General features: G+C 62.2%; 67 protein-coding genes (3 of these 67 running past the window's edge). 41 read left to right on the forward strand and 26 right to left on the reverse strand.

Annotated features, from left to right (window positions below; genetic code table 11):
- Nucleotides 1–31, forward strand: partial view of an NAD(P)/FAD-dependent oxidoreductase gene (locus tag CLU90_RS04755; RefSeq protein WP_100427331.1) — the 3' portion only. Its footprint begins 1025 nt before the window's first position; the window shows 31 of its 1056 coding nt (coding positions 1026–1056); the start codon falls outside the window, past its left edge; it ends in the stop codon at nt 29–31.
- On the opposite strand, the gene CLU90_RS04760 is transcribed toward CLU90_RS04755, so the two are convergent.
- The 3 genes in view from CLU90_RS04760 to CLU90_RS04770 are tightly spaced (at most 57 nt apart) and all read right to left on the reverse strand, a layout consistent with a single transcriptional unit that may run on beyond the window.
- On the reverse strand, nt 1–457 hold the 5' portion of the coding sequence (locus CLU90_RS04760) for a hypothetical protein (protein ID WP_198511145.1). It extends 14 nt beyond the left edge of the window; the window shows 457 of its 471 coding nt (coding positions 1–457); its start codon is at nt 455–457; its stop codon lies off the left edge, out of view. The two genes, CLU90_RS04755 and CLU90_RS04760, sit on opposite strands and share 45 nt — an antisense overlap.
- A 45-nt stretch (nt 458–502) precedes the next feature.
- Nucleotides 503–748 carry a DUF6434 domain-containing protein gene (locus CLU90_RS04765; protein WP_100427332.1) on the reverse strand — a complete coding sequence of 82 codons (246 nt, stop codon included), beginning with the start codon at nt 746–748 and terminating at the stop codon, nt 503–505.
- A gap of 57 nt (nt 749–805) precedes the next feature.
- On the reverse strand, nt 806–1687 hold the full coding sequence (locus tag CLU90_RS04770; protein ID WP_175539170.1) for a LysR family transcriptional regulator: 882 nt from the start codon (nt 1685–1687) through the stop codon (nt 806–808).
- Between the two features lie 97 nt (nt 1688–1784).
- Between CLU90_RS04770 and CLU90_RS04775 the strand changes: the two genes are divergently transcribed.
- A complete protein-coding gene (locus CLU90_RS04775) occupies nt 1785–2363 on the forward strand; it encodes a GNAT family N-acetyltransferase (RefSeq protein ID WP_157808733.1) in 579 nt (192 codons plus the stop codon).
- Nucleotides 2364–2491: 128 nt separating this feature from the next.
- Nucleotides 2492–3976, forward strand: coding sequence for an MFS transporter (locus CLU90_RS04780; RefSeq protein WP_269800054.1), 1485 nt, complete (start codon nt 2492–2494; stop codon nt 3974–3976).
- Nucleotides 3977–3980: 4 nt separating this feature from the next.
- Here the strand turns inward: CLU90_RS04780 and CLU90_RS04785 are convergent, their stop codons facing one another.
- Together CLU90_RS04785 and CLU90_RS04790 are read right to left on the reverse strand one after the other, a co-directional pair.
- A complete protein-coding gene (locus tag CLU90_RS04785) occupies nt 3981–5039 on the reverse strand; it encodes an alpha/beta fold hydrolase (RefSeq protein ID WP_100427336.1) in 1059 nt (352 codons plus the stop codon).
- A gap of 85 nt (nt 5040–5124) precedes the next feature.
- Entirely contained in the window at nt 5125–7449 is a 2325-nt protein-coding gene (locus CLU90_RS04790) for a heavy metal translocating P-type ATPase (protein WP_100427337.1), read from the reverse strand.
- Nucleotides 7450–7546: 97 nt separating this feature from the next.
- On the opposite strand from CLU90_RS04790, the gene cadR reads away from it, so the two are divergent.
- A complete protein-coding gene (gene cadR / locus CLU90_RS04795; RefSeq protein ID WP_092708135.1) occupies nt 7547–7978 on the forward strand; it encodes a Cd(II)/Pb(II)-responsive transcriptional regulator in 432 nt (143 codons plus the stop codon).
- A gap of 40 nt (nt 7979–8018) precedes the next feature.
- Here cadR and CLU90_RS04800 read toward each other — a convergent pair whose 3' ends face one another.
- The 7 genes from CLU90_RS04800 to CLU90_RS04830 all read right to left on the reverse strand — a co-directional run bounded on the left by CLU90_RS04800 (nt 8019) and on the right by CLU90_RS04830 (nt 12983).
- Nucleotides 8019–9569 carry a methyl-accepting chemotaxis protein gene (locus tag CLU90_RS04800; RefSeq protein WP_232731074.1) on the reverse strand — a complete coding sequence of 517 codons (1551 nt, stop codon included), beginning with the start codon at nt 9567–9569 and terminating at the stop codon, nt 8019–8021.
- Between the two features lie 60 nt (nt 9570–9629).
- Nucleotides 9630–10097 (reverse strand): cache domain-containing protein, encoded by a 468-nt coding sequence (locus tag CLU90_RS04805; protein ID WP_092708141.1) that lies wholly within the window; start codon nt 10095–10097, stop codon nt 9630–9632.
- 238 nt (nt 10098–10335) lie between these two features.
- On the reverse strand, nt 10336–10761 hold the full coding sequence (locus tag CLU90_RS04810) for a hypothetical protein (protein WP_100429375.1): 426 nt from the start codon (nt 10759–10761) through the stop codon (nt 10336–10338).
- Nucleotides 10762–10775: 14 nt separating this feature from the next.
- Nucleotides 10776–11162, reverse strand: a complete 387-nt coding sequence (locus tag CLU90_RS04815; protein WP_092708147.1) for a hypothetical protein — start codon at nt 11160–11162, stop codon at nt 10776–10778.
- 111 nt (nt 11163–11273) lie between these two features.
- Nucleotides 11274–11825 (reverse strand): DUF4142 domain-containing protein, encoded by a 552-nt coding sequence (locus CLU90_RS04820; protein ID WP_092708150.1) that lies wholly within the window; start codon nt 11823–11825, stop codon nt 11274–11276.
- Between the two features lie 100 nt (nt 11826–11925).
- Nucleotides 11926–12579 (reverse strand): SMI1/KNR4 family protein, encoded by a 654-nt coding sequence (locus CLU90_RS04825; RefSeq protein WP_100427338.1) that lies wholly within the window; start codon nt 12577–12579, stop codon nt 11926–11928.
- Nucleotides 12576–12983 (reverse strand): MerR family transcriptional regulator, encoded by a 408-nt coding sequence (locus CLU90_RS04830; protein ID WP_100427339.1) that lies wholly within the window; start codon nt 12981–12983, stop codon nt 12576–12578. Before CLU90_RS04830 ends, CLU90_RS04825 begins: the two co-directional genes overlap by 4 nt.
- A gap of 189 nt (nt 12984–13172) precedes the next feature.
- On the opposite strand from CLU90_RS04830, the gene CLU90_RS04835 reads away from it, so the two are divergent.
- Nucleotides 13173–13967: an SDR family NAD(P)-dependent oxidoreductase gene (locus CLU90_RS04835; RefSeq protein ID WP_100427340.1), complete on the forward strand. Its 795-nt coding sequence runs from the start codon at nt 13173–13175 to the stop codon at nt 13965–13967.
- Nucleotides 13968–13970: 3 nt separating this feature from the next.
- Here CLU90_RS04835 and CLU90_RS04840 read toward each other — a convergent pair whose 3' ends face one another.
- On the reverse strand, nt 13971–15272 hold the full coding sequence (locus CLU90_RS04840) for an NRAMP family divalent metal transporter (RefSeq protein ID WP_092708162.1): 1302 nt from the start codon (nt 15270–15272) through the stop codon (nt 13971–13973).
- A 64-nt stretch (nt 15273–15336) separates the two neighbouring features.
- On the reverse strand, nt 15337–16233 hold the full coding sequence (locus CLU90_RS04845) for a LysR family transcriptional regulator (RefSeq protein WP_100427341.1): 897 nt from the start codon (nt 16231–16233) through the stop codon (nt 15337–15339).
- A gap of 133 nt (nt 16234–16366) precedes the next feature.
- Between CLU90_RS04845 and CLU90_RS04850 the strand changes: the two genes are divergently transcribed.
- A complete protein-coding gene (locus tag CLU90_RS04850; RefSeq protein ID WP_442906664.1) occupies nt 16367–17767 on the forward strand; it encodes an amidase in 1401 nt (466 codons plus the stop codon).
- 113 nt (nt 17768–17880) lie between these two features.
- On the opposite strand, the gene CLU90_RS04855 is transcribed toward CLU90_RS04850, so the two are convergent.
- Nucleotides 17881–18267, reverse strand: a complete 387-nt coding sequence (locus CLU90_RS04855) for a DUF2061 domain-containing protein (RefSeq protein WP_232731075.1) — start codon at nt 18265–18267, stop codon at nt 17881–17883.
- On the opposite strand from CLU90_RS04855, the gene CLU90_RS29110 reads away from it, so the two are divergent.
- A complete protein-coding gene (locus CLU90_RS29110; RefSeq protein WP_198511360.1) occupies nt 18266–18520 on the forward strand; it encodes a hypothetical protein in 255 nt (84 codons plus the stop codon). The genes CLU90_RS04855 and CLU90_RS29110 overlap by 2 nt on opposite strands.
- A 36-nt stretch (nt 18521–18556) precedes the next feature.
- Here CLU90_RS29110 and CLU90_RS04860 read toward each other — a convergent pair whose 3' ends face one another.
- A complete protein-coding gene (locus tag CLU90_RS04860; RefSeq protein ID WP_232731076.1) occupies nt 18557–19900 on the reverse strand; it encodes a chitinase in 1344 nt (447 codons plus the stop codon).
- A 377-nt stretch (nt 19901–20277) separates the two neighbouring features.
- Here CLU90_RS04860 and CLU90_RS04865 point away from each other — a divergent pair, with 377 nt between their 5' ends.
- Both CLU90_RS04865 and CLU90_RS04870 read left to right on the forward strand, forming a co-directional pair.
- A complete protein-coding gene (locus CLU90_RS04865; RefSeq protein ID WP_157808735.1) occupies nt 20278–21144 on the forward strand; it encodes a hypothetical protein in 867 nt (288 codons plus the stop codon).
- Nucleotides 21090–22115, forward strand: coding sequence for an OmpA family protein (locus CLU90_RS04870; protein ID WP_100427345.1), 1026 nt, complete (start codon nt 21090–21092; stop codon nt 22113–22115). The genes CLU90_RS04865 and CLU90_RS04870 overlap by 55 nt, the downstream gene beginning before the upstream one ends.
- A gap of 291 nt (nt 22116–22406) precedes the next feature.
- Here the strand turns inward: CLU90_RS04870 and CLU90_RS04875 are convergent, their stop codons facing one another.
- Nucleotides 22407–22736 carry a DUF3693 domain-containing protein gene (locus tag CLU90_RS04875; protein ID WP_100427346.1) on the reverse strand — a complete coding sequence of 110 codons (330 nt, stop codon included), beginning with the start codon at nt 22734–22736 and terminating at the stop codon, nt 22407–22409.
- Between the two features lie 232 nt (nt 22737–22968).
- Here CLU90_RS04875 and CLU90_RS04880 point away from each other — a divergent pair, with 232 nt between their 5' ends.
- From CLU90_RS04880 to CLU90_RS29130, 20 genes are all read left to right on the forward strand, one after another.
- On the forward strand, nt 22969–23397 hold the full coding sequence (locus CLU90_RS04880; protein ID WP_100427347.1) for a hypothetical protein: 429 nt from the start codon (nt 22969–22971) through the stop codon (nt 23395–23397).
- Nucleotides 23398–23518: 121 nt separating this feature from the next.
- On the forward strand, nt 23519–23944 hold the full coding sequence (locus CLU90_RS04885) for a hypothetical protein (RefSeq protein WP_157808736.1): 426 nt from the start codon (nt 23519–23521) through the stop codon (nt 23942–23944).
- Nucleotides 23944–25716, forward strand: coding sequence for a replication endonuclease (locus CLU90_RS04890; RefSeq protein WP_100427349.1), 1773 nt, complete (start codon nt 23944–23946; stop codon nt 25714–25716). Before CLU90_RS04885 ends, CLU90_RS04890 begins: the two co-directional genes overlap by 1 nt.
- Nucleotides 25709–25855 carry a hypothetical protein gene (locus CLU90_RS29115; RefSeq protein WP_157808737.1) on the forward strand — a complete coding sequence of 49 codons (147 nt, stop codon included), beginning with the start codon at nt 25709–25711 and terminating at the stop codon, nt 25853–25855. The genes CLU90_RS04890 and CLU90_RS29115 overlap by 8 nt, the downstream gene beginning before the upstream one ends.
- 2 nt (nt 25856–25857) lie before the next feature.
- The gene (locus tag CLU90_RS04895; RefSeq protein WP_100427350.1) at nt 25858–26037 is read left to right on the forward strand and encodes a hypothetical protein; all 180 of its coding nucleotides are present in this window, start codon (nt 25858–25860) and stop codon (nt 26035–26037) included.
- Nucleotides 26038–26041: 4 nt separating this feature from the next.
- Complete coding sequence (locus CLU90_RS29120) at nt 26042–26350, forward strand: hypothetical protein (protein WP_157808738.1); 309 nt, start codon at nt 26042–26044, stop codon at nt 26348–26350.
- Nucleotides 26347–26829 (forward strand): hypothetical protein, encoded by a 483-nt coding sequence (locus tag CLU90_RS04900; RefSeq protein WP_100427351.1) that lies wholly within the window; start codon nt 26347–26349, stop codon nt 26827–26829. The genes CLU90_RS29120 and CLU90_RS04900 overlap by 4 nt, the downstream gene beginning before the upstream one ends.
- Entirely contained in the window at nt 26826–27446 is a 621-nt protein-coding gene (locus tag CLU90_RS04905; RefSeq protein WP_100427352.1) for a hypothetical protein, read from the forward strand. Before CLU90_RS04900 ends, CLU90_RS04905 begins: the two co-directional genes overlap by 4 nt.
- Before the next feature lie 108 nt (nt 27447–27554).
- Nucleotides 27555–27713 carry a hypothetical protein gene (locus CLU90_RS29125; protein WP_157808739.1) on the forward strand — a complete coding sequence of 53 codons (159 nt, stop codon included), beginning with the start codon at nt 27555–27557 and terminating at the stop codon, nt 27711–27713.
- A 10-nt stretch (nt 27714–27723) separates the two neighbouring features.
- Entirely contained in the window at nt 27724–28548 is an 825-nt protein-coding gene (locus CLU90_RS04910; RefSeq protein WP_100427353.1) for a major capsid protein P2, read from the forward strand.
- 9 nt (nt 28549–28557) lie between these two features.
- Nucleotides 28558–28809 carry a hypothetical protein gene (locus CLU90_RS04915; RefSeq protein WP_100427354.1) on the forward strand — a complete coding sequence of 84 codons (252 nt, stop codon included), beginning with the start codon at nt 28558–28560 and terminating at the stop codon, nt 28807–28809.
- Entirely contained in the window at nt 28809–29102 is a 294-nt protein-coding gene (locus CLU90_RS04920; protein WP_157808740.1) for a hypothetical protein, read from the forward strand. Before CLU90_RS04915 ends, CLU90_RS04920 begins: the two co-directional genes overlap by 1 nt.
- The gene (locus CLU90_RS04925) at nt 29099–29500 is read left to right on the forward strand and encodes a hypothetical protein (RefSeq protein ID WP_157808741.1); all 402 of its coding nucleotides are present in this window, start codon (nt 29099–29101) and stop codon (nt 29498–29500) included. Before CLU90_RS04920 ends, CLU90_RS04925 begins: the two co-directional genes overlap by 4 nt.
- 1 nt (nt 29501) lies before the next feature.
- Nucleotides 29502–30167, forward strand: coding sequence for a hypothetical protein (locus tag CLU90_RS04930; RefSeq protein ID WP_157808742.1), 666 nt, complete (start codon nt 29502–29504; stop codon nt 30165–30167).
- Nucleotides 30168–30169: 2 nt separating this feature from the next.
- Nucleotides 30170–30883 (forward strand): hypothetical protein, encoded by a 714-nt coding sequence (locus CLU90_RS04935; RefSeq protein ID WP_100427358.1) that lies wholly within the window; start codon nt 30170–30172, stop codon nt 30881–30883.
- Nucleotides 30867–31514, forward strand: a complete 648-nt coding sequence (locus CLU90_RS04940) for a glycoside hydrolase family 24 protein (RefSeq protein WP_232731077.1) — start codon at nt 30867–30869, stop codon at nt 31512–31514. Before CLU90_RS04935 ends, CLU90_RS04940 begins: the two co-directional genes overlap by 17 nt.
- Complete coding sequence (locus CLU90_RS04945; RefSeq protein WP_100427359.1) at nt 31511–31900, forward strand: hypothetical protein; 390 nt, start codon at nt 31511–31513, stop codon at nt 31898–31900. The genes CLU90_RS04940 and CLU90_RS04945 overlap by 4 nt, the downstream gene beginning before the upstream one ends.
- A complete protein-coding gene (locus CLU90_RS04950) occupies nt 31897–32241 on the forward strand; it encodes a hypothetical protein (RefSeq protein WP_100427360.1) in 345 nt (114 codons plus the stop codon). The genes CLU90_RS04945 and CLU90_RS04950 overlap by 4 nt, the downstream gene beginning before the upstream one ends.
- The gene (locus CLU90_RS29635) at nt 32241–32414 is read left to right on the forward strand and encodes a hypothetical protein (RefSeq protein WP_198511361.1); all 174 of its coding nucleotides are present in this window, start codon (nt 32241–32243) and stop codon (nt 32412–32414) included. The genes CLU90_RS04950 and CLU90_RS29635 overlap by 1 nt, the downstream gene beginning before the upstream one ends.
- A gap of 10 nt (nt 32415–32424) precedes the next feature.
- A complete protein-coding gene (locus CLU90_RS29130; RefSeq protein WP_157808743.1) occupies nt 32425–32589 on the forward strand; it encodes a hypothetical protein in 165 nt (54 codons plus the stop codon).
- Nucleotides 32590–32767: 178 nt separating this feature from the next.
- Here CLU90_RS29130 and CLU90_RS04955 read toward each other — a convergent pair whose 3' ends face one another.
- The gene (locus tag CLU90_RS04955; RefSeq protein ID WP_157808744.1) at nt 32768–33112 is read right to left on the reverse strand and encodes a hypothetical protein; all 345 of its coding nucleotides are present in this window, start codon (nt 33110–33112) and stop codon (nt 32768–32770) included.
- 253 nt (nt 33113–33365) lie between these two features.
- On the opposite strand from CLU90_RS04955, the gene CLU90_RS04960 reads away from it, so the two are divergent.
- The gene (locus tag CLU90_RS04960; RefSeq protein ID WP_092708180.1) at nt 33366–33665 is read left to right on the forward strand and encodes a hypothetical protein; all 300 of its coding nucleotides are present in this window, start codon (nt 33366–33368) and stop codon (nt 33663–33665) included.
- 28 nt (nt 33666–33693) lie between these two features.
- Here CLU90_RS04960 and CLU90_RS04965 read toward each other — a convergent pair whose 3' ends face one another.
- Nucleotides 33694–34083, reverse strand: a complete 390-nt coding sequence (locus CLU90_RS04965) for a DUF6232 family protein (protein WP_092708182.1) — start codon at nt 34081–34083, stop codon at nt 33694–33696.
- Nucleotides 34084–34134: 51 nt separating this feature from the next.
- Entirely contained in the window at nt 34135–34557 is a 423-nt protein-coding gene (locus tag CLU90_RS04970; protein WP_092708184.1) for an AbiH family protein, read from the reverse strand.
- A gap of 88 nt (nt 34558–34645) precedes the next feature.
- On the opposite strand from CLU90_RS04970, the gene CLU90_RS04975 reads away from it, so the two are divergent.
- Nucleotides 34646–36805 carry a TonB-dependent receptor gene (locus tag CLU90_RS04975; protein ID WP_232731078.1) on the forward strand — a complete coding sequence of 720 codons (2160 nt, stop codon included), beginning with the start codon at nt 34646–34648 and terminating at the stop codon, nt 36803–36805.
- A 43-nt stretch (nt 36806–36848) separates the two neighbouring features.
- Here the strand turns inward: CLU90_RS04975 and CLU90_RS04980 are convergent, their stop codons facing one another.
- Nucleotides 36849–37265, reverse strand: a complete 417-nt coding sequence (locus CLU90_RS04980) for a MerR family transcriptional regulator (protein ID WP_232731079.1) — start codon at nt 37263–37265, stop codon at nt 36849–36851.
- A gap of 191 nt (nt 37266–37456) precedes the next feature.
- Here CLU90_RS04980 and CLU90_RS04985 point away from each other — a divergent pair, with 191 nt between their 5' ends.
- Entirely contained in the window at nt 37457–38686 is a 1230-nt protein-coding gene (locus CLU90_RS04985; RefSeq protein WP_100427363.1) for an NADH:flavin oxidoreductase/NADH oxidase family protein, read from the forward strand.
- Nucleotides 38687–38723: 37 nt separating this feature from the next.
- On the forward strand, nt 38724–39722 hold the full coding sequence (locus CLU90_RS04990) for an acetoacetate decarboxylase (ADC) (RefSeq protein ID WP_198511146.1): 999 nt from the start codon (nt 38724–38726) through the stop codon (nt 39720–39722).
- Between the two features lie 38 nt (nt 39723–39760).
- Here the strand turns inward: CLU90_RS04990 and CLU90_RS04995 are convergent, their stop codons facing one another.
- The 3 genes from CLU90_RS04995 to arsH form a co-directional block, all read right to left on the reverse strand.
- A complete protein-coding gene (locus CLU90_RS04995) occupies nt 39761–40252 on the reverse strand; it encodes an arsinothricin resistance N-acetyltransferase ArsN1 family B (protein WP_100427364.1) in 492 nt (163 codons plus the stop codon).
- Nucleotides 40253–40355: 103 nt separating this feature from the next.
- Complete coding sequence (locus CLU90_RS05000) at nt 40356–41009, reverse strand: NADPH-dependent FMN reductase (RefSeq protein WP_100427365.1); 654 nt, start codon at nt 41007–41009, stop codon at nt 40356–40358.
- Nucleotides 41010–41087: 78 nt separating this feature from the next.
- Nucleotides 41088–41819, reverse strand: coding sequence for an arsenical resistance protein ArsH (arsH, locus tag CLU90_RS05005; protein ID WP_100427366.1), 732 nt, complete (start codon nt 41817–41819; stop codon nt 41088–41090).
- 217 nt (nt 41820–42036) lie between these two features.
- Between arsH and CLU90_RS05010 the strand changes: the two genes are divergently transcribed.
- Complete coding sequence (locus CLU90_RS05010; RefSeq protein ID WP_232731080.1) at nt 42037–43074, forward strand: zinc-dependent alcohol dehydrogenase; 1038 nt, start codon at nt 42037–42039, stop codon at nt 43072–43074.
- Between the two features lie 176 nt (nt 43075–43250).
- Here CLU90_RS05010 and CLU90_RS05015 read toward each other — a convergent pair whose 3' ends face one another.
- Nucleotides 43251–43538: a YciI family protein gene (locus tag CLU90_RS05015; protein WP_100427367.1), complete on the reverse strand. Its 288-nt coding sequence runs from the start codon at nt 43536–43538 to the stop codon at nt 43251–43253.
- Between the two features lie 148 nt (nt 43539–43686).
- Here CLU90_RS05015 and CLU90_RS05020 point away from each other — a divergent pair, with 148 nt between their 5' ends.
- Nucleotides 43687–45630: a cytochrome c/FTR1 family iron permease gene (locus tag CLU90_RS05020; RefSeq protein WP_100427368.1), complete on the forward strand. Its 1944-nt coding sequence runs from the start codon at nt 43687–43689 to the stop codon at nt 45628–45630.
- Nucleotides 45631–45666: 36 nt separating this feature from the next.
- Here CLU90_RS05020 and CLU90_RS05025 read toward each other — a convergent pair whose 3' ends face one another.
- Nucleotides 45667–47046, reverse strand: a complete 1380-nt coding sequence (locus CLU90_RS05025; protein ID WP_100427369.1) for an amidohydrolase family protein — start codon at nt 47044–47046, stop codon at nt 45667–45669.
- Between the two features lie 148 nt (nt 47047–47194).
- On the opposite strand from CLU90_RS05025, the gene CLU90_RS05030 reads away from it, so the two are divergent.
- The 6 genes from CLU90_RS05030 to CLU90_RS05055 form a co-directional block, all read left to right on the forward strand.
- Nucleotides 47195–48079 carry a LysR family transcriptional regulator gene (locus tag CLU90_RS05030; protein ID WP_100427370.1) on the forward strand — a complete coding sequence of 295 codons (885 nt, stop codon included), beginning with the start codon at nt 47195–47197 and terminating at the stop codon, nt 48077–48079.
- A 43-nt stretch (nt 48080–48122) separates the two neighbouring features.
- On the forward strand, nt 48123–48728 hold the full coding sequence (locus tag CLU90_RS05035; RefSeq protein ID WP_442906666.1) for a TetR/AcrR family transcriptional regulator: 606 nt from the start codon (nt 48123–48125) through the stop codon (nt 48726–48728).
- A 104-nt stretch (nt 48729–48832) separates the two neighbouring features.
- Nucleotides 48833–49642 carry an oxidoreductase gene (locus CLU90_RS05040; RefSeq protein ID WP_100427371.1) on the forward strand — a complete coding sequence of 270 codons (810 nt, stop codon included), beginning with the start codon at nt 48833–48835 and terminating at the stop codon, nt 49640–49642.
- Nucleotides 49643–49678: 36 nt separating this feature from the next.
- Nucleotides 49679–50686: an NADP-dependent oxidoreductase gene (locus tag CLU90_RS05045; protein ID WP_100427372.1), complete on the forward strand. Its 1008-nt coding sequence runs from the start codon at nt 49679–49681 to the stop codon at nt 50684–50686.
- A 120-nt stretch (nt 50687–50806) separates the two neighbouring features.
- Nucleotides 50807–51964: an ABC transporter substrate-binding protein gene (locus CLU90_RS05050; protein ID WP_092708222.1), complete on the forward strand. Its 1158-nt coding sequence runs from the start codon at nt 50807–50809 to the stop codon at nt 51962–51964.
- 37 nt (nt 51965–52001) lie between these two features.
- Nucleotides 52002–52833, forward strand: partial view of a response regulator gene (locus tag CLU90_RS05055; RefSeq protein WP_100427373.1) — the start only. Its footprint extends 2819 nt past the window's final position; the window shows 832 of its 3651 coding nt (coding positions 1–832); its start codon is at nt 52002–52004; its stop codon lies beyond the right edge, outside the window.

Below are 52833 nucleotides of genomic sequence, written 5' to 3' on the forward strand. Positions count from 1 at the left end.
TTGCCGGCCCGCGCGCTTCCTGCTGTGCTGATTTCTGGGGCACGGGCACGACAAATACAGGCAGGATAAACGGCGCGACCGCCTGTTCATCGCCATCCTCCGGCGGGGCCTGCATATAATGTTCGTTGCGCCAGTCCCCGTTCACCACGCGCTCGGCGATCAGCGCCAGATCCTGCGTTTCGCGCAGTTCGCAGCAAAACGGCAGCCGGCCATGCGAGCGTGAAACCAGGCTGAACCGCAACTGGCGGCATTGCGCATCGTGCCAGCAGTAGAACAGCATCTCCTCGCCAACGAGCGCGCTGCTGCGCGCCGCGATCAACTCTTCGATGAATTCAACGATCTCGGCCGCATGGATCTGCGGCGTTTCCTCGTCCGTGGGCGAAAAGCTCCACATATTGCTGATGGCTTCGTGATTGATGTTGTCGGGATCGATCTCCACGAGATCGTCTTTTGCCATGGCGAGCCAGCTGCTTACAACCGTTGAGTGAATCATGTAAGGCTTTCAGTACTTATCGGTATTTTCTATTGAAGCATCGCCAGCTTGAGGATGCCGACGCATCCATTCATCCGCGACATCGCCCATGGTTTTGGCGGCGCCATCGCTTATCCAGACCATGAAATCACGGTCCAGCTTGAATCCCGGGCCGCACTGGCCTAACAGGAAGCGCCTGACGTTTTGCGTGTTTTTATAGTGGGCGTCGACGCTTGTTTGCCGGGTAATGACGCTACCGTGCCAATCGAAATTCATGCTGTTTCCCTTGAATGTACAGAGCGTGCCATTCTAGATCACGGGTGTCCAGTCGTCTCACCCCCTTGGCCCATCGAGCAACAACTCCGCCAGCCTGGTCGTCAGCCACAAACTCGTCTCGCTGAGCTTTTTTCCATGAATTGACAAGCGCCGCACCGGCAGGCGCGACAGTGCCAGCGCAGGGCAGGGCACTTCCTGCAGATAGCCCTTGTAATTGTCGTAATTGGCGATATTCAGCGGCAGAATCGCCCAGCCCAGCCCGTCCGCGACCATTTCCGCAATACTGTAGAAGCTGTCGGAAAACCAGACGGCGGGGCTGAACGCGTGTTCGCGGTTGAGCTCGGAATCCATGATCAGCTGGCGGTAGCGGGTCAACTCGTTGCGACTCACTTCCTGGCCATGCGCCATGGCGTGGCCTTTTGCCACGAACACGCCTTGGGCCACGCTGCCGATGTGCTGCTGTTCCAGCACGGGCGAGATGGGGCCGCGGTCGAAGTGGAAGGCCACGTCGGCTTGCTGCTGTTCCACGTATTGCGCCACTTCCGACGCCGTGGCGTTGAGCATCACCAGTTCCAGCGCCGGGTAGCGTGCCGCCAGTTCCTTCACCAAAGTGCCGATGGCCAGGTAGGGCAGGGCTTCATCCAGGGCCAGGGTCAGCCGGGCTTCGGGCGCCTCGCTCAGCAATTGCGCGCGCAGCTGCAATCGCTCGGCTTGGCGCAACAGTTCGCACGCTTCCAGGTGCATCACCTTGCCCGCTTCCGTCAGCACGGCGCTGCGGCGCGAGCGGTCGAACAGTTCCACGCCGAATTCCGCTTCCAGCAGCCCGATCGAGGTGCTGACCACCGATTGGGCGCGGCCCAGCCGGCGCGCCGCGCCCGAGAAAGAGCCGGCCGCGACGGCCGCCTCGAAGTAGCGCATTTGTTCCAAAGTCCATTGCATGACATCCACCTATCTGTTTTACAGATGGATTTTAACTTGAATGCCATCCAGGGGCGACATAAACTGTCTTTACATTTTCAATAACACGAGATCCGCCATGAAAAACGCTCAAGCCAGTTCACCCGCCATCAGCTTCAGCTGGTGCCACGACGCCACCGCCGAAGATGCGCTCTGCAAGCTCTACCTCGACAACGTCAGCCCCGACTATATTTCCCATTCGGAGCTGCAGGGCGAGCGCGCCGACGCGCCGGGCAACTGGCGCGCGGACTTGCCTGAAGTGATACGTGGCGAAATCCGCGCCGCCCTGTCGCATGACTGGGCGCATGGCGATTCGACCCTGCTGGCTGTCGCCACCAACGGTGACGCCATCGTCGGCATGGCCTTGGTTTCCATCGACACGCGCCAGCGCGCCTCGAAATCGTTCGCCGCGCTGGACGACCTGGTCTTGCTGCCTTCCATGCGCGGCAGCGGCATCGGCAGCGAGCTGGTGGAGTGGGTGGCAAGCGAGCTGCACAGCCATGGCATCGCCCGCCTGTTCCTCGAATGCGGCGCGCACAACCTGACGGCGCAGAAATTCTTCCAGGGCCGCGGTTTCAAGCAGGTGTCCGTCGTCATGCTGCGCGAACTCGACGTGGTGACTTCCGCCGTGGACGACAAGGATGGCGACCGTGGCTGACGCCCGCCGCCCCCGACAAGCCCAGGCCCGTGGCAGCCTGGAACGTAAATATTTGCGCAGCTCCCGCTTTATCCATACCGATAGTTGTTAAAAGTTATACTAAAATCCATGAGTTGTTTATGCATCCAATGAAAAAATGGCTGACGCTGGCCATCGTCTCCAGCGCCTTGTTCATCATCGTGGTCGACATGACCGTGCTCTACACCGCCTTGCCCGCGCTGACGCGCGACTTGCAGGCCTCCTCCTCGCAAAAACTGTGGATCATCAACGTCTACGCGCTGGTCGTCTCCGGTCTGTTGCCCGGCTTCGGCACCCTCGGAGACCGTCTGAGCCACAAACCCGTTTTCCTTGCCGGCTTGGCCGTGTTCGGCATCGCCTCGCTGTGCGCCGCGTTTTCGCCCGCGCCCGAATGGCTGATCTTTGCCCGCGTGCTGCTGGCCATCGGCGCCGCCCTGATGATGCCGGCCACCTTGTCCATCATCCGCCTGACCTTTACGGACAACCGCGAGCGCTCGTTCGCCATCGGCGTGTGGGCGGCGATTGCCTCCGGTGGCGCCGCGTTCGGTCCCGTGCTCGGCGGTTTCCTGATGGAGCATTACTGGTGGGGTTCCGTGTTCCTGATCAACGTGCCCATCGTGCTGCTGACCCTGGTGCTGGCCGCCGTTGTGCTGCCGAAACGGGCCGGTAACCGCGACAAGCCGTGGGATCTGATCGGCTCGCTGCAAATCATGATGGGTCTGCTCGGTGGCGTGTACGCGATCAAGGAGCTGGGCAAGTCGCAGCCGTCGTATGCGCTGGCCGCCTGTGCTTTCGCCGTGGGCGCCTTCTTCATGTTCAAATTCGTGCGCCGCCAGAAGCGGCAAGCCAAGCCGCTGATCGACTTCGCCCTGTTCCGCGAACTGCCGTTTTCCAGCGCCGTGGCCGCCGCCATGGTGGCGTCCGCCGCCCTGATCGGCATGGAACTGGCGTTGAGCCAGCACATGCAGCTGGTGCGTGAATTATCTCCGCTGGAAGCGGGTCTGCTGTTGTTGCCGCTGCCGCTGGCGTCCGTGTTTGCCGGGCCGCTGACGGGTTTCATGCTGCCACGCGCCGACAAGGCCAAGGTGCTGTGGGGTTCGCTGCTGCTGTCCGGCATCGGCATGGCGTCGTATCTGATGCTGCATGATGCCGCCGTCTCCGCGCAAGTGGCCAGCCTGGTGATTTTGGGCCTGGGCCTGGGCGCCGTCATGACGGCCGCGTCCAGCGCCGTGATGCTGAACGTGGCTCCGCAGCAAGCGGGCATGGCCGCGTCGATCGAGGAAGTGTCGTACGAACTGGGCGCCGTGATCGGCGTGACGGTGCTGGGCACCATCTTGTCGGCCGTCTACAGCGCCACCCTGGTGATTCCGGAAAGCGCGGGCCTGTTGCCGAATGCCCATGACACCTTGGATGCGGCGCTGCTGGCTGCCGAGCAATTGCCGGCAGAACTGGGCTTGCAAGTGTCGGAACTGGCCCGCTCGGCTTTCGACAAGGCATTTATTGTTGTGCTGGCCACGGCTTCCGCCATCCTGATGGCAGCCGCGGCCGCCATCCGCCACCTGCACCTGCGGGCGCGCCGGGCGATCTCGGTCTGATGGATCAGCGCTTGAGCAGCGGCGCCACCTTGTCGCGCAAGACCGTCCATTGGGCGTCGAGCATGGCCTGGTTGGGGTCGTGCCCGGCGCGTTTCACCAAGGTAAAGTCCTTGGCCGGTGCCGTGATGCTGTCAAAGTAGGTGCGCGCGATGGCGGGCGAGGTCAGCAAGTCCGCTTCGCCCATGATGAAAAACACGGGCAAGTCAAAGCGCGTGCCCAGCGCGGGCAGGTCGACCTTGGCGAACATGCCATCGCCACGCAGGCCGACGAACTGGAGGTACGAGTAGTCATCGGCCGCCTCGGCATCGGCCAGCGCTTGCGGCGTGGCGTAGAACGGCGCCGGCTGCCACCTGTGTTTCGGTGGCGCATCCGTTGCCAATCCTTCATATTTGCGGTCGAAGCGGCGCAGGATGCCGAAGTTGCGCGGATCGCGCCATGGCGGCGCACCGAGCGCCGTCAGCTTGGCCACCGTGGCGGTATCGCCGGCCGCCTGCGCCAGCGCCATCACCTGCCGGTACATGCCCGTCTCATTCTCGCGCGCATTGACCACCTGCGCCGTGCCGATATACGCGTGGAACAGGTCGGGGCGCGCCTTGGCCATGTGCACGCCCAGTATCGATCCCCAGGAACTGCCCATCAAAATGACTTTCCGCTGACCCAGATGCTGCTCGATATAGCGGGCCACGGCAACGCCATCGTCGCGCATCTGTTCCACGGTCAAGGGCACGTCTTCCGTGGGCCGCTGTTTCGCATACGTCATGCCGGCGCCGCGCTGGTCCCACTGCACCAGGGTGTAGTGGCGCTCCCAGCCGGCGTAGATGGCGTCCGCAAAAGGACTGAGCGCGTTGCCGGGGCCGCCATGGATGAACAGGATCACGGGATTGCCGCAGGCGGTGCCCGTGACCGTGATCCATTGCTCGATGCCATTGATGGACACATAACCTTGCTCGCGGACGGGCTGTGCGGGCGAGGCGCAGAGGGACGGAGAGGCGGCAGGTTCGGCGTGCAGGCCGGCGCTCAGCAGCAGCGCGGCCAGCAGGGTCAAGCGGGGCAGGAGTGTCATCGGCTACTTTGGCGGAGAGGGAGGTCAGCCGCCAAAGTAGCTTTTTTTACAGCAATTGTCCAGATGGAAATATTTTTTGCGTGGACTATGCTTGCTTACTCTTGCGCAGCAAACGCAAGCCGTTCGCCACCACCAGCAGGCTGGCGCCCACGTCGGCGAACACGGCCATCCACAAGGTCGCCATGCTGGCCAGGGCCAGGCCGAAGAAGACGGCCTTGATGCCGATGGCAAAGCTGATGTTTTGCACGAGGATGCTGCGCGTGCGCTGGCTCAGGCTGATGAATTCAGGCAATTTGCCCAGTTCATCATCCATCAGGGCCACGTCCGCCGTTTCGATGGCCGTGTCGCTGCCGGCCGCGCCCATGGCAAAGCCGATGTCGGCCTGCGCCAGGGCAGGGGCGTCGTTGACGCCGTCACCGAGCATGGCGACCACGCCGAATTGCTGCTGCAAAGCCTTGATTTCATCGAGTTTGTTTTCCGGCAGCAACTCCGCCTTGACCATGCTGACGCCCACTTCGGCGCCGATGCGCTGCGCCGTCAGCGCATTGTCTCCCGTCAGCATGACGGTGGTCACGCCCAGCGCATTCAATCTGGCAATGGCGGACGCCGCCGTCGGGCGCAGCACGTCGGCCACGGCGATGACGCCCAGCGCTCCTGCTGCGGTAGCCAGCACCATGGCCGTGTACGCCTGCTGTTCCAGCCCCGCCAACATGGCTTGCAGTTCTGGCGTCAAGACCTGCAATTCCGTCATCAGGCGGGCATTGCCCAGGTAATACGTCTGGCCATTGATCGTGCCTTGCACGCCGCGCCCATGCAGGGCGGCAAACTGGGTCACGGGCAAGTGGCTGCTGGCGGGCGGACCGGCCTTGACGATGGCGGCGGCCAGCGGATGGGCGGAATTGGCGTCCAGGCTGGCGGCCAGCAGCAGGATGGTGTCGCGGCTGCCGCCATCGAGCGCCATCACGTCCGTCACGGCCGGCTTGCCCATGGTCAGGGTACCCGTCTTGTCGACGGCGATGGCCTTGATGCGGTAGCCCGTTTCCAGGAATTGCCCGCCCTTGACCAGAATGCCGCGCCGGGCGGCCGCCGTCAGGCCGCTGACGACCGTCACCGGCGTGGAAATGACGAGCGCGCATGGGCAGGCGATCACCAGCATCACCAGCGCTTTATATACCCAGGCCATGAATGGCTGGCCCAGCAGCAACGGCGGCAGCACGGCCACGAGGATGGCGAAGACGACGACGGCCGGCGTGTAGTAGCGGGCGAAATTGTCGACAAAGCGCTGCGTGGGCGCCTGCTTGCCCTGGGTTTCCTCGATCACCTTGACGATTTTCGCCAGGGTGCTGTTGCCGCTGTTGGCAGTGACGGTGACGTCGAGCAAGCCCCGTTCATTGATGGTGCCCGCATACACGACGTCGCCCACGGTCTTGTCCACCGGCATGCTTTCGCCCGTGATCGGCGCCTGGTTGACGGACGACTCGCCGCTGGCCACCACGCCATCGAGCGCGATGCGCTCGCCCGGCTTGACGCGCATCAAGGCGCCGATCGCCACCGTGGCAACGCTCACCTGGTTCCAGGCGCCGCCGGCGTCGGCCACTGTCGCCGTATCGGGCGCCAGCTGCATCAGGCTGTGCACGGCGTTGCGCGCCCGGTTCAGGGACAGGCCCTCGATCAGCTCGGCGATGGCGAACAGGAAGATGACCATGGCCGCTTCCGGCCACTGGCCGATGGCGACGGCGCCGAAGACCGCCAGGCTCATCAGGAAATTGATGTTCAGGGTGAACGTTTTCAGGGCGATCCAGCCCTTTTTCAGGGTCGGCCAGCCGCCCGTGGCAATCGACAGCAGGGCCAGGGCGATGACGAGGGGCGAACTGTCTTCATGCGTGGTCCATGCCAGCGCTTCGGCGCCAGCGGCGGCCAGGCCGGAGACGACCAGCAAGCCTTTTTGAAGGCCGCTCAGGCTGCCTTCATTCGGATCGCGCGCAACTGGCGCGTCCGCCTCCATGGGAATGGCTTGCATGCCGATGCCGTGCAGGGCCGCTTCCACCGTGGCCAGTGTAGCCAGGGTGTGGTGCACGTCGAGCACGCGGTTCATCAGGTTGAAATCGAGGCCCACGACACCCGCCAGATTGGCCAGCTTGTTGCGGATCAGCCGCTCTTCCGTGGGGCAATCCATGTTGGCGATGCGGTATTTGGCCGTGCTCGCGCCGGCGATGGCCGCGCTGGGCAGGGCTGGACCAGCCGGGACGGCAGGCGTGGACGAGCATGCATGCTGGCTGGAGCAGCAGCTGGCCGCCTTGGGCGCGTGCTTGTGCTCATGGTCATGATCGTGCTGATGGTCGTGCTTGTGCTCATGGCCGTGCGCATGGGCGTGGTCGTGATCGTGGCTAACGTGGCTATCGTGTGGCATCGCATTCGTCCTTCCGGTTTCGTGTATGCTTCCATTAGAAAGCCTGTAGCCGCTACAGGGTCAAGCGCAATTTGCATAAAAATGAAAAGGGGATGCCATGCGTATCGGAGAACTGGCCAAACGGACAGATTGTGACGTGGAAACCGTGCGTTACTATGAAAAGGCGGGCTTGCTGCAGGAACCGGGCCGCAACAGCGCCGGCTACCGCGAGTACCGCGAAGAACACCAGGAACGGCTGCAATTCATCCGCCACTGCCGCTCCCTGCAGATCGGCTTGACGGATATCCGCGCCTTGCTGGAATTTAAGAACAATCCGGCTGAAGGTTGTCAGAGCGTCAATGAATTGCTCGACCACCACATCTTGCGCATTGCCGAGCAAATGGCGAATCTGCAAACCCTGCAGCAGCAGCTGATGACCTTGCGCCACCAGTGCGACCAGCCGCAGCCGTCGCAAGACTGCGCGATCCTGCAAAACCTGTCCGAAGCGGCCAGCGGCCACGACTGCGCCTGCCATACCGAACTGCATTGAAGCGCTGGCGTCCGCCGGCCACTATCTGATCGCACCGGCGCTAACGGGGCAGCAAGGGCGGGCCGCCATCGCCCAGGCGGAAGGCGTCGACCACGCGCAATAAATCGTGCGCCTGGTCTTGCATGCTTTGCGCCGCGGCCGCCGATTGTTCGACAAGGGCGGCATTGCGCTGGGTCAATTCGTCCATTTCCGTGATGGCATTGTTGACTTCCTCGATGCCCTTGCTCTGGCGCTGGCTGGCCGCCGTGATGTCGTTCATGATTTCCGTCACCTGCTGGACGGAGGCGACAATATCGCCCATGGTGCGCCCGGCGCTGTCGGCCAGCTCGCTGCCCGTTTCTATCCTGGCCACGGAATCCTCGATCAGCTGCTTGATTTCGCGGGCCGCCGTGGCCGAGCGCTGCGCCAGGCCCCGCACTTCGGTGGCGACGACGGCAAAGCCGCGCCCCTGTTCGCCCGCGCGCGCCGCTTCCACGGCCGCATTCAGGGCGAGGATATTCGTCTGGAAGGCGATGCCGTCGATGACGGCGATGATGTCGACGATGCGCCCGGAACTGGCCTTGATCGAGCCCATCGTTTCGACCACCTGGCCCACGACGCGGCCGCCTTCCAGCGCCACATTCGACGTCGACAGCACCATCTGGTTGGCCTGGTGCGCATGGCTGGCATTCTCGCGCACGGTATCGGTCAAGGCATGCATGGACGACGCCGTTTCTTGCAAGGAATGGGCTTGCGACTCGGTGCGGGCCGACAAGTCCGCATTGCCCAGCGCGATTTCACTCGCTTCCACCGTGATGGTGGAGCCCGCCTGGCGTATGTCGCCCAATAAGGTGTTCCAGTTTTTCAGCACGGTGGCCAGCGCCCGGGTCAGCTTGCCCACCTCGTCGTCGCCCCGGGCTTCAATCGACGTGGTCAGGTCGCCGGCGGCCAGGCTTTCGGCGGCGCGGCAGGCGTCGTCGATGGGGCCCACCACGGAACGCGCCACCCATGTGGCGATCAGGGCCAGCAGGGCAAAGCCGGCAACCATGGTGCCCAGCGACAACCAGCCGGCGCGTTGGCCCGCATTCTTTGTCTCCTGCAAGGCCTCGACCGTGCGGTGGTCGAGGTTGAGCAGTACCTGGCGCAGCTGTCCGCGCACTTGCTGATAATGTGTGGCGGCATTTTGCATGGCCGCCACGCCCGTATTCGGGTCCATCGACGCCAGGTCCAGCGCCTGCGCCACGCTGGTACGGTAGCGCTCGACACCGGGCAGCGCCTGGCCCGCTTCCGTGGCGGCACCCGAGAATTTCTGCAGTTCCTTCAAGCCTTGCGCGATGGCGTTCAGCTGGCCATCCGTTTGCGCGCCGAACTGCTTGAACTGCTCGTCCGACAGGCTGGCCGCGATGGCGATCTTCGCGTACACGTCGGCGTGCACCTGGCCCAGGGCAATGGCTTGCTGGTTGGCCAGCCGCTCGGCCGTCAGGGTGACGTCTTTCAATTCGTGCATGCGCTGCTCGTTCTGCTGCATGGCGAAGTAGGACAAGGCCCCCATGGCCAGCAGGCAAGCCAGCGCGACCACCGGGACGATCAACATCTTCTGTGCGATTTTCATTGTGGCCCATATCGTCTAGAGAGCGGGAAACCATCCCGGCGCTGGCGGCGCGGCGGCTGGCTACAGGTAGATGCCGCCGCAGACGACGGTCTCGGCCAGCTTTTCGCAGTACATCACTTTCGGCTCGATCTTCTTGGTTTCCGGATTCGTGAATTTGTATTCCTGCCAGAACGTGCCCTTGCTCTTGGCCAGGTCGACACGTTCCTTGACGAAAGCCTTGCCATCGATATCTTTCAGCTCGATCAAGTTCTTGCCCACCATTTTCGGGTTGGCGCCATGCGCGGCGACCGTGCCGTCGAGTTTATAGACGACCAGGTACAGGTCGTGCAGGATGAATTGGGGCGCCTTGGCCGTGATGTCGCCATACGCCTTGGCGTCGCCGGCGCTCTTGATGTAGGCCACGCCTTTCTTGACCATGGCTTCCGCGTCGGCGCGCGTGGCGCCGCCTTCGGCGGCACTGGCGGCCAATGGCAGGACGCTGGCGGCAACGATGAGCGACAGGCAAATGGCAGGGGCGAACTTGGGCATGAGAATCTCCTTCACATTGCGGCAGGGGAAACCGGCGGGGAACCGGTGCGGTGAGGCGGCGTCTGTGGAAGTGCCGACGGTTCATGGTAGCGCGATGCCAGCGGGCATGCGCTGGTGCAACAGTATTTTTTTGAGTGGGGCGTTTTTGCAACGCTGCGCGCAGGCCGACGCAATTGCGTTTTCAGAGGGAAAGAGATACCGCAGGCTATCGTGTCGATAGTGTGGCGCGGGTGCCGCGCTACCGGCCGGCCCGCTCTTCCGCCGCCGCGCGCGCCAGGTCGTCGCGCCAGTCCTGCTGCGCCAAGCGGTAGATATCGGCGAAAAAGGCGCGCGGATCGTCCATGTCATCCCACAAGGCGGGCAGGGCGTAGGTGCTCTCGGGGTCGTGCTCGAGGATGGCCTGGAAATCATAGTCAGGGTCTTGGAGGGCCTGCGCCAGCACGGCCACCAGCGCATGGCGGTGGCGGTAGCTCAGTTCCTTGTACTGCGACGTGATGTCGCGGCGTATCAGCGCCGCGCGCTGGACCGGGTCGTTCATGTTCCACGTGCCCAGCTCCACGCCCACGGTGTGTTCGCGGTCGTACACGTCGAAGGGACCGAGGAAATGGTAGAGCGTGGGTTCATATGGCACGTCAACCCAGGGACTGCGCAGGCCGTTTTGCATGGCGACTTTCCCGTTCACGCGCATACAGGCAGGGTCCAGCCTTCATCACCGAGGTCGGTCGGGTAGATGGCGCGGGTCTGGTTCTCGCCCCAGCGCGCATGGTCGAGGATGCCGTCTTCGTGCATGTCGAGCACCCATTCCGTGCTTTCGAGCAAGGTGCCATCCTTGTGGTAGACGCGGAAGAAGGTGGACGTGCTCAGCGCGCGCACGATGTTCTGCGGCACGCCGTCGCCGTAGCGCGGCACATAGGTCTTGATCACGCACGTGCCCTTGTCGTTCCATTGCTGCGCATACACGGTGGCATTGCGCGCCGCGCTTACCTTGATGAAGAGCCAGCCTGCCAGCAGGAGAATGAGCAGGAAGGCGGCGGCGATCAGGCCGGTTTTCTTGAGTAGCTGCATGAGGTCATGGCATGGCCGAAAACGAAGTTGCCGCATTGTATGTCAAGAGCGGACATGCTTGCCGTACGGCACGTACAGCAAGCATGTCACCGCTAACTGCCGGCAACTTGGCTATTTGCCCACCGCCGCGTGCAGGGTATTGGCCATTTCCAGGTGATGCTGCAACGCTGGCAAGGTCTTCGCGGCAAAGGCCTTGATGTCGGGATCGCTGGCCTTCTGGCTGGCGTCCGAGAACAGTTTCACGGCCTCCTTGTGCGCCGCCACGCCGATGGTGGCCGCATATTCCCTGTCGAATTGCTGGCCTTCCAGGCGGCTCAGCTTGTCGAGCTGCGCCTGGTGCTTCTTGCCGGGCTGGTCGCTGACCTCGATCTGCTTGCTGCTGGCCAACTGTTTCAGCTCGTCAGCCACTTTCGTGTGGTCCGTAACCATGGTATCGGCGAATGTCTTCACTTGCGCATTGCTGCTCTTGCTTTGCGCTACTTTGCTGGCGGCAATTTCCGTGCTGCCCGCATCGGCGGCCTTGCTGAGGAATTGCTTGTCGTACGCGCCCGGCGCGGCAGCGGCGATGCTGTTGATGGCGATGCCGCTCAACAAGGCCACGGCGGCGCCGATGGCCACGCTTTTCAGGGACGGGGTACGCGAACTGGTGGTAGGGATAGGCATGGGAAGTCCTTTCGAGTGTGGTTTTTTATGCAAGCTGACGACAATATTAATCCCTCAGTTCGCGCACACCCATAGGACGCCTACGATTATGCCCGTAGGACTAGTCCTGTTCGTTAGCGCACAGTTCGACCTGTTTCAGAGCAAACAAAGCGGAGATGCCGGCATCGCGGCGCCAGGCCGGCATGCCGATGTCGAGCCATTGCGCCATCGCCTCCAGGTGCGATGGTTCCGAAACGCTGTGTTCGAGTTCATCGAGCACCGTGTCGCGGTCGATGTACAGGCTGTCCAGCCAGGCGTCGAACGAGGGCGCCAGTTCCATCAGGCCGTGGGCGCGCTTGCCCGTCCAGTCCGGCAATTCCTGCACGTAGGCCAGCACCCGGCCGCCGCCTTCCTCCGTCAGGTCCAGGTAGACCATGGAATTGCCGCCATCGCGGGCGAAGGGCAGGATGCGCACGGGCATGTCCGTATGCTTGCGCGCGGCACGGATTTCACCCACCAGGGTTTCATCGCAAAAATCGCCCTCGTCCGCGCTGAAGAAGGTATTGAAACCCATTTTTTCCACGCCGCCATTGCCGTCAGGCACATCCGTGGTGTAGTCAAAACAGGCGCCGTTGGCAACTTGCAAGAAGGCCAGGAAGGCGGGCGGCAGGGGCGCTTCCAGCAAGACTTCGATGGCGGCGATCTGCTGCGCCGTGGGGGCAGGCTTGGCGCCCTCGATGGCCAGGTGGCGGTAGCGGGTGTAATAGTTGCTCATTGATTCTCCTTGTAGTTGTTCTTGTCTATGTCCACTGGCGCCACATCGTTGCAGCCCGTCTCCACCTTGGCCAGCGCATCGACGAGGCCGGCACGCAGCACGGCCATCGAGCGGGCCTTGTCGTCGATCTGGGCAATCTTCGTTTCCAGCATGTCACGCTTGGTGGCCGCATCGAGCGCATTTTCCTGCCAGACAGCAATCACCTCGGCGATTTCCTTCAAGGTAAAACCCAGCGCCTTGGCGTGGCCGATCAGCTCGATGCGCCGCAAGGCTTGCGCCGAATATTCCTTGTAGTTGTTCGTCAGGCCCGGCTGCGGCGCTTCGTCCAGCAGCCCCTGGCGCTCGTAAAAGCGGACCGTATCCTTGCTGACGCCCGTCAGGCGGGTGATTTCTCCGATGCGCATAGCTTTTTGACTTTCTACTAATTTGTGAAACGCGAAAAATGGGCAGGGCAAGGTGTATTGGCGCAGACAGTACGCTAGTACGGCAAGTCAATGCAACGCAGCCATGTGCATTTTTTTGCGTTCCACGCTTGACCGTGGACTAAAGTCTACAGTTTACAGTAAAGCTCTCTTCACTACGACTCAATTCCCATGACCGCCTTCAATTACACCAAGCAGACCGTGCTGATCACGGGCGCCTCGTCCGGCATCGGCCGCGTCTTTGCGGAAACCCTGGCCGCGCGCGGCGCCCATTTGCTGCTGCTGGCGCGTTCCGGCGCCGTGCTCGACGGCCTGGCCAGGGAACTTTCCCAGCGCCATGGCATCCGCGCCCATGCACTGGTGGCCGACCTGAGCCTGCCCGGCGCCGCTGCGCAAGCCCATGCGCAAGCTTGCGCGCTGGGCATGCCGCCCGACGTGCTGATCAATAACGCGGGATTCGCCACGCACGGCCGCTTCGAAAGCATCGACCTGGCGCGCCAGGCGGCCGAAGTGACCGTCAATTGCACGGCGCTCATGGAAATGACGCACTGCGTCTTGCCGCACATGCTGGCAAAAGGGCGTGGCGCCATCATCAACGTGGCTTCCACGGCGGCCCTGCAACCCGATCCCTACATGGCCGTGTATGGCGCCAGCAAGGCTTTCGTGCTGTCGTTCTCGGAAGCGCTGTGGGCGGAAAACCGCAGCCGCGGCGTGCGCGTGCTGGGCCTGTGCCCTGGCGCTACCGAGACGGCCTTCTTCGACGTCGTGGCCGCGCCCGAAGCGGCCGTGGGCAAGCGCATGGATCCGCAAGCCGTCGTCGATGAAGCGCTGCGCGCGCTGGACCAGGGCCGCAGCAGCCACGTGGCGGGCAGGCCCAACCGGCTGCTGGCCTGGCTGCCGCGTTTGCTGCCGCGCCAGACCGTGCTGGGCATCGTGGAAGGCATGCTCAAGCCGAAGACGGCATAGGCTTCAACATGCCATGGTGGCGAACATGGCCAGCACGGCCGTCGCCATGACGATGGTCGACAGCCAGCCCAGCGCCCGCAGGCGGCGCGAAATGGTGAGCGTGCCCATGATGGCGGGGCGCGACGCCATTACCATCATCAGGGCCATGATGGGCACGGAAATGACGCCATTGATGACGGCGCTCCAGTACAGGGCCTTGATGGGATCGAGCGGCGTGAAGCACAGCGCCGCGCCGATCACGGTGGCCGTGACGATGATGCCGTAGAACTTCTTGGCGGCCTTGGGCGCCAGTTCCAGGCTGTTTTTCCAGTGGAAGGCGCCGGCCATGGCGTAGGCGGCCGAGCCTGCCAGCACGGGAATGGCCAGCAAGCCCGTGCCGATGATGCCCAGGCTGAACAGGGCAAAGGCGAACTCGCCGGCGATGGGGCGCAGGGCGGACGCGGCCTGGGCCGACGTGTCGATATGCGTGATGCCTTGCGCGCCCAGGGTCACGGCCGTCGTCAGCATGATGAAAAATGCCACCAGATTGGAAAAGCCCATGCCGATGGCCGTGTCCATCTTGATGCGCTGGAATTGCCGTGGCGCCTGCTCGGGCGCGCGGCGCAAGGCTTGCGCACTGGCGTCCGCCTGCAAGTCTTCCACTTCCTGCGATGCCTGCCAGAAAAACAGATAGGGACTGATCGTCGTGCCGAACACGGCCACGATCATGGTGACCGAGGCGGCCGACCAGCTGAACTGGGGCCAGACGGTGCGCAGCGCCACTTCGCGCCAGGGAATGTGGATCGTCAGCACCGTGGCCACATAGGCGAGCAAACCCAGGGTCAGCCATTTCAGGATGCGTACGTATTGTTGATAGGGAATGAAGACTTGCAGCAACAGGGACAGCAGGCCGAAACCGACGGCGTACAGGTGGGTGGGACCGCCGATGATCAGGGTCAATGCATCGCCCATGGCGGCCACGTCGGCGGCGATATTGATGACATTGGCCAGCAGCAGCAAGCCGACGATGGCGTACAGCAGGGAACGGGGATAGTGGCGGCGGATATTCGTCGCCAGCCCATGGCCGCTGACCCGTCCGATCTTGGCGCTGATGACCTGAATACCGAGCATCAGGGGAAAAGTCAGGCAGACGGTCCACAACATGCCGAAACCGAACTGGGCCCCCGCCTGCGAATACGTGGCGATGCCGCTGGGGTCGTCGTCGGCCGCGCCCGTGATCAGGCCGGGGCCCAGCTTGCCCAGCCAGGTGTCGGACGGGTCCGCCTGCTGGCGGGCGGCGTGTGCGCGGCCGCTGTCGGTGTGCATGCATGGCTCCTGTGTCGTGAAGCGAGCAGCGTATCACAGGCGGGTAGCGTCTTTGACAGATAACTCACAGGGCCGTCATGATGCGCTCGCGCAACCAACGGTGTGCCGGGTCCAGGTGCATGCGCTCGTGCCAGACCATGGCCATCTCGTAATCGGGCAGGCTGACGGGCGGCTCCCACGTGCGCAGATCGCCCAGCGCGTTTTTCAGCAGGCGCGAGGGCAGCAGGGCGACCATGTCGGAGGCGGCCAGCAAGGGCGGGACGATAAGGAAATGCGGCACGGACAGCACCACCTTGCGCGTTCGTCCCAGCAATTCCAGCGCCGTATCGACGTTGCTGCGGAAACCGCCGCCATTGGGCGAGACGACGATGAATTCCAGCGCGCAGAACTGGTCGAGGTCGGGCGGCGCTTGCAGCTGCGGGTGGTCGCGGCGCCCCGCCAGCACGTAGTGTTCCTTGAAAAGCGTGCGGTGGCGCAGGCCGGGCGGCGCCTCTTCCTGCGCCAAAAAGCCCAGGTCGACCTGGCCGTTTTCCAGGTCTTGCGCCATGCGCGCCGGCACGGCTTCGAACACGGCCATGCGCGACAGGGGCGCCTGCGCGCGCAGGGCGGGCAGCATGGGCACCAGGATCGCATATTCGGTGGCGTCGGCCGCCGCCAGATTCCAGCGCACCTGGGCCGTGGCCGGGTCGAACGGCTGTTCCGGCTGCAAGACTTGCTCCAGCTGGGCCAGCACGGCTTGCAAGGGCGCGAACAGGGCCAGCGCCCGGGCCGTGGGCAGCATGCCGCGCGGGCCGGGCAGCAGCAACGGATCGTCGAAGGCGGCGCGCAACTTGCCCAGCTGCACGCTGACGGAAGGCTGGCTCAGGTGCAGCCGTGCGGCCGCCCGCGTGACGTTGCGCTCGATCAATAAGGCGTTGAGGGTCAGCAGCAGGTTCAAGTCCAGCTTGCGCAAATTGTTCACGGCTATACCTTGTATATTAACTATTCATTTCCACTATGATAGCGCAATGCCTACAGTGGTTCCTGTGATTTTTACTTTTTACAGGAACTAACCGATGCAACTCCATGAATATACAAGCTTTGATGGGCTAGGATTGTCCCAACTAGTGCGCGATGGCATTGTCTCCGCCGCCGAATTGCACGATGCGGCCATGCGCGCCTGCGCCGCCGTCAACCCGCACATCAATGCCGTGGTCGAGCTGTGGCCGGCGGATGTGGCGGCCATTGACCACACGGCGCCGTTCGCCGGCGTGCCATTTTTGATCAAGGACGTGGCCGTCACCATGGCAGGCCAGCGCACCGAAGCGGGCAGCCGCCTGGGCGCCGGCCACGTCGCCGCGCTGGATTCCCACCTGATGACGCAGTTCCGTCAGGCGGGGCTAATCACCTTTGGCCGCACGAGCACGCCGGAAATGGCTTTTGCCACCACCACGGAGCCCGTGCTGTACGGCGTCACGCGCAATCCCTGGAACCTGGCACTGAGCGCGGGCGGCTCCAGCGGCGGCGCGGCGGCGGCTGTGGCGGCCGGCATCGTGCCGCTGGCCCATGCCACGGATGCGGCCGGTTCCATCCGCGTGCCGGCCGCGTCGACGGGCCTGTTCGGCTTGAAACCGAGCCGGGGACGGGTGTCGAACGGCCCCGCCATGGACGAAATCTTCAGTGGCCTGGGCGTGCAGCTGGGGGTGAGCCGCACCGTGCGCGACAGCGCCGCCTTGCTCGATTGTGTGCAGGGCGTGCTGCCAGGCGAGCCCTATGTGACGGCTGCGCCCGGCCACAGCTGGCTGTCGCAAGTGAGCGTGGCGCCGGGCAAGCTGCGCATCGCCGTCCAGCGCGCCGCCTGCAATGGCGCGCATCCCGTGTCCGCCATCAATGCCGCGCTCGATGCAACCGTGCGCCTGCTGGAAAGCCTGGGCCACCACGTGGAAGAAGTGTCGCCCGCGCTGGGCGTGTCGTGGGAAGCGTTCGTGCACGCCAACGCCAGCATCTGGTGCGCCAACCTGGTGCTGTGGATAGACGCCCTGGCGCGGGAAAGCGGGCGCGCCGTGTCGCCGGACACCCTGGAAGCGGCGACCCTGGCCTGCTACCGCCATGGACAGACGGTTTCGGCGGTCGATTTCGTGGCCGCCCTCGACGTGCGCAACATCGTCACGCGCCAGGCCGGCGCCTTGTTCGGCCAGTACGACGTGTTGCTCACGCCCACGATGCCGGATGTGCCGTGGCAACTGGGGCGCTATGGCGAAGACGAGGAAAAATTTGACGGTGTTGGCTGGACGGCGCGCCTGTTCGAGCATGCGCCGTACACGCCGCTGGCGAACGTGGCGGGCTTGCCGGCCATGTCCGTGCCGCTCGGCATGTCGAATGACGGTTTGCCGATCGGCATGCAGTTCATGGCGGGCTATGCGAACGATGGGATCTTGCTCCGGCTGGCGGGACAGCTGGAGCGGGCGGCGCCGTGGCTGCAGCGGCGTCCGCCTGTTTGGGCGGGCAAGGTGTAAGCATGCCTTGCAGGCGGCTGAAACCGGCCACCATAGCGGCTTTGGCCAGCGGCAAGAAGCCGGGGTCGGACCCGCCGGGTCCGACCCCAGCCCCTGTTCTTGGGGGAAAAATATCAGGTGGGCAGCGTCGCCAACGGCGCAGTGCCGCGGCCGTCCAGGCGAAAGCGGGCTTTTTCCCACAGCCGGTCGTGGAGGGGCAGCACGATCACGTTGCAGATCGGCTCGACCACGGCCAGCAAGCCGCCAAACGCCATGGAACCGGTGGCCCAGTACATCACGCCGAAAGCCACGCCCATGTGCAGGGCCGTCTGGCTGAGTTTTTCACCGGCCAGCGCGGCAAAGCCCAGGCGGCTGGCGGCATAGCGGCGGCGGATCGCATGCCAGGCTTTTTCATGCCATGGCAACAAGGCCACGTTGATGATCGGTTCGATGATGGCGGCCAGGCCTCCGAGTGCCAGCGACCCCGTCAGCAAGTAGGCGAGGCCGAAGGCGACCGACATGTGCGTGCAGACCTGGCTGAATGTTTTGATGGCGGTGAACAAGGGATGCTCCTTTCTGTTGAATTCGCTTATCCTTGATTTAGATAGTAACGATTCTCATTTACAAAAGAAAGTAAAATATTTCAACTGGATTCATAGATTGAAGCTATGGGTTGAGAAATATCAATTGTCCCTGCTGTGGGCACATCCCACGCCGGGTGGACGCAAGGGGGAGGGGGAGGCGTTGCGCCAGGGCATGGCGCTGCGCATGTAAGCGGCAAAGCTCGCATGCGCAGTGGGGCCAAGGCTGTTACGGCAAGGTCTTCGTCGGCACGGAGAAATTATAGTTATCGTGGCGGTCCCAGTTGATTGACCACGTCATCACGCCGCGGAAGTCCGGATACGCCTGCAGCGGCTTGATGGTGCCGCAGTTGAGCAAACGCGTCAGGCAATTGAGGGCGTTGCTGACGTCGGCATTCGTCGTGAAACCCGAGCCGGCCGAGCTGCGCCCCGACGGTACGCCAAAGCCCACCTGGTCCGGACGCAGGCCGGCGAAGGTGTTGCTGCCGTAATTGAATCCTTCGATCAGCATGCGCGCCGTGGCCACCAGCTGGTCGGCCGAGCCCGCCTTGATGGCGCCCGTGGCGTAGGGCGTATAGATATCGCCATTGTTGTAGTACTGCGGATGCAGTACCGTCAGCTCGCTGCGCAAGGCGTTGATGATGGGAATGTAGGCGCCCCAGATGCTGCCATAGCTCGTGTAACCCCCTTCCACGTACACCCATTCCGGCGCCATCGAAAGATAAAAACTGTTGCCGACCTTGGCTTTCAGGTTTTTCACGGCGATCGGCAGATAGGTCTGGATGGCCGCGCCTTGGGCCACGCCGTTTTCCAGGTCCAGGTCGATGCCGTCGAAGCCATATTTGGTGATGATGGCGTACAGGCTGTTGGTGAAATTCGTCGCTTCAGCCGTGTTGCCGACGGAAACGGAACCGTTTTGCCCGCCCAGCGACAGGATGACTTTCTTGCCCTTGGCACGCTTGGCGGCCACGTCGGCGATAAATTGCGCTTCCGTGCCTGCGCCCGGATCGATGGTCAGGCTGACATTGCCGCCGCCCGCGTTGTCGCCGAACGAGACGACGATCACGTCCCAGTCATCGCTGACCTGGCTGATCGGATACGTGGCGCCGCTGGGGTTGGTGAAGTTGTGCCAGTAGCCGATCAGCGCATGTTTCGCCAGGCCCGTGGGGGTAGGCGTCGGAGTTGGAGTAGGTGTCGGAGTTGGCGTTGGCGTCGGTGTCGGGGTGGGAGTCGGCGTGGGTGTTGGGGTAGGCGTGGGTGTCGGAGTTGGGGTAGGAGTCGGTGTCGGCGTGCCGCAGTCGCCCACCGCCGTCCAGGGCTGGCCGCTGCCGGCGCCGCCGCTGCTGGTCGACGGGTTATTGCCTTGCGTCCACCAATTGGCGGTGTAGTTGACGTTGTTGTAGCTGGCCTGACCGCCGCCGTTGTAGGCCGTGCCGCTATTCCACGGCGTGTAGCAGGCGACCGCTTGCGTGGCGCCGGCCAGCAGCTGGCTTGCGCCTGCGCTGGATCCGTCGCCGCCACCGCCGCAGGCCGCCAACGTTCCCCCGAAGAGGGTAATGATGAGGGTATTCATGACTGTCCGGTTCATTGCGTCTCCTTGTGTATTTTTTTGCCGGCCGGCTGGACACCGTCCGATTTTTCAGAGTGCAAGCATTGCAGGTGGTAGTCAACTGGTTTTATTCTTTGCGCAAGATCACAATACCAGTTGCCATCTTTCCCTGGTAGACCGGCGATGCGGGCCATACCAGTGGCTGTTTTCTGGCGTGCTGGTATGGTGCCATGAATGGCGCCGGGAGCAGGGCGGGGAAGGGAGGTGGGCGGTTGCGGCAGCGTCTGCCCGGCCACGGTGACAATTGTTGTAGATTTTCATTGTGACAATAAACGTATTTCCACGTCCATCTTCGGCGTATCGTAGCGCATATTGTTATTGCCTCAACACAGGGGATAAGAATGAAAACACTGCGCCTGCTGATTTTGTGGCTTTGTGCCATCGCCGCAAGCGCCATGCTTGCCGGTTGTGCAAGTTTGACTCCCGAGTTGACTCCCCAGCAAAAAAAGCTGGTCGGCAACGCGCAAGGTAGTTGTCCTGGCATCACGGGAAAGGATGGCCGGCTGGCGTTCCAGCTCAAGCCTGTCATCGAGGGCAAGGAAATGAATCCCATCACGTCCAGGTGGAGCTCAACGGGCGTCGGTGACGAAGCCCTCGTCAAAACCCTGTTCGCGCAGCGCCTGTGCATCCTGGAAGAACTTGCCGCGCGGCCTGACCAGGCGGCCATGACGCAGGTGCATGAGCGATATATGGAGGAGATTTCCAGAGGCATCAATGCCTGGCCCGCCTACGATGCGACGCAGTACGAGCAGCAGCTGGCGCGCTTGTCCGAGCAAAAAAAGGCGCATAAAGCGGCCGTCAACGCCAGCTTTTCAAACAAGCTCCATGAGCTCGATTCCGTCGTGCTGGTTGCTGCGATTCCTTACTATGATTTCCTGCACATCAAGGAAGTGGATGTGGAGTGGAATAAGGGAAGCGCGGCAAGCGGAACGAAAACAGTGAGTCCGGCTGCCAAGGTGTGTCTGACCAAGGACGATTTTTCCGTCGCCATCCGGCCAGCGCTCGACCAGACGCGCGCGATCGTCATCGGTCTGGGCATGGGCAAGTACGACGAAGCCCAGGCGCTGCGCCTGATGCTCGAGCAGATTTACGAAGCGGGCGGCCAGCGCCTGGTCAACGCCCGCGACGCCAGCAAGCATGTGCCGGCCGTCACATGCACCGTGTCCGGCGGCGAGAACGCCGTGACCGCCGGCCCGGCCATCAAATAATGAGTCCCTATCTGGAAGTGATCATCCCGGCGGCCCTCGCGCTGTATGCGGGTTTCCAGCACGAGGGCCGCTGCAACATTGAGCCGGCCGTCCATCCGCTGGCGGAAAACATGTGCCAGGGCTTGCGCGCCGCGTTTGAAGATGGCTGCAAGACGCTGCTTGAGGTACCGCTCGGCAAGACCGGTATCTATCTGGCCGGTTCCTATTCCATCAAACCCGTTGCGTTTGCGCCGCTGGTCAGGGAAAAGGTCCAGGAAGGCTATTCGGCTTGCGTCGGATTCTGGAGCGGTTCGATCGACTATGACACCTATCAAATGGCGCTGGAACAAAAAGCCAGCGTCTTGCACGCGATGTTCAAGGCCGTGGGCAAACCGGGCAGCGCCGCACCGGTCCTCGACGCCGCCGTCGCCAACGGCGCCCGGCGCGACGACGTGATGGACGCCAAGCTTGCGGCAGGGGACTTGCGGCAAGATTGCATGGGCCCGGCGACCATCAAATGCGGGCTCATCACGCCGCCGCCGACAGACCCGGTGTTCATCCCGCCAGACCCGCAGACCGTCAATCGCCTGTCCGCCGCCGTGGCCGACCTTGCCCAGGAGATCAAACGCCAGAACGAGCGCGACCGGCGCATGGTCGAAAAATGGACAATGGCGGCCGAAATCAGCTTCGCCACGGGCAGTTCAACGCCCAGGCAAGAAGACTGCGCACGGCTCGCCGCGAACGTGACAAAAGCGTCCCCGAACGCCCAGCGCGTGCAGATTGCCGGCGCCGCCGACGAGCGCGGCACGCCGGCCGGCAACAACGCGCTCAGCCTGCAACGCGCCGCATCGGCAGCGCAATGCCTGGCCACGCATGCGCCATCGAAACGCTGGAGCATTGAAATTGCCGGCGCAGGCAGCCTGGCTACATCGCCAGCCGAATACGCCAGAGCACGCCGCGCAACCGTGTTCGTTTTGGAACAGCGGCCGTAGCGGCACGCATTGGCAGGTCGACGGGCGTGCTGGACGGACTGCGAAGCGCGGCGCAAAGCAGCAGCCAAAAGCGAACTCGAACAGAGCCAATACCAAAGATAGGCGAACGTGTGCGCTGTGTGCGAGCTGGGCGGTGCATCGAGGCGCGAAGGAAAGACTATAGCGCCACAGCCGTGCGTAGAAGGCCGAAATCGCATTTGCGATTGTACAAGTTGCAAAATGAGGGATTTGACGAATCCATCCATAACTTCGCATAATTTATAGAGTGTAGTGCCAGCGCGAAAACTGTTATCAGCGCGTCAAGAACGAGGCTTGGCGCGGGCTGGCGCCCAATAACAGTGAATTAAAAGACGCTGAAAATTTTTCCATGACGCCCGACCAGCGCTCACGCTGCTCGGGCGTTTTTGCGCGCTCGGCATTTGCTGCTGCAATGACGCTGAGCGGGTGCAGTTTCAGGGCGTCAGCAATCGTCAGCGCTGCATCGTCGTCGAGCACGCGGCGGCCGGTGCGGTAGTTGCTGACCGTGGACAGGGAAAATCCTAGCTGCTTGGCCAGGGCGTAATCGGACGTAATGCCCAATTTTTCCTTGACCGCATCAAGGAAATAAATAGTGTTTTTCATAGCTCCTCCTCAGGGCTGGCGCGCAGTTTGGCGCGTATTCGCAGAACATACACCGTTGTGAGACACGCGACAAGCTACACAACTGAAACATGTTTCTGTTGACACATGCTTCAAGTGAAGCGTATCTTCCTCCCTGTCGGGCGGATTCTTCCGTCCCTCCTCAGGCAACTAGCGGCCCCGCCGCCCGCCCGGCACTTTCGCCCGAGGAGAAAAACCAGCCTGAGGAGGCAACATGTCAGTTACACAAAATTACAAAACATTTAAGTTATCCGCAAGCAATGATGTGATTCAGTACATCGTAAAAGCCGTGATGCAGAAATTGTTTGCTGATCAGGACAGAATCAGGATCACGGATAGCCCAGCATTAGTAAGCTTCTTGAGCCGGGATATCGCTTTTGGAAGCGATGCGCTAACTGCCTTGAATTGCCGCTCGATGCGCTACCAAGCGATCGAGGGCGAAATGCTGGATACGGTGCTGCTTGCTTTGCGTAATCAGCGTGGGGCGGCAATCCAAAATCTTGAAATGATGCGTCGCATGTTCTCAGAATATCAGGCTGGTAAGTTGGGCGCGCCGTGGGTGCATCAGGGTGACGTCGATAGAAAGCAGGTTGCCATCAGTGATATTGACGCCGCCTTGCTCTTTCTGGAAAACCTGAAATGAGCGGCCATGTCCGCCGCTGGCGGCACGTATACGCCGCTGCCGCCTTCCTGATCTGCGTACCGGCCGCATCTGCCGTTATCGTGATCGCTCTCCAGTATTTCGCGCCTGTGGTGGCCTGCAAATGAGACACCTTGCCCATGAACTGGTCGCGGTGGCCGCCGTCGCCGGTCCCCAGCTGACACCGCTGGAACTGGAAACAAAAGCCTTCTTGGCTGAAATGGACGTCATAAGCGCGCAGATCAACGCCACGCCACGCGAACAGCGCATGGAGCGCGGCGCCGCGGTACTGGCGACCATCGCCACGCCTGCCGACGTCGAGGCCGTGCGCGCCGCGTACTGGATGCGCTTGCCGATGGCCGCCCGCATGGTGGCCGTCATGTCGGCGCGCATGCCGAAGGAGCGCGCCAGCGATGCGCTGTGCAAGTTCGATGCGCTGGAACGTGGCCGCATCTGGTGCGAAGTCGCCAAACTGCGCGCCAATCTGGAAGTAGTGCAAAAGTGCATGAACGGCGGGCGCATGCCTGAGCTAAGCGGCAAGGTTCATTGATGCTTTCCATGGGCATTCCGTCGCGCATGGCCAGCGCCGTGCAAAGCATGTTCGGCGGCCTGAACGTGTCGCGTCAGCGTGTGGTCGATGCCGTGCTGGCTGACGATCAGCGCCTGCCGCTGGCCGACAGCAATGGCGCCATGACTGGCCAGGGCGCTATCTCGGTGGCCGCCTTGCAGGCCGCACGCGAGTGCTACGAAGTGTGCTCAAGCCTGCACGATGAGCACGCCATCAAGGCGCGGATTGACGCGATATGCAGCCGTCGCGGCGTCAGGCCGCCAGTGGCGGCGACGATCGGCGGCTACATCGCCCGCGCAGCAGATCATGCATGGTGGCGCCGCGCACTGCGCAAAGAATTGATGCGCCGATTCGAGCACACATCTATCCAGCTGGGCCTGACCTACGTGCGCGCTGATCCGTATGTCAGCCGCGAAACGTGCCTGGCGCAAGCGGCGCAAAACGAAGCGAACAAGAAAGCGCTGGCGGCCGTCACGGCCACCAATGAAAACGGCGACGTCTACAGCCTGGCCGAACTGGCCGAACTGGGCATGGGCAATAAAACCCTGCGCCGCGGCGAGTTGATGCTGCGCATACGCGGCTTTGAAGAGGTGGCCGACAAGATGCGCCACGTAGGCATGTTCTGGACCATCACTTGCCCCAGCAAATACCACTCGGTAGGCGGCACAAACGCGAAGTACGCGGAATTCGGCAGTCCGACGCCGCGCGCGGCGCAGGCGTATCTGGTCAAGGTGTGGTCTGCTATCCGTTCCGCGCTGCACCGTCGCGGCATCCAGCCCTACGGCTTCCGCATCGCTGAACCACACACGGACGGGTGCCCGCACTGGCACATGCTGCTGTTCGTCGCGCCTGAGCATCAGGCCACCATGGAGGCGGTCATTCATGCCTACGCCATGCGCGAGGACGGCGACGAGCCGGGCGCCATCAAAAACCGCGTCAAGCTGGTGCGGATCGAGGCGGGGAAGGGCACGGCGGCGGGCTACATCATCAAATACGTCTGCAAGAGTATTGACGGCGCAGGCGTGGGCGACCACAAGGCATTTGAGGATGGCCGCACCTACGTCATCGTGCCGGACATGTTCGACAAGAAGGAATTCACGGCATCCCAGCGCGTCACCTATTGGGCGCAGGTACACGGAATTCGCCAGTTCCAGCAGATCGGCGGCGTGCCGGTGGGCGTGTGGCGCGAGTTCCGCCGCCTGTCGGAGGAGTCGGTGCGCAATGCGCCCGAGCCAATCCGGGAAGCCTACCAGGCCGCGCAGAAAGTCGAGTCCGAAAACCCAGCCATCGCCCAGCGCGCCGACTTCGCCCGTTTCATATGGGCCATGGGCGGGCCTACGGTGGGGCGCGGAGCCACGATCAGGCTTGCGACAAGGGAAGAGGGCGTAGAGGGCCGCTATGAGCAGGTAGAGGCGCACAGGCCAGTAGGCGTGTATCTGGCGGCGCAGCCGCATGCGGTCTACGAGTCCACCCGCTACCGCTGGACGATAGACCGGGCCGGGGTGGCCCTTGCCGTTCCTCGGACTGGTGTAAATAACTGTTCGCGCCAGGCCAAAGCCCCGGCGCCGTTCCAGGCTGAAAATAAAAAATTCGTTCCGGCCTTCGATGTCGGCCGAACGTTTGACCGGGACGGCAAGCCCTGCGCGCCGCCAGAAGTGATCCAGACCTACCAGCGGCACAAAAAACGCCCAGCGGGCGCGCCGTCGGCCCATCTGCTGCACCTGCAGCGCAAATACAAGGACAAACATGCATGAGAAATTGAAGGAGGCGTTCTCGCGCCTCAGTGCGCTGGCCGGGGCGTATCTCCCGGCTGGCTTCAAAGGGACATTGCTGGAAATGGCAATGGAAATAGACCGCCTGCGGGCGGAAGTCGATGAACTGAAAGGGAAATAACCATGTACCAGGTATATACGGCAGTAAAAGTTGTTGATGATGAATTGGAACGTCACGGCCAGGTGGGCGTTGTTGTCAGCGCCAGTCCGGACGGCACGCCGATTACCGTCAAGTTTGACGATGCGGATTCGGATGGCGCCTTGTCGTCGGAATTCACCCTCGACCAAATCCGGGGCTTGTAAGACCATGGCCGCCGTGAAAACGAAGTTGGGGCGTATTCCGTGTGATTGCTGCGGCCATCCTGTCTTGTTGAAGGAAAACGAAGCGGGAACGCTGACCATGGCATGTGACGAGTGCGATGTATCGGCGTTTGCCAAGCGCGGCACGGCAGCGGCCAGCCGCTGGCGCAGCAAGCTGCCTAAGGCAGAAGTCCAGGAGCCTGCGCCCGCGCCAGTAAAACCGCCAGTTGCGCACGCTCCTGAGAGCGTGCCTAAGGTGGTGCCGCCGCCAGCAAAAAAGGCTGGCCCGTTCGATTATCTCGTGAAGGGTGCATGATGGAAGAGTTAGACAGCCTGGCCATGCAGGCCGCGAACCTTGACGGCGAGGTGGCCAGAACGACGCCAGGCGCGATGCTGGAGCAGCAGGAGCAGGCCGCCGTCATCAGCATGGCCGAACAGAACAGCCGGGGCGTGTCGATGATTATGGCCCTGGCCGTGCCGATCTTGAGCAAGCTGTATCCATCCCTGGAAGGCGTCTACACGCCTGAGGCGTGCGGCCAGGTGGCCGCCTCGCTGGGGCCGGTGCTGGCAAAGTACGGCGTCAACCTGGAAGAGTGGGGCGGGAGGTATCAGGAAGAAATCGCCGCGCTGTTCGTGTGCGGCCCGATTGCCTGGGCGACGGTGCAGGGCGTCAAGGCAGATATCGCATCGCGCGCGCCGGCCAAAGCGGTGCAGATGGACAAGGCGCAACAGCGGGTGCCCGTAACGCCGCCGCCCGTGATGGACCATGCAGTACTCGGGACGGCAACCGCATGAAAACAGACCAATCAAACAGCGCCGAGGTGATCGCCGTCATCGGCGCCACCGGCAGCGGCAAGGGCGTCTTCATCAAGCAGTACGCCCTGAAAAAGTCCGATAAGCGCCTGCTGATATGGGACTACATGCGCGAATACGGCGCGTTCGTGGACGTGATTACCGACAAGCTGGGCGTGGCCATTCAGGCACTCAAGGCGGGCCAGTTCCGCATAGCGTTTCAGCCGTCTTTCGATGACAAAATCCGGGCCCAGCAATTCGACATGTTCTGTCGAGCCGCCGTGCATGCGGGTAATCTGCGCCTGGTGATAGAGGAGCTTGCCTTCGTCACGTCGGCCACGCATGCGCCTGCAGGCTGGAAAATGGCCACGTCGGTAGGGCGTCATAAGGGTTTGCGCATCATCGGCGCCAGCCAGCGGCCCGCCCAGGTCGACAAGGCATTCTGGTCGAACTGCACCGAAATACATTGCGGCTTCCTCAATTTCGAAGCCGATCAAAAAGTCATGGCATCGTCGCTATGCGTCACTGTTGACGATATAAAAGGCTTGAAACCGTTGCAATACATACACAGAAACGTGCGAACGAAAGAAAATGTAATGGGCCGGGTCAAGTTCTCTTAGGGAGCGTGCCTAAGGCAACAATTTTGCGTCGGTGGGGACAAAAAAATACAGTGAATTCTGACTTTCCGAATTCACTTTTTTTTATCCATACACCAGGGGAAACCTAAAATGACGCAAGACGATCTGAAAACATTGGGCATTGCCCTGGGCATTTGCTACGCCGCCTACAAATTCGTGGGCAATCCGATGGTCAAGGGCGCAGCGGTTGCCGTCGGCGCCGTGGTCGTCGCAAAAAAAGTGCCGTACCTGTCCGCCTCGCTGGCATAAAGGGGGCGACATGGGTCAACGTCTGAAACTCCTTCCTTTCAACAACGTCGTAGCGAACGGCGTTGCCACGCTCGACCTGAATAACCTGCTGGGCTACACCATCGAGCGAATGACGTTCGTCTTGAGCGGAACGGCGCTGACCAAGGCCATGCTGACCAGCATCCAGCTGAAGGCAAACGGCAAAATCATCTGGGACAGCACCGGCGCCCGCCAGGATGCCCGCATGCAGTATCGCGGCATTTCCGCCGCCGCTGGCTTCCTGACGATAGACTTTTCCGAAGTGCGCAGCAAAACCGAACTGGGCCAGAGCCTGGGCGCCATCGACACGACCGTCGGCATGCAAAACCTGAAACTGGAACTGACGATTACCGGCGCCACCGCGCCAGCGATCCAGGGCTATGCCGAAGTGAGCCGCCCGCAGGTGGACGGTGCCGAACTGGCCACGCGCAACCTGATTGCGCGCATCCACAGCACGACCATTACCATCGGCGCGGCTGGCACGTTCTCGCTGCCAATCCCACACGTCGAAGTGTCGAGCGGCGGCAGCTTGTTCAAGCGCTGGGCGATCTTCTCGGCCAACATGACGGGCTTGTTGATCAAGAAAAACGGCATCGTCATCGAAGAAAACACGAAGGCGCTGAACGACTTCTCGCAACTGGAATACCGCAAGGTACCGCAAGCGGGCTTGTTCATGCAGGACTTCATCGTTGACGACAACCAGTCGCAGATCTTGAACACCCGCAACGCACAGACCATGGAAATCTTGGGCACTTTCTCCGCTGGCGAAACAATCACCATCGAATCCGAAGTGCTGGAACCGCTGGACGCGTTCTAAGGGGGCGTCATGGGTGAAACTTCCGATGTGGGCGCCTGGACGCTCTCCAAGCTGGGCAACGTCATTGACGCATACGTTGATCGCACGATCAACCGGCCCCAGGTGGTACACGATTCCAGCGCCGCGTATGGCGTGGACGACAACGGGAACCTGTACAACCTGGGGCAGACCAACACAAGGCGTAGCACCGTCAGCGTGGGCATGAATCCGCTCACGCTGGCCTTGATTGCCGTCGTCATCGTCCTGATGGTGAAGAAGTAATGGCGGCGGTTCCTGCTGACCCGTGGAGCGCTGGCCTGATGGCCGCCGGCGGCATCGCCCAGGCTGCAATGCAGCCTGGCGGGCCGTCGAGCGCTGGCGGCAACCAATACAACAACGATTACGACGGATCGGCCTGGTCGGTGAGCGTGGGGCTGGGTTCCGGCTCCACCTCGGCGGCAGCGACGAATGCGAAGACCGATTCGCCCGTATCGTCGGCAGCGGCTGGCCTGTTCAGCAATCCTTTGCTGCTGATCGGCCTGGCCGCCGCGCTGTACTTCGTCCTGCGCAAATGAAGTTCGTCGCGCTCCCTCACGATGAAGCCTGTCGCCTGATGGCGGGTCTGGCGCTCAATCCGAAGACGGATACGTCGGGCGGCATTGCCAGCATCAGCGATTTTATCGGAGACGGCCTGTCGTTCCTGCTGACCGGCAGAGACGGCGCGCCGCTGGCGGCGTTCGCTGTACAGGTGGTGCAGCGGGAGCGGGGTAGGGCGTTGGAAGTGTGTGCGGCGCAGCACCTGGGCGCGCGCGGAGACCTGACAAGAACAATCCTGCCGGAAATTGAGCGCGTGTTTGGCGTGGGCTGCGACGTGATGAACATCTATACGCGCCGCCCGGGGCTGGTGCGCAAGCTGGAACAAGCCGGGTATGCCGAAGTGGCGAAAATCATGCAAAAGAAACTGAGGGCATAACATGGGCGGCAGTTCATCTTCAAAGACAAGTCAGGCGTCAACAACGCAAGACAATCGCCAGGTCATCACGAACACCAGTTCGTCATATGACTTGAGCAATCGCAGTACCAATGCCTACGATCTGAGCGACCGCAGCCAGACGAACAGCAACAACACGTCGTTTAACGACTTGAGCGACCGCAGCACGTCGAACCTGTTCGATTCCAGCAAGACGAATTCGGACAACAGTTACGACTTGAGCAATCGAAGTACGTCGAACCTGTACGACACGAGCAGCACGGTATCGAACAGCAACAACACGACCAACACATACAACAATTCGCTCGATGGCGGCGCCATCGCTGGCGGCCTTTCCGTGGCGGCTGATGCGCTGTCGAAAATGTTTGGCCTGTCGCAGTCGGCCACCAGTGCCGCGACGGCGGCCACGAACAGCGGGTATGGATTTGCAGACGGCCTTTTCAATTCCGCGCTCGACTTTGCCGGTGCAAATGATGCCCGCTTGGCGGGTGCGTATGACCGGGCGTCGGCGGTGCAGTCGGGTGCGATCAACCAGTTGCAGGGCGCTTACGCGGATGCCAAGGGCACGAGCGCGGCGCAGGAAAAAATCATTCTGGCGGTGCTGGTCGTGGCCGGGATTTTCGCCATGTCGGCATTCAAAAAGGCATAACCATGCAATACGACTTCAATTTGCCAGGGAACGGCGGCCAGGTCATTGATGTAAAGGGTCGCTTCGTCAAATATCGTTCCGGCACCGGCTACATTCGCGTGCGCCTGTCCAATGGCGGCTACGCCGACCTGCTGCCAGGCCAGGGCATTTTTAACATCGCTTTCGATTCGCTCACGATCATAGATCGCACGGGCCTGGCCAATGCCGGCACGATACTGGCGGGCGACTTTGATTTCCGCGACGACCGCATTTATGGCGATGTGAACGTGATCGACAACAGCAAGGGCAAGGTCATTGCCGGGAGCACGTTCTACCGCCTGCGTGCTGTAGGCGGCATTGCCGCGAATTACTCGTTTGTCCAGCTGTTCAACCCGCTGACCTCGGGCGTCAACATATCGCTAAATCGCATCATGCTGTCTTCCGACGTTACAAACCTGATCGGCATGACGCAAACCGGCGCAGAGGCTGGGGCGTCCCTGGCGCCCGCGAATAAGTGCATCGGTATGGCTGATGGACTGTTGAAATGCAACGGCGGCAACGTCCCGGGACCGGCTGGCGGAACAGCTATCGGTTCCTTCCTGATTTCGGCAAACCTCTATACGGAAGTGGCAATCCGCGACCCGATTGTCCTGCTGCCAGGGCGCGGCGTGTCGTTTCAGACGGGTTCGCTGAATGCTGGGATTTATGTCTCGGTGGACTGTGAACAGTTCATCTAGCACGGCCATCGCCGCCGCACTGGTGGTGGCGGCAGTGGCCTACGTCGCGTACACGATGGGGCCGCAGGAAGACGAGAGCGGCGAAACGGACCAGGCGCCAGGCCTTGAAGACTATGCCTACCAGGCGATAAGCATTTTTGAAAGTGAAGAAATGAACAACAACGTGAATGCCTTCCTGACCGCCTTGCGGGTGGGGGAGGGAACAGCAGGGCGGGACGGCTGGCGCACGCTCATGGGCGGCGCGCTGTTTGACAGCTTCGCCGATCATCCGGCCCGCCTGGGCTGGCGTGGCACGCCCCTGTCGGCGTCGATGTGCGCGGGCGCGGGCTTCGGGCCTGGCTGCGTATCCACGGCGGCGGGCGCCTTCCAGATAAACAAGCCGACCTGGAACCGCTTGGCGGACAAGCTGGGCCTGACGGACTTCACGCAGGCAAGCCAGGAAGCGGCCGCAATCGAACTGATACGGGAAAAGGGTGCCTTGAGCGATGTAGCGGCGGGCCGCGTGGCCGCCGCCGTCAGCAAGGTGCGCAGGGTGTGGGCCAGTCTGCCGGGAGCTGGCTACGGCCAGGGCGAGGTGGCGCTTGCCTCTTTCGTCAACCATTACGCAAACGCAGGGGGTAGCGTCGCATGAGTTCCAAGGATATTTTAGTACTGGCCGCGCTGGGTGTCGGCGCCGTCATCTACATGCAAAGCCGCAAGAAGCCGGCGGTTGTCGGCGGCACGAACGCGAACAACAGCAACACAAAGAACGTCAGCGATCAGCTATGGACATCGCTCCTGGGCGGCGCCTGGACGGCGATCCGCGACGCGAAAAACCCGGATGGAACGATGGCATTCCTGAAGAAAAATTGGCTAGGCCAGATCGTCACAAGTGACGGTAAGCCGGTAGGGTCGCAGTTGGCTGAAATGTTCCCGTATGCCTACGGTGATGGCGTGCAAGACAGCATCGATTACGGCTCAACACCAAACCTTATTGACGGCCTGTTTCCGAGCCTGTCGGGAACGGAGTGGCAATGAGTATCAAAAGCGACGTAATCGTGGTGGGCATCGCAGCCATAGCAGCGCTGGCGGCGGCCTGGTATCTCAAAAAAAAAGCGGGCGAAGCGCTCGAATTCATGGGGGGTGCGGCTGCGGGTGCTCTTGATGGTGCCAGTAATTTCCTGGGAATTCCAACGACCAAGGAAACGCTTACCAACGATGCTGAATGCAAGGCGTACATGGATCAGAACGGAATATGGATGGCATCGGGCAAGTGCGCAATGCCAGCGTTTTTGCGCACCGTCGAGTTCAACATTCCATGGATGCCCGCTGACACGGAGCCGCGCCGGTCAACACCTATGTTTGATCGGCAGCTGTGATGAACCTGTCAAAAATCGTTCCAACGGTGCCAGAAGTGGCCCGCGAAGGCTTGATCGTGCTGGGTGGCATCCTGATTGCTGCCTACGTGCTGAGCCGTTTTCCCAAAATCCGTGACTGGGTGGCCGCACAGTCGATAACGGTAAAAGACTCAAGCGGCCGCACACTTTACTAAGGGGAAATGCATGAATCGACTGAAAGAGCCGTCCACCTGGGCGGGCTTCGCGGCGCTGTTCCAACTGGCAAAGCTGATCGTACCGACGCAATACCATATCGTGGTCGATGGCGCCACGGCAATGGCGGGCGCGCTGGCTGGCGTGATCGCTGAGAAAGGCCCGGTGGCGAAATGACGCCCGTTGACCTGTTCCTATGCATTACGTCCTCGGGCGTCATGCTGCAAGGCCTGGCCGCCATGCGCTGGGCCGCACGTATTGAAGCCCGCGTCGAAGCGCTGGAGGCCGCATAATGGCCCGCCGCACGCCGCCGCGCAAGGCAAACGGACAATTCCGCAAGCGAAAGAAAAAGTGATCAAAGCGCGATGCGCGCCTGGTCGAAGTCATCGAGCCTCAAATCAGTGATTTGTGGCTCTTTTTTTGGCCGACGCACGGCAAGCTCGATGACGTTACCGCGGACGATGCCAAGGCGCGGGCCAAGCGCCGTCATGTTCATCTGGCGCCGAATGTCGGCTTGCTCCATCTGGCGCAGGCGCATGTACTCAGGAACCCACCAGGGCACGCGCTGTTTGCCGCTGAGCCAGTCGCGCACGGTGCGCTCGTCGCGGCGCAGGGTGCGCGCCAGGTCGGCCAAGGGCAAGCCCATGGCGTAGTGGGCAAACTCCGTAGGGTTGCCGTATCGCAGGTTTGGGAATCTCATTTGTTATTTTTGATTATGGAAGATCGCATACCATAAATCGGTATTGCGATTTCCATATCGAGGAGAAGGAGGATTTTTTCGCACTGGCACTACACTTCGCATAATTTATATTATGTAAAATTATAAAGTAGTGGAGAATCAAAGTGTTGCATTCAACTCCTCGAAAAAGTCTAACTTTCACGAAATTACGTAAAGCCAAACACCCTTCTATTCCCCGCATGGCCTTGCTAAGTCGCCGGGCATTTATATCCGAATGAAAAAGACAACAACCCGCCGCAAGCCGAAGCCGCCAGCAGCTTATTTTTCCTACCAGCTACGCCAGCCAGCAATCGACCTGTTCGGAGAGATTGCCGTCATTGAGGACGATTTGTACGACTGGGTTGCCGCCGTCGCGCCGCTACACCTCAGCCCCCGCGCCTTTGCCAACTACGTGCGCGGCTATGACGTGGCCGCCAAGGTGCGCCCTGCGAAGCTGCACGACCTATTCGACGCCATCAAGGAGCGCCCGTCCCGCCCACGGCATGCCCGACTGGCCATGAACACCATAATGTAAAGGCCCGCGATTTGCGGGCTTTTACTGGTTAAGCTCGACGCACAATCGCTTGATTTATCGCTTCGACCACCTCGCTTACGAACGGCTTTACCTTGCTTTTCAAAGCACGGCGCTCACCGGAAGCGCTTGCAAGCGTGACCGTATAGTGCGTTCGTTGAAAACACATCCAGATTATTCCCGGAAGCAAGATAATGGCCCAGTGCCAGATAGACAGGTTTGTCAAGTTCTTGCCACTTGTCAGCGCCAATAATTCAAAAATTATGAGCGCCGCAGGCAAGACCCTATTCGGCTTTTTCACCTCAAGCTTGACCGATGTAATGCCACTTATTGCGTGAGTTTCGCCATCGACCATGAAACGGGCATTTGTGACGGTTACCCTGCCATTCGTGTAATACGTGGTTTCTGCTGCGCCGCTCATTGTTTCTCCCGGGAAATGAGATTCAATGTTATCAAGAATTCTCGATTCGGCCTAGGTCTTGTATGCCAACCAATTCAATCGCTCACGTCTTTCCGGCCGATCAACCTCCTCACGGCAGGCTACATGCCAGTCGGCAGTGGCGACCTTGGTTGCACTTAATAACGCTTGTAGATATGGAAGGTCCACATCAGACAGCGAGGGGCCAAACACATATACAGATTCTATGACGTCGAGTTGATTGAAAAACGCTTGGTGTTGAAGGATCAACCTCTCGGAAGGCTTGAAAGTCTGCAAAAAGTAACCGTTTAAGATGCTGTGTGCCTCCATCAGTCTGGTATCAAGCTCCTCAATGTCCTCGCGATCATTGAGAGATTTTCGCTGTGTGGGATTCCAGGCATGGCCAAGGATTAACTCATCGTCCTGCATTTTGGCTTCACCATCCGCATGGCACGAATCATGGCCACCAAAGCGCATCACTCCACGAAATATAGATGGTAATGATTCTCATTTATAGTATAGTGCGCACAGTTTTTCTTCTTATAACCTTGCGCCCATGCCATCGATGCCATCCTCACTCCCAACTCCATTCCCTGCCCATCATCCCCTCGCCGCCCGTCTGATCCTCGCCGGCCTGCTCATTGCCAGCGTGCCACCGTCCGTCTACGCGCAAGCAGTTGCCGGCGTGCAGAACCCTCTCGCCACCGTGGTCGTCACCGGCCAGGCCGAAGCGGATGCCGGCGGGCAGATTGCCAAGAGCGCGCGCTCTGGCATGCTGGGGGAAAAAGACTTGCTCGATACGCCGTTCAGCGTCAACAGCTATACGAGTCAGCGCATGCTGGACCAGCAGGCGCTGACCCTGGCCGAGGTGCTGGGCGGCGATCCGTCCACCCGCTTCACGGGCCAGATCGGCGGCGTCACGGATTCGTTTTTCATCCGCGGTTTTCCCCTCAACGAAGGTAATTTGAGTGAAGTGGCGTTCGACGGCGTGTATGGCGTCTCGCCCAATTACCATTTGTTTACGGAATACCTGCAAAGCGTCGAGGTGCTCAAAGGGCCGGCCGCCTTGCTGTACGGGATGTCGCCGAATGGCGGCGTGGGCGGTGTCGTCAATGCCGTGCCGAAACGCTCGCTGCCGCGCGACCTGACGCGATTGACCGTCGATTACGGATCCGGCTCGCAGGCTGGCGCGGCCATCGACGTCAGCCGCCGTTTCGGCGAGGAGCGGCGCTTCGGCATCCGCTTCAATGGCTTGCACCGCCAGGGCCATACGCCGCTCGACCACCAGACCTCGCGCGCGGAAGTGGCGGCCGTCGCGCTCGACTACCAAGGACAGCGGCTGCGCGCCTCGCTCGACGTGATCGAGCAATACCAGTGGATCGACGCGCCCACGCGCCCCTTCCTCGTGGCCGCGCGCCTGCCCGTGCCGGAAGCGCCCGACGGCCGGCGCAACATCGCCCAGTCCTGGGGCTGGTGGAAATCCAACGACCTGGCCACCCTGGGCAAGATCGAATACGATGTGAACGATAAGGTGACCGTGTTCGCCGACGTGGGCGGCACGCGCTCCGACGTGTCGCGCTATTCGGACCAGACGCCGACGATCACCAGCGCGGCCGGCGACATGACGGTCACGCCCATGAACTGGAAATTCCGCGTACGGCGCGCCAGCGGCGACACGGGCGTGCGCACGCGCTTTCGCACGGGCGGCGTCGAGCATGCGCTGGTCGTGATGGGCAATGTCTACCGCGACGAGTTTGGCAGCGTGAGCAATTCCGGCAAGCTCATCACCTCGAACATCTACCATCCCGTGGCCGTGCCCGATCCCGGCATTCCCGCACCGGCCCGCGTGCCGAAACTGTCCGCGTCCACCCTCTCCAGCCTGGCCGTGGCCGATACGCTGGACATGCTGGACCAGCGCGTGCAGCTGACCCTGGGCGTGCGCCGCCAGCTGGTCGAATCGAAAAACTACCACGCCACCAGCGGCGCGCTGACCACGCACTACAAGCAAGGCGCATTGACGCCGCTGGCCGGCATCGTCGTCAAGCCGCTGCGCCACGTGTCGCTGTATGCGAACTATATCGAGGGCTTGAGCAAGGGCGATATCGCCCCGAACATCGCCGACAACGCGGGCCAGGTCTTCGCGCCCTACAAGAGCAAGCAGTATGAAGTGGGGACGAAGGCCGATTTCGGCGTCGTGCTGGCGACCCTGGCCGTGTTCCAGGTGACCAAGCCCAGCGGCCAGTTGTATGGCAAGGTCTACAGCATGGATAGCGAGCAGCGCAACCGGGGCCTGGAGCTGAACCTGTCCGGCGCCGCCAGCAAGACCGTGCGCCTGCTGGCCGGCATCACCGTGCTCGACGGGCGTCTGGTGAAGACCAACAACGCCGCCACCATGGGCAAGCGCCCCGTGGGTGTGCCGACCTCGATGGCCAACCTAGGCGGCGAATGGGATCTGCCGTACTGGCCCGGGTTGACGGCCACGGGCGCCGTCAGCTACACCAGCAAGCAGTTTGTGGATCAGACGAATCTGCAATCGGTGCCGTCGTGGACCAAGGTCGACCTGGGCTTGCGCTACCGCACGGCCATCGCCGGCAAGGCGACGACCTTGCGCGCCGGCCTGATGAACGCCTTCGACCGCCATTACTGGGCCGGCGTGGCCTCGTATGGCACCGTTTCGCAGTCGACGCCCCGCAGCATGCAACTGTCGGCGGCCGTGGATTTCTGATTTGTCGATGCGCTTGCCGCAGGCTTGACTGCCTTTCCTTGATTTAATTTTTACTGCCTATGCCCATGCTTTCCATGACCCTGGCGGCATTGTCCTTGCAGTCCACATCATCGGGTTTTGCATCGATCAGTTGAATCAGGGATAAAAGATGGGCCTTGTTCTGGGCCAATCGCACTTCCAGCGATTCGATATCGGCAATCTTCTTTTTCAGCGCGGCCATCAGCTCATCATGTTTCCATGATGAGCTGTCCTCGGGCAAGACTTGCTTGATTTCGTCCAGGGAAAAGCCCGCCTGCTGCGCGTCGCTGATGATGGACAGCACTGCCACGGCTTCCAGAGGATAGTCGCGGTAGCCATTCGATTGCCGGCTCACGGCTTTCAACAGGCCCCTGGATTCGTAGAACCGAATCGTGGAGGCCGCCAAGCCGCTGCGCTTGGCCAATTCGCCAATTTTCATCATTTCCCCGCTGATTTTTTGTGCTTGCCTGTCCGTGTCATCGGGACGCCATGCTCAACTATAAGCTTGAAGCCAGCTTCAATGTCAAGCGGCGGATGATGGCGCAAGAGAGATTGTAATTTTTCCGATTCAGGACTTGACCTTCAAGTTAGCTTAAAGCTTATCGTGAGGCTATCGCAACCTTGGAGATCAGCATGAAACCCTTTACCGCACTGACATTGCCGAATGGGACCGTCGTTCCGAACCGTCTTGCCAAAGCCGCCATGGAAGAGAACATGGCCGACAACGATCACGCGCCTTCGGACGAGCTGATACGCCTGTACCAGTCGTGGGCGGACGGTGGCGTCGGCCTGATGATCACCGGAAACGTGATGATCGACCGCCGCGCCATGACGGGGCCCGGCGGCGTGGTGCTGGAGTCCGAGCAATTTGGCGCCCGCTTCGAGCGATGGTCGCGCACTGCCCGCTCACGCGGTGCGCAGATCTGGATGCAGATCAACCATCCGGGGCGCCAGATGCCTGCCGCCCTGGCACAGGAAACCATCGCACCGTCAGCTGTGCCCATGGACCTGGGCAACTTTTCCAGGCAATTTTCGGCGCCGCGCGCAATGACGGAGGCCGACATTGCCGACGTGAAACAGCGCTTTGTCAACAGCGCCCGGCTGGCCGAGCGGTTTGGCTTTACGGGCGTGCAAATCCATGCCGCGCACGGCTACCTGATCAGCCAGTTCCTCTCGCCTCTGACCAACCAGCGCACCGACCGCTGGGGCGGTTCGCTGGAAAACCGGGCGCGGCTGCTTGTCGACGTCGTCAACGAGGTGCGGCAGGCCGTCGGCAAAGGCTTTGCCGTCGCCGTGAAGCTCAATTCGGCCGATTTCCAGAAAGGCGGCTTCAGTTCGGAAGATGCCAAGCAGGTCGTTTCCATGCTCAATACCCTGGGCGTGGACCTGATTGAATTGTCCGGCGGCAGTTATGAAGCCCCTGCCATGCACGGCCAGACCCGCGACGGACGCACCCTGGCCCGCGAAGCCTATTTCCTCGAGTTCGCCAAGGATATCGCCACGGTGGCCAGCATGCCCATCATGGTGACGGGCGGCATACGCCGCTACCAGGTGGTGCAACAGGTGCTGGACAGCGGCATTGCCATGGCGGGCATGGGAACGGCCTTGGCACTCGCCCCGCAACTGCCTGAAGCATGGCGTTCCGATCAATCGGCAAGCCCCTTGCTCCGGGCCATCACCTGGAAAAACAAGGTGCTCTCGTCCATCGCCTATATGGCGATGGTCAAGTATCAATTGCGGCGCCTGAGCCTGGGCAAGCATACCCGGCCCAACGTCGCGCCTGCGCTGGCGCTATTGATACAGCAATGGGACACCACCATCCGCAACCGGCAGTATCGCCGGCGGATGCATAGCGGCTGTTAATGGAATTTTTCCCAATCAAACATGGAAGGTGCAAGCAATGAACATGAAAATCGCCGCGGCGGTATCCGGACTGGTGTTGAGTATTGCCGCAAGCCCGTCCCGGGCGGAACACGCTGTCGAAAACAGGCAGCTCATCATCGATATCGCGGGCCATGCCGTCCCGGTGGCCGCCGGCGGCCTGTATGACCGCTTTCGCTCGAATCCGCCTTTGTCCGTCATCGCATCGGAAGCGCCGGAGCTTGACCTGAGCTGGTTCAAGGAGATGCAAAAAGAAAAGGTGTCCATCGGTTTTGATTCGTATTCGCCGAACTTCTATTACAAGAACCGCAAGATCACGGCCGTATTTACAGCGGACCTCGCGCGCCTGAAGGAGCTGATGCCCGAAGACATACTGAAGCAAGTCCAGCCCCTGCAAGTATGGCCAGGCCGGGGCGCGGTGGCATTGACGGCCTATGCGTATGAGTACTGCGACAACGACAGCTACAATGAAATTTCATTGGCGATTGTGACCAACAAGCCCGGCACCACCAGTTTTGGCCCGTTCACTTTACTGGGCCAGTCGCTGTCCAGTGATTTCTGGGGCTATGTGCTCGAGCTTCCCGTCAACACGGAACTGGCCAGGGTGCGTGGCGTGGTTGGCTACAATCTGCCCAAGTGGCTGACCGGTATCGAGGTGAAGGAAACGGACGCAAACGTTTCCTTTGAAGTCATGGATAGCGTAACAGGCAAGCTCGATTTTGTTTTTGCAGGCAAAAAACTGGCCGACCTGTCGCACACGGCCGATGTGGTGAGCAACAGCTTCACCAACAAGAATGGCACCGGGAAACTCACGTATGGCTATGCCCTTTCCCGCCAGCTGAGCCACGCGTCGAGCACGAGTGCGGAATCGGTCGACCTGAAGCTGGGCGACGGCAGCTTCTCCACCTATATCAAGTCATTGAAGCTGGGGAAGATGATGAAATATGAATACGTGCCGGAATTTCAAAGCGCGCTGTATGCGCCGAAATCACTAAGAGACCTCGGTGTCGAAAAGTGATTTGTTGAAAAGCCGCCAGGTGAGCAGCAACGTAGCGTTTACTCGTCCTGTAGCTGCAACTCCCAATACCCCACGTCGATCCACCGGTCGAATTTACGGCCGACCCGCTTGAACATGGCCACTTGCTCGAATCCCAGGCGCTCATGCAAGGCGACGCTGGCGTTGTTTGGCTGTGCGATGCCGCCGATGACCACCTGCAGCTGCCGCTGACGCAAGTCATCGATGAGCACGCTGTACAGTTGCCGGCCGACGCCTTGCCGCACGCATTCGTGCGCCACGTACACCGTCGATTCGACGGAAAAACGATAGGCACTGCGGGCGCGCCAGGGCGTGGCGTAGGCATAGCCGAGAATCCCGTCGTCGCGCTCGAAAACATACCACGGCAACTGTGCGCCGACAGCGGCGATACGCTGGGCCATCTCGTCGCTGCCAACCACCTGCTCTTCAAACGTGATGGTGGAGCTGCTGACGTAATGGTTGTAAATCGTGGCGATCGCGGCGGCATCGGCGGTAGTGGCAAGTCGTATCATCAGTGGGATCCAAATAGACGTGAAGTGGCAGGAAGGAACTCGGCCGTAAACTGTGCACGGCGCCGCAAGGTGTCATTCTGGCAATAATTCGCCATATGCGACCTCACGGCGCATTGCGTTGAGAAGGATCGCGCAGGAAAGCCGGCGAAGGCCCTGTTCCTCCCGATCGCTCCCGCTCCCGCCTAGCGGCCTCGGCCCACCAGGTCAGCTGGGAAAAGGTGCGCTCGATATATGAAACCCAGCGCGTGCTATCGACTTCAGGCGCAAAACTGCCATCGGCAGCAAAAACAGTATGTGCGGCCGGAATATGGATCATGGCCGACACCGGCAAACAACCCAGCTCGGAGAGAAAAGCGCGCATGCCCACTGCCGCGCGCACGCCACCCCACTGCCCTGCCGAATAAGTCACGATGGCACTGGGCTTGAAAGCAAACAGGGAACTTCCAAAATGGTTCAGTAGATGCGCCAGCGCCGGGCTCATTGAATGATTGTATTCGGGGCTGACCATCACATACCCGTCGGCGCCGGCAATCTCACTGGCCAGGTGCTCCAACGGCAAGGGTGCGCGTCCTTTCGCATAGGAAAAGTGCGGTTTGAACACATCACCCAGGTCGTAATCGAATGGATCGATGAGCACCACGTCGTGGCCATCTTGACTGCACTGCGCCGCGCAGGCTTTGGCGACACGCTCGCCGAGACGCGCCGGCTGGGGCGGCGCGCTTGTACGTATTGAGCCAAGAAACACCAAGATTTTCATGCTGTCCTTTCAAACCAGGAATTCGACTGAGTCATCGTAAAGTGGCGACCGCGGCGTGCGGGCCGCGATGAAAACAGCCTACTTGCCCGGCGTTTCGTGCTTCATGGCCGCCGTGGCGAGGGCGCGCGCGTCAACCGGCATGGATTCCTTGCGCTCGCTGTAGCGGCTGGTCAGGTAATCGGAGCGGTCGCGCACCACCAGGGTGAATTTATACAGTTCTTCCATGACGTCGACCAGGCGGTCGTAGTATGGCGACGGCTTCATGCGGTCGTTGTCGTCGAACTCCTGGTATGCCTTGGCAACGGACGACTGGTTCGGGATGGTCACCATGCGCATCCAGCGGCCCAGCACGCGCAAGCCGTTGACGGCGTTGAACGATTGCGAGCCGCCCGACACTTGCATCACGGCCAGGGTGCGCCCCTGCGTGGGACGCACGCTGCCCATTTCCAGCGGCAGCCAGTCGATCTGCGACTTGAACACGCCCGTCACGGCGCCATGGCGTTCCGGGCTGCACCAGACCTGGCCTTCCGACCACAGCGACAGTGCGCGCAGCTCCTGCACCTTGGGGTGGTCGGGGCTGACGCTGTCGACCATGGGCAAGCCTTGCGGGTCGAACACCCGCGTCTCGGCGCCGAAATGCTGGAGCAGCCGTTCCGCTTCCAGGGTCAGCAAGCGGCTGAACGAGCGTTCGCGCAGCGAACCGTACAGCAAGAGGATGCGCGGCGCATGCGTGGACACGGCCGGCGGCGCAAGTTTGTCGAGGGTCGGCGTGTCGAGGTGGGCCGCGCTGATGTTGGGCAAGTCATGCATGGTGGGTTTCCCTTTCAATTATTCCATAATAGTCGAATTATGGAATTAATGTAAGTCTGTTTCATATCTCGGCCTATCTCATCCCTCCCGGCATATGTTGATGTGGATCAAACATTTTTTATATCGTGTGCAGCAGAATGTGACCGTACGCAAGCCTGTGTCGAGCACATCATGGCTTGCGCCCTGCACTACGCCTATCCACTTCATAAGGAATACCATGACACCCACTACCATGAAAGCCGCCGTTGTCGAGCAACTGGGCCAGCCGCTGGTGCTGCGCGAGGTGCCCGTGCCGGTGCCCGGCCCCGGCCAGATCCTCGTCAAGACGGAAGCGTGCGGCGTCTGCCACACGGACTTGCATGCGGCGCGCGGCGACTGGCCCGTCAAGCCGTCGCCGCCGTTCATCCCCGGCCACGAAGGCATCGGTCTGGTGGTGGCCGTGGGCACGGGCGTGACGGAAGTGCAGCTGGGCGACCGCGTCGGCGTGCCTTGGCTGTACTCGGCTTGCGGCCATTGCGAACATTGCCTGGCGGCCTGGGAAACCGTGTGCGCCGAGGCGCAGTTTGGCGGCTACACGAAGAATGGCGGCTTTGCCGAATACATCCTGGCCGATCCGCGCTACGTCGCGCATATCCCGGCGGGTCTGTCCGCCGTGCAGGCGGCGCCCATCATCTGCGCCGGCGTGACCAGCTACAAGGGCATCAAGGAAACGGGGGCGCGGCCCGGTGAATGGCTGGCCGTGTCCGGCATCGGCGGACTGGGCCACCTGGCCATCGAATATGCGCTGGCCATGGGCTTGCGCGTGGCGGCCGTCGATATCGACGACGGCAAGCTGGAGCACGCGCGCGCCCTCGGTGCCGAAGTGACCATCAATGCGCGCCAGGGCGACCCCGTCGCGGCCCTGCGCGAAGCGACCGGGGGCGGCGCCCACGGCGTGCTGATCACGGCGCCGTCGCTCGACGCCTTCCAGCAAGGCGTGGCGATGACGCGCAAGCGCGGCACCTGCGTGCTGGTAGGCTTGCCGCCGGGCGACTTCCCGACGCCGCTGTTCGACGTCGTCGCCAATTGCGTGACGATACGCGGCTCCTTCGTGGGCACGCGCCAGGACATGGCCGAGGCGCTCGCCTTTGCCGCCACGGGCAAGGTCAAGGCCGACGTGGAACTGCAGCCGCTGTCGGCCATCAACGACATCTTCAGCCGCCTGGAACACGGCAAGGTTGCCGCGCGCGTCGTGCTCGATTTCAGCGGCAAGTAAACGCCACGCCAGCATTCCGGCGTGTCGTGCGACGGCAATGACATTGCCGTCGCCAGGGGGCTGTGCGCAAAGCCTGCGTGCGGCCAGTCGCCCTGCTTCCTCCGTTCCTTTCCACGCTGCTGCGCATCTGGTCGGCAATATCGACCAGGGCACGCCGCAGGCTCAATGGCTGTCGCTCAGCCAAGAACAGCTTCGACACCAACACCAAACTTGTTCGGATTGAACTGAATGACTTGATAAGTCGCGATGTGCTCCCGATGGAAGGGATCTTCCGCAAGCACGCCATCCAATTCCTCACGGCTCAGGCTTTTCACGAGGATGGCACCTCCTGTTCGCGGCACCTGGGGACCGGAAGCTAAAAAATGCCCTGCGGCATAGTGACGATCAAGAAAACTGCGATGCTCCTCAATGTGAGCCTCGATGGCTGCCAGCGGTTGAACGTAATGCAGAAGGACAATGAACATAAGGCTCCTCAAAACTCATTGACAGGGTAAGCAAGCAAGTATGACAGAGATGCCCCGCTATTTACGCCCGCGAACGCCCGTGTGCCGTTGACACCCCGCGCGGTCTGTCCTATAGTCCCCGGGTTGACGATAAATGAGAATGAGAATCATGTTCAGTTCTATCAAAAAATGGCTCGTGTGCTATCCGCTCGTGGCCGCCAGCCTGTTGCTGGCCGGTGGCGCGCACGCGCAAGCGACCGACCAGGGCGCCGGCGCCAAGCAGTTGTGGCAATTGATCGACTACGTTGCCGTCGATTACAGCGGCGCCGTCGAGCACGGCAAGGTGGTCAGCGAGGCCGAATACGCGGAAATGCTCGATTTCACGGACAACGCGACGACGCAGATCGCCGCCCTGCCCGCCCACGCCTCGCAGGCGGCCATTGCCGCCGCCATCGCCGACCTGCGCAAAGCCGTCGTCGCCAAAGCCGATGGTGTGGAAGTCAAGCGCCTGGCGCACCACGCAAACGGCTTGCTGATTGCCGCCTACCCGATACCCGTGGCGCCGAAAGTGCTGCCCAACCTGGCGCGCGGCGCGGCCCTGTATGCGGCCCAGTGCGCGTCGTGCCACGGCGTGGCTGGTGGCGGCGACGGCCCGCTGGCGGCCAGCCTGGAACCGAAACCGATCGCCTTCACGGATGGCGAACGGGCGCAGTCGCGCAGCCTGATGGCGCTGTACCAGGTCATCTCGCAAGGCGTGGCCGGCACCTCGATGGCCAGTTTTGGCCAATTGTCCGACAACGAGCGCTGGGACCTGGCGTTCTACATCGGCGGCATGTCGCACGATGCGGCGGCCAGCGCGCGCGGCGAAAAACTGTGGCAGGATGATCCACGGGCCAAGAAGCTGTACGCGGACCTGGCCGCCGTGACGACCCTGACGCAGGAGGCCGTTGCCGCCAAGCTGGGCGCGGGAGAGGCGCAAGCCTTGACGGCGTATTTGCGCAGCCATGCCGACAAGGCCGAAGCGCACAAGCCGGCCGGTCTGGCGCTGTCGCGTCTGCGCCTGGCCGAAAGCCTCGCCGCCATGCACGCGGGCGACCGCACGAACGCCACGCGCCTGGGCCTGTCCGCCTACCTCGATGGCTTCGAGCCGATCGAACCGATGGTGGGCGCGCGCAACAAATCCCTGCTGCTGGCCGTGGAAAACGCCATGCTGGCCTATCGTTCCGCCGTGGCCAAGGGCACGGTGGCCGACGCCGAAGCGGCCGGTGAAAAACTGCAGCAACTGTTTACCCACGTGGAAGCGGAACTGGGCGACGCCAAGGCCGACCCGATGACGACCTTCGTCGGCGCCCTGACGATCTTGCTGCGCGAAGGCGTGGAAGCGCTGCTGATCGTGATCGGCATCATCGCCTTCCTGCGCAAGGCCAAGCGCAAGGACGTGCTGCCCTACGTGCATGCGGGCTGGGCCAGCGCGCTGGTGGCGGGCGGCCTGACGTGGGTGGCGGCGACGTATCTGGTGACCATCAGCGGCGCCAGCCGTGAAGTGAGCGAAGGACTCGGTTCCGTATTCGCGGCCCTGGTCCTGCTCAGCGTGGGCTTGTGGATGCACCAGAAGAGCAGCGCCGGGCGCTGGCAGGAATACCTGCACGAGAAACTCACGGCCGCGATGAGCCGGCGCTCGGCCTGGGGCCTGTTCGCCCTGGCCTTCATCGCCGTCTACCGCGAAGTGTTTGAAACCGTGCTGTTCTATTCCGCCCTGGCGGCCGACGGCAATGGCGGCGCCCTGCTGGGCGGCTTCCTGGTGGCCATCGTGCTGCTGGTCGTGATCGCCTGGGCCTTGCTGCGCACGAGCGCTCGCATGCCGATTGGCAAGTTCTTCTCGTGGACGTCCGCCTTCGTGGCCGTGCTGGCCGTGATCTTGATGGGCAAAGGCGTGGCCGCGCTGCAGGAAGCGGGCTGGATCGGCGTCACCCCCGTCGACTTCATGCGCATCGACCTGCTGGGCATCCTGCCGACCCTGGAAACCCTGCTGGCGCAGGCGGCCATCCTGGCCATCATCGTCGCCGGCTATGGCTGGAACCGCGTTTCCGCAGGCAAGCGCAAGCTGGCCTGATCCTTCGCGGCACGGGCAGCGTCCAGCGGGCGCTGCCTACGCCGGGTGGATCGGCGCGAACGACTGGGCAAACGGATCTGGCTCGTAACCGGCGGCACTGAACAGGTGGCCACAGGATTCGTCGATGGCGGCGCGCAGTTGTGCCTGATCGACGCCCAGCACGACGCCGCCGCGTTTGCGCACGCGCCCGCCAATGATGACGGTATCGATATTGCTGCGCTCAGCCGCGTGCACGACCGTACCGATGGCGTTATTGACAGGATATACATTGAGGTCGCCCGTGCGTATCAGCACCAGGTCGGCCTGCTTGCCTGGCCTCAGACTCCCGATACGCTGTTCCAGCCCCGCCACCGCGGCACCGTCGATCGTGGCGGCCTCGAGCAAGCGGAAGGCATCGGTGGGCGCGGCCGCATGGCGATGTCCCTGGCGTCGCCCCATTACCCGTTGCAGGTAGAACGCCACGCGCATTTCCATGAACATGTCGCCGCTATACGAAGTCTCGTTGTCGACACTGAGGCCGGGACGTATGCCGTGCAGGTGCGCCGCCTGCCAGGCGTTCATGCCATCTTCGATGCCATAGTGGGCATCCGAACGCGGGCATACGTTGACGCGCACGCCCGCCTCGCGCAATATGCGCCAGCCCGCTTCCGGCAGACAGGTGCAGTGGTTGAAGATGTTGTCGCCGCCGAGCAGCCCCTGCCGTTGCAGACCTTCGAGTTCGGCCGCCATGCCAGCGCCAAAAAACTCGGTCACGATGGGAATGCCCAGTTTACGGGCGACGGCCCACTGCTCCGGTTCCAGCTGCGCCATCATGGCCAGCGTCACCAGGCTGTCGGGATCGCTGAAATATTTTTCCTGCAGGCGCGCCAGGTTGCCAGGCCAATGCGCCTTGTCCCAGTCGCCCGAAACGGGCGCCCCTGAGGCATGCACGGCGCGGATGCCCGCATCGAGCAGCGCTTCGACCGCCGCGTCGGCGTGCGCCGCCGTGCGGCTGTTGTGGGAATTGTCGATCACGGTCGTGATGCCGGCATCGATGCAGCCCAGGGCCGTGAGCAGGTTGCCTACGTAGATGTCGCGCGGCCGGTAGTATTTGGCAAACGAGAAATGCGTGGCGTTGCAATAGTCCTCGAGCGTTGCCGCATTCGGGTTGATGCGGCGCAGCTGGCCTTCCCAGGAGTGACGATGGGTATCGACCATGCCCGGAATGGCAATCATCTGCGTGGCATCGATCACTTCCGCACCGTCGGCTTGCAGGTTCTGGCCGATGGCGGCGATGATGCCTCCGGCGATCAGGATGTCGCCCCTGGACAAGTTGCCGACCTTGCCATCCATGCTGATGATGGTGGCGCCTTTGATCAGCATCTTGTGCGGGGGCGGAGCCAGCGGAGCCAGCAGTTGAGAGGCTTGTTCAGACATGCTTGATTCCTGTCGCAGTTAATGAATTGCACGCAGTCTAGTGCAGGCCAGCACAGGGAAAAAGTAGCGCCCTGCGTTTTCAGCATGCGAAAAAACCGAACAATGTTGGGTTATAGTGCCGTTTCCCCTACTGCTACGAAGACAACACATGGACCGCGTACAAGCAATGCAGGTATTCCTCCGCGTGGTCGAGAGCAAGAGTTTCGTGCGCGCGGCGGAGACCCTGGGCCTGCCCGCGTCATCGGTCACGGGCATCATCAAGCGGCTGGAAAAGCATTTGCAGACGCGCCTGCTGAACCGCTCCACCAGAAACCTCAGCCTGACACCGGAAGGCGAGCGCTACTTTCAACGTTGCCGCGAGATCCTCGACCTGATCGCCGACACCGAAGCGGGCCTGCAAGGCTCCAGCGAGCGCCCGCAGGGACGCTTGCGCGTCGATATGCCTGGCGGCATCGCCCATGCCGTGATCCTGCCCCGGCTGGCGCAATTCCAGCAGCGCTATCCGGACATCTACCTGATGATCGGCGTCAATGACCGCCAGGTGGACTTGATACAGGAAGGCGTCGATTGCGTCATCCGCACCGGCAGCCTGGAAGACTCGACGCTGGTCGCGCGCCGCCTGGGCGAGCTGCGCTGGATCACCTGCGCGGCGCCGTCCTACCTGGCCGAACACGGCGTTCCCGCAAGCCTCGAGGATTTGCAGGGACACCGGGCCGTCCACTACTTTTCCGGTACGCCGCGACGGGGCAGCGAGTTGCATTTCATCGACGAGGGCGTCAACGTCGCCGTGCCCCTTCCCGGCACGGTCGCCGTCAACGAGACGGGGCTGTACGTCGAGCTGGGCCTGGCCGGCCGCGGCTTGATGCAGCTGGCCGAGATCCTCGTAAGCGGCCATTTGCAGGCCGGGGAACTGGTCGAGGTGCTGGCCGACAGGCGGCCGGCGCCCGTGCCCGTATCGCTGCTCTACCCGCATCAGCGCTTTCTCTCGCCGGCGATGCGGGCGTTCACCGACTGGACGGCCGGACTGTTCTGAGCTGTTCCGAGCACCTCGCGTGCACGCTGTTGAAAATTGCGATATGATGACCATCATGCAGAACTTATCCAAAAAAGCGTCGGCGCAAAGCCGCAAGGAAGCCACCCACGAACGCATCGTCGAAGTGGCCACGCGCGCCATCCGCCGCAGCGGCTATGCGGGCACGGGCGTGGCCGACATCATGAAGGAAGCGGGCCTGACGCACGGCGGCTTTTATGCGCACTTCGCCTCGCGCGATGCGCTGCTGGCCGAAGCGGGCGACCGCGCGGGCGCCGAAGCGGTGGCGCTGGCGGCCAGGGTGGCCGCCGCCGCCCCGCCCGGCCAGGCGCTGCAGGCCATGCTGGCCGCGTATTTGTCGCCCGAACACGTCGCCGCCATCGAGGTGGGCTGCCCCGTCTCGGCGCTGGGTTCGGAAATGCCGCGCCAGGCACCCGAGGTGCGACGCGCCGCCACCATCCATATCAAGGAAATGATCGACCTGTTCGCGCGCCAGTTACCGAACTGGGGCCAGCCCGAAGCGCATGCGCAGGCCATGGCGACGGTGTGCGCCATGATCGGCACGACCATCCTCGCGCGCGCCGTGGACGAACCGGCCCTGTCGGAGGCGCTGTGCGCGGCCACCCTGGCGCAGTTTCAGGCAAGCAGCTAATTGCCCCGCCCGTGGCACCGATCCGTCACGGGCTTTTTTTGAAATAACAATATGATGATCGTCATACTTTGTATCCAACGCTGTCAACCACTGAAGGAACTGTCATGAAAAACAAGAAGATTGCCCTCGTCACCGGCACCTCGTCCGGCATCGGCGCGGCCACGGCCCGGCGCCTGGCGCAGGCCGGCTACACGGTGTACGGCACCAGCCGCCGCGGCGCACAAGCATCCGGCTCCGGCCATGCGATGCTGGCGCTCGACGTCACCAGCGATGCGTCCGTCGCTGCCGCCGTGGCGGAGGTAATACAGCGCGAAGGCCGCATCGACCTGCTGGTAAATAACGCCGGTTTCGGCGTGGCGCCGGGTGGCGCCGAGGAAAGCAGCGTGGCGCAGGCGCAAGCCATCTTCGACACGAATTTCTACGGCGTGCTGCGCATGACCCTGGCCGTGCTGCCGCACATGCGGGCGCAGGGAGGCGGGCGCATCCTCAATATCGGTTCCGTCCTGGGCTTTTTGCCCATGCCTTACGGCGCGCTGTATTCCGCCACCAAGCACGCGATCGAGGGTTACACTGAATCGCTCGACCATGAAGTGCGTGGCTGGGGCATCCGCGCCAGCGTCATCGAACCGGCCTACACGAAGACCACGTTCGAAGCCAATTTGCTGGCGCCCGATACCCCGCTGTCCGCCTACCGGCAAGTGAGCGCGGCCGTCACCAGCCGCCTGCAAACGCTGATGGCCGGCGCCGATGAGCCGGCCATCGTGGCCGACACCATATTGGCGGCGGCGCAGGCAAGCCAGCCGAAATTGCGCTACACGGCCGGGCCGCTGGCGGCGCGCTTGCGCCTGATGCGCCGTTTCATGCCCGCCGCGCTGATGGACGCCGGCTTGCGCAAGGACCTGCGCCTGGCTTGATCTCCTGCGCCTTTTTCAGCCTTCAGAAAGAACATCATGCAAGCTTTGCAACTTAAAAAATACGGCGGCCTCGATCACGCGGCGTTTGTGGAACTGCCCCGCCCCACGCCCGGCCCCGGCGAATTGCTGGTGCGGGTGCACGCCGTGAGCCTGAACCCCATCGACAACCTGATCCCCAAGGGCGACTTCAAGCCGATCTTGAAAACGCGCTTGCCGGCCACCCTGGGCAGCGACCTGGCCGGCGTGGTCGTGGCCGTGGGCGGCGGCGTCACGCGTTTTAGAGTGGGCGACGCCGTGTATGCGAGCATTTTCGATACGCCCCATGGCAGCCTGGCCGAATTTGCCATCGTGCCGGAACAGGCGGCCGCCCTCAAACCGGCCAACCTCGATTTCGTGCAGGCGGCGTCGATCCCCATGGTGGGCCTGACGGCGTGGCAAGCGATGCACGAACGCATGCAGCTGAAGCCGGGCCAGAAAGTGTTCATCCCGGCCGGTTCCGGCGGCATCGGCACGTTTGCCATCCAGCTGGCAAAGTACCTGGGCGCCCGCGTGGGCACGACCACCAGCACGGCGAACGTGGAACTGGTGCGCGGCCTTGGCGCCGACGAGGTCATCGACTACAAGAAACAGCCGTTCGAGGACGTGCTGCGCGATTACGACGCCGTGCTGGGCACGGTGCGCGGCGACGGGCTGGAAAAGGCCCTGCGGATTGTCAAGCCGGGCAGCCACGTCGTCTCGCTGATCGGCCCGCCCGACGCCGCCTTTGCCCGCGCGCGCGGCATGAACGTGGTGCTGAAACTGGTGTTTGGTCTGCTCAGCCGCAAGATCATCGGCCTGGCGCAGCGGCGCGGCGCCAGCTATGCCTTCCACTTCGTGCGCCCCGACGGCGGCCAGCTGGCGCGGATCGCCGCCTTGCTCGAAGCGGGCACCATCCGTCCCGTCATCGACGGGGTGTTTCCCTTTGCTGAGGCGAAACAGGCGCTGGACTACCTGGCGCAGGGCCGCGCGCGGGGCAAGGTTGTGGTGCAACTGCCCGTGTCTTGAGGCGTATCCGGCCTGCTTTCCGCGCTGTGACTATGTGTGAGTTTTGCGTTGGCAATTTGCTCCATACTCGTTGTCAACCCTATACCTCTTGATATCGGTCAACCTGAACAAAGGTAGCTCATGCGCTTTTTCCCGGAATGCTGCTGGCTGACTATCATCCTCGCGGCCGGCGTGGTTCATGCCGTCGAACCGGGCGTCACCGATACGCACATCCGTCTGGGCATGGTCAATGCCCAGACTGGGGCGGCGTCTGGGCTGGGGAAGGCCATGCTCGACGGCGCGACGGCCGTGTTCCAGGAAGCGAACCTGCGCGGCGGCATCCATGGCCGCAGCATCGAACTGGTGGTCGCCGACGACGGCTACGATCCGGACCGGGCCATCAGCGAAACGCTCAGGCTGGTCGAGGAAAAACAGGTGTTCGCCCTGTTCGGCAACGTGGGCACGCCCACCACCAACGCCGTCATACCGATCGTCCAGGAAATGAAGGTGCCGCTGGTGGGCGCGTTTACGGGCGCGATGACCTTGCGCCGTCCCGTGGTGCATGAAATCATCAATTTCCGCGCCAGCTATGACGATGAGTCCGATGCTCTGGTGCAATATTTCGCCAGCCGGGGCGTCAAGCGCTTTGGCGTCCTGTACCAGGACGACGGTTTCGGCAATGCCGTGCTCGACGGCACCGTGCAGGCCCTGCAACGGCGCGGCATGGAACTCGTCGCCAAGGGCTCGTTCCAGCGCGGCACCACGGCCGTCAAGGCGGGACTGGCGGCCCTGATCGGGCACGACCTGCAAGCGGTCATCATGGCCGGTCCCTACACCCCGGTGGCGGCGTTCGTGCGCGAAGCGGGCCAGGCCGGACTGAAGGCGGCCCTGTCCACCGTGTCCTTTGTCGGCACGGACAGCCTGCTGCAACTGCTGGGCACGGAAGGCAACAACATCGTCATTTCGCAGGTGGTGCCCCTGCCGGAAGACCGCGCGCTGCCCATCGCCGCCGACTGCGCCGCGCTGCTGGCCAAACATGTGCCGGCGGCCAGGCTGTCTTTCGTCAGTTTCGAAGGCTGCATCTCGGCCACCCTGATGGTGGCGGCGCTGCGCCAGACAGGCACCGACCTCACGCGCGAGCGGCTGATCCGGAGTTTTGAAACGTTCGACCGGCGCGACCTGGGCGGCATGCACGTGACGCTGCGGCCCGACAACCACCAGGCATCGACGGCCGTTTTCCTGACCCGCATCGCGGACGGCAAGATCGTACCGGCCGACCCGGGGCCAGGCGCGAAATGATGCGCGCCCAGTTTTCCAGCCCGCCCTGGAGCCCGGCATGAAAATCAGGAGCAAGCTGATCATCAGTACCACCGTCCTGCTGGCCGGCGTGGCGGTCATGGCGGCGGCCAGCCTGCTGCTGGTGAAAGGCATCGAAACCCACGTGCACGGCTTGACCGACCGTACCGTGCCGCTGTACACGGACGTGCTGCGACTGCGCTATACCGTGCAGGACATGGCGTCGGATTTCTTCGAGCTGGGCAAGGCGGAAGACCTGGCGCAGCTCGAGCAGGTATCGAACAAGATCGTCGCCAATATCCAGACCGCCGAAAGCATCAGCGAGCAATTGCAAGGCCACGGCGAGTCGCGAACGCCCCGCTATCACGCGGCCTTCGAGCAGGAATTCCAGCGCATGCGCGTCGCCGTGCGCAAGCGCCTGGAAAACGAGGCCTACTACAAGGCGCAGGCGACGGAGATGCGCCAAGTACTCGATCAGATCAAGGCCGCCGCCAAGGACGCGCGCGGCAAGATCCGCCTGGTCGATAGTCAGGCCCAGGCCACGGCAGCCGAAGTGCAGCTGCAAAGCCAGCACCTGAACCAGAATTCCCGCTACCTGACGGACTTGCGCAAGAGCATACTCGACATGCAGATTTCGCTGGCGGAAACGGAGGCCGTGAAAAACCGTTTCCGCATCGCCCCCTTGCGCGAGCGCTTGGCGGCGGCCGTTGCCCATCTGGCGGGCAGTGGCGAGCGCGACATCAGCGCTGGCCAGCAGGCGTTGCGGTCGACGCTGCTGGCCACGGCGCAGCAGATGCTCGATCCCGCCGCCGGCTTGCTGGCCTTGCGCGCCGGACTGCTGGCCGAAGGCGGCGCCAGCGCGGCGCAGCAGG

The organism is Janthinobacterium sp. 67 (assembly GCF_002797895.1).
In the GTDB taxonomy this organism is placed as follows: Bacteria; Pseudomonadota; Gammaproteobacteria; order Burkholderiales; family Burkholderiaceae_D; genus Janthinobacterium.

Bases quoted from the DNA above. Each gene is read 5' to 3' on its own strand.
- CLU90_RS04765 (WP_100427332.1), bottom strand. From the start codon at position 748: ATGAATTTCGATTGGCACGGTAGCGTCATTACCCGGCAAACAAGCGTC.
- CLU90_RS04770 (WP_175539170.1), bottom strand. From the start codon at position 1,687: ATGCAATGGACTTTGGAACAAATGCGCTACTTCGAGGCGGCCGTCGCG.
- CLU90_RS04775 (WP_157808733.1), top strand. From the start codon at position 1,785: ATGAAAAACGCTCAAGCCAGTTCACCCGCCATCAGCTTCAGCTGGTGC.
- CLU90_RS04780 (WP_269800054.1), top strand. From the start codon at position 2,492: ATGAAAAAATGGCTGACGCTGGCCATCGTCTCCAGCGCCTTGTTCATC.
- CLU90_RS04785 (WP_100427336.1), bottom strand. From the start codon at position 5,039: ATGACACTCCTGCCCCGCTTGACCCTGCTGGCCGCGCTGCTGCTGAGC.
- CLU90_RS04790 (WP_100427337.1), bottom strand. From the start codon at position 7,449: ATGCCACACGATAGCCACGTTAGCCACGATCACGACCACGCCCATGCG.
- cadR (WP_092708135.1), top strand. From the start codon at position 7,547: ATGCGTATCGGAGAACTGGCCAAACGGACAGATTGTGACGTGGAAACC.
- CLU90_RS04800 (WP_232731074.1), bottom strand. From the start codon at position 9,569: ATGAAAATCGCACAGAAGATGTTGATCGTCCCGGTGGTCGCGCTGGCT.
- CLU90_RS04805 (WP_092708141.1), bottom strand. From the start codon at position 10,097: ATGCCCAAGTTCGCCCCTGCCATTTGCCTGTCGCTCATCGTTGCCGCC.
- CLU90_RS04810 (WP_100429375.1), bottom strand. From the start codon at position 10,761: ATGCAAAACGGCCTGCGCAGTCCCTGGGTTGACGTGCCATATGAACCC.
- CLU90_RS04815 (WP_092708147.1), bottom strand. From the start codon at position 11,162: ATGCAGCTACTCAAGAAAACCGGCCTGATCGCCGCCGCCTTCCTGCTC.
- CLU90_RS04820 (WP_092708150.1), bottom strand. From the start codon at position 11,825: ATGCCTATCCCTACCACCAGTTCGCGTACCCCGTCCCTGAAAAGCGTG.
- CLU90_RS04825 (WP_100427338.1), bottom strand. From the start codon at position 12,579: ATGAGCAACTATTACACCCGCTACCGCCACCTGGCCATCGAGGGCGCC.
- CLU90_RS04830 (WP_100427339.1), bottom strand. From the start codon at position 12,983: ATGCGCATCGGAGAAATCACCCGCCTGACGGGCGTCAGCAAGGATACG.
- CLU90_RS04835 (WP_100427340.1), top strand. From the start codon at position 13,173: ATGACCGCCTTCAATTACACCAAGCAGACCGTGCTGATCACGGGCGCC.
- CLU90_RS04840 (WP_092708162.1), bottom strand. From the start codon at position 15,272: ATGCACACCGACAGCGGCCGCGCACACGCCGCCCGCCAGCAGGCGGAC.
- CLU90_RS29110 (WP_198511360.1), top strand. From the start codon at position 18,266: ATGTGCGTGCAGACCTGGCTGAATGTTTTGATGGCGGTGAACAAGGGA.
- CLU90_RS04855 (WP_232731075.1), bottom strand. From the start codon at position 18,267: ATGTCGGTCGCCTTCGGCCTCGCCTACTTGCTGACGGGGTCGCTGGCA.
- CLU90_RS04860 (WP_232731076.1), bottom strand. From the start codon at position 19,900: ATGAATACCCTCATCATTACCCTCTTCGGGGGAACGTTGGCGGCCTGC.
- CLU90_RS04865 (WP_157808735.1), top strand. From the start codon at position 20,278: ATGAAAACACTGCGCCTGCTGATTTTGTGGCTTTGTGCCATCGCCGCA.
- CLU90_RS04870 (WP_100427345.1), top strand. From the start codon at position 21,090: ATGCACCGTGTCCGGCGGCGAGAACGCCGTGACCGCCGGCCCGGCCAT.
- CLU90_RS04875 (WP_100427346.1), bottom strand. From the start codon at position 22,736: ATGAAAAACACTATTTATTTCCTTGATGCGGTCAAGGAAAAATTGGGC.
- CLU90_RS04880 (WP_100427347.1), top strand. From the start codon at position 22,969: ATGTCAGTTACACAAAATTACAAAACATTTAAGTTATCCGCAAGCAAT.
- CLU90_RS04885 (WP_157808736.1), top strand. From the start codon at position 23,519: ATGAGACACCTTGCCCATGAACTGGTCGCGGTGGCCGCCGTCGCCGGT.
- CLU90_RS04890 (WP_100427349.1), top strand. From the start codon at position 23,944: ATGCTTTCCATGGGCATTCCGTCGCGCATGGCCAGCGCCGTGCAAAGC.
- CLU90_RS29115 (WP_157808737.1), top strand. From the start codon at position 25,709: ATGCATGAGAAATTGAAGGAGGCGTTCTCGCGCCTCAGTGCGCTGGCC.
- CLU90_RS04895 (WP_100427350.1), top strand. From the start codon at position 25,858: ATGTACCAGGTATATACGGCAGTAAAAGTTGTTGATGATGAATTGGAA.
- CLU90_RS29120 (WP_157808738.1), top strand. From the start codon at position 26,042: ATGGCCGCCGTGAAAACGAAGTTGGGGCGTATTCCGTGTGATTGCTGC.
- CLU90_RS04900 (WP_100427351.1), top strand. From the start codon at position 26,347: ATGATGGAAGAGTTAGACAGCCTGGCCATGCAGGCCGCGAACCTTGAC.
- CLU90_RS04905 (WP_100427352.1), top strand. From the start codon at position 26,826: ATGAAAACAGACCAATCAAACAGCGCCGAGGTGATCGCCGTCATCGGC.
- CLU90_RS29125 (WP_157808739.1), top strand. From the start codon at position 27,555: ATGACGCAAGACGATCTGAAAACATTGGGCATTGCCCTGGGCATTTGC.
- CLU90_RS04910 (WP_100427353.1), top strand. From the start codon at position 27,724: ATGGGTCAACGTCTGAAACTCCTTCCTTTCAACAACGTCGTAGCGAAC.
- CLU90_RS04915 (WP_100427354.1), top strand. From the start codon at position 28,558: ATGGGTGAAACTTCCGATGTGGGCGCCTGGACGCTCTCCAAGCTGGGC.
- CLU90_RS04920 (WP_157808740.1), top strand. From the start codon at position 28,809: ATGGCGGCGGTTCCTGCTGACCCGTGGAGCGCTGGCCTGATGGCCGCC.
- CLU90_RS04925 (WP_157808741.1), top strand. From the start codon at position 29,099: ATGAAGTTCGTCGCGCTCCCTCACGATGAAGCCTGTCGCCTGATGGCG.
- CLU90_RS04930 (WP_157808742.1), top strand. From the start codon at position 29,502: ATGGGCGGCAGTTCATCTTCAAAGACAAGTCAGGCGTCAACAACGCAA.
- CLU90_RS04935 (WP_100427358.1), top strand. From the start codon at position 30,170: ATGCAATACGACTTCAATTTGCCAGGGAACGGCGGCCAGGTCATTGAT.
- CLU90_RS04945 (WP_100427359.1), top strand. From the start codon at position 31,511: ATGAGTTCCAAGGATATTTTAGTACTGGCCGCGCTGGGTGTCGGCGCC.
- CLU90_RS04950 (WP_100427360.1), top strand. From the start codon at position 31,897: ATGAGTATCAAAAGCGACGTAATCGTGGTGGGCATCGCAGCCATAGCA.
- CLU90_RS29635 (WP_198511361.1), top strand. From the start codon at position 32,241: ATGAACCTGTCAAAAATCGTTCCAACGGTGCCAGAAGTGGCCCGCGAA.
- CLU90_RS29130 (WP_157808743.1), top strand. From the start codon at position 32,425: ATGAATCGACTGAAAGAGCCGTCCACCTGGGCGGGCTTCGCGGCGCTG.
- CLU90_RS04955 (WP_157808744.1), bottom strand. From the start codon at position 33,112: ATGAGATTCCCAAACCTGCGATACGGCAACCCTACGGAGTTTGCCCAC.
- CLU90_RS04960 (WP_092708180.1), top strand. From the start codon at position 33,366: ATGAAAAAGACAACAACCCGCCGCAAGCCGAAGCCGCCAGCAGCTTAT.
- CLU90_RS04965 (WP_092708182.1), bottom strand. From the start codon at position 34,083: ATGAGCGGCGCAGCAGAAACCACGTATTACACGAATGGCAGGGTAACC.
- CLU90_RS04970 (WP_092708184.1), bottom strand. From the start codon at position 34,557: ATGCGCTTTGGTGGCCATGATTCGTGCCATGCGGATGGTGAAGCCAAA.
- CLU90_RS04975 (WP_232731078.1), top strand. From the start codon at position 34,646: ATGCCATCCTCACTCCCAACTCCATTCCCTGCCCATCATCCCCTCGCC.
- CLU90_RS04980 (WP_232731079.1), bottom strand. From the start codon at position 37,265: ATGATGAAAATTGGCGAATTGGCCAAGCGCAGCGGCTTGGCGGCCTCC.
- CLU90_RS04985 (WP_100427363.1), top strand. From the start codon at position 37,457: ATGAAACCCTTTACCGCACTGACATTGCCGAATGGGACCGTCGTTCCG.
- CLU90_RS04990 (WP_198511146.1), top strand. From the start codon at position 38,724: ATGAACATGAAAATCGCCGCGGCGGTATCCGGACTGGTGTTGAGTATT.
- CLU90_RS04995 (WP_100427364.1), bottom strand. From the start codon at position 40,252: ATGATACGACTTGCCACTACCGCCGATGCCGCCGCGATCGCCACGATT.
- CLU90_RS05000 (WP_100427365.1), bottom strand. From the start codon at position 41,009: ATGAAAATCTTGGTGTTTCTTGGCTCAATACGTACAAGCGCGCCGCCC.
- arsH (WP_100427366.1), bottom strand. From the start codon at position 41,819: ATGCATGACTTGCCCAACATCAGCGCGGCCCACCTCGACACGCCGACC.
- CLU90_RS05010 (WP_232731080.1), top strand. From the start codon at position 42,037: ATGACACCCACTACCATGAAAGCCGCCGTTGTCGAGCAACTGGGCCAG.
- CLU90_RS05015 (WP_100427367.1), bottom strand. From the start codon at position 43,538: ATGTTCATTGTCCTTCTGCATTACGTTCAACCGCTGGCAGCCATCGAG.
- CLU90_RS05020 (WP_100427368.1), top strand. From the start codon at position 43,687: ATGTTCAGTTCTATCAAAAAATGGCTCGTGTGCTATCCGCTCGTGGCC.
- CLU90_RS05025 (WP_100427369.1), bottom strand. From the start codon at position 47,046: ATGTCTGAACAAGCCTCTCAACTGCTGGCTCCGCTGGCTCCGCCCCCG.
- CLU90_RS05030 (WP_100427370.1), top strand. From the start codon at position 47,195: ATGGACCGCGTACAAGCAATGCAGGTATTCCTCCGCGTGGTCGAGAGC.
- CLU90_RS05035 (WP_442906666.1), top strand. From the start codon at position 48,123: ATGATGACCATCATGCAGAACTTATCCAAAAAAGCGTCGGCGCAAAGC.
- CLU90_RS05040 (WP_100427371.1), top strand. From the start codon at position 48,833: ATGAAAAACAAGAAGATTGCCCTCGTCACCGGCACCTCGTCCGGCATC.
- CLU90_RS05045 (WP_100427372.1), top strand. From the start codon at position 49,679: ATGCAAGCTTTGCAACTTAAAAAATACGGCGGCCTCGATCACGCGGCG.
- CLU90_RS05050 (WP_092708222.1), top strand. From the start codon at position 50,807: ATGCGCTTTTTCCCGGAATGCTGCTGGCTGACTATCATCCTCGCGGCC.